Genomic DNA, 57272 nt, shown 5'->3' with positions numbered 1-57272 from the left:
CCATGAGCCCAGATAGGCATGCAGCACCTGCACATCCTGATGATTGCTACCCCCCAGCCCCAGCATGGAGAGGGCATCCGGCATCATCTTGAGCTGATCGGCCTGCTTGACGATGATGCTCGCTTCGCTGACATAGCGATCACTGGCGACGGCAACGTAATAGAGGGTCGCCACGCCAAAGCAGAGCAAGACCCAGAGAAAGCTGCCCAGCCTGATGGCCTTTTTCCATGAGAAACGGGCAGCCCGATATCCCTTTGAATCGATAAGGAAGCGTTTGGGGTCGCGCCTGAATTTGCGCAGCTTGCGACCGATATGCGTCTTAAGGGTGCTGGTGTTCATGACTATCCGGAGTGATGATGGCAATCGGCCCGCATCGCGCGAACCGAAATGGCATCGTGGCAAGTGATTGAAAAATAAATGTGAGAGCTGTAATTACAGGTTTTTATAGACCGCGATGGCCTCTTCTATATCTGGGTAGAGGGTCAGGCTGGCATTGTTCAGGACAATCCCCATGTCACACTGCTTGCGCAGGGTATTCATATCGTGGGAGACCATGATGAGGCTCGCCGTTTCTCGCTTCTGGTTGAAGACATCGATGCACTTTTGCTTGAACCTGGCATCCCCTACCGAGGTGATCTCGTCGGTCAGATAGATATCAAAATCAAACGCCATACTGACCGCAAACGAGAATTTGGATTTCATCCCGCTCGAGTAACCCCGGATAGGCAATTCGAAGTGCTGGCCTATCTCGGAAAAGCCCTTGACCCACTCCTCGACCCGGCGCGTGTCGTGAATGCCATGGATCCGGCAGATAAAACGGGTATTTTCACGACCCGTCATGCTGCCCTGAAATCCACCGCTCAGCGCCAGCGGCCAGGAGACCCGACTGTGGCGGGTGATCTTGCCCCGGCTTGGCATATCCATGCCGCCAAGCAGGCGCAACAGGGTGGATTTACCCGCCCCGTTGGCACCCAGAATGCCGATATTTTTATCTCCCGGCAGAGTGAAGTTCACATCCTTCAAGACATAATTACGCCCAAATTTGGTGGGGTAATATTTGCTGACATTTTCGAGGGTTATCATTTTTTAACTTGCAATCAGTCGAGGGTGGCTCAAGCGATAGGCACTCATCGCAAACGCCAGAATTATCAAGGTGGTTCCGAGCAGATAATTCCAACTTCCCCCCTGAGTTTGAAAACCGGCAATCCAGCCACTGCGTATCAATTCGAGCGCATGCACGATCGGATTCCAGAGCAGCAGATGCTGATAATTTTGCGGTACCGCCGCCAGCGGGAAAAAGACTGCCGATATCCAGAGTAGAGGACGCATCAAGATCGGAATTAATTTGTCCACTTCGGCTGAAAGACTGCTCACAATGCAGAGCAGAGTACCGAGGCCAAATGAGAAGATCATCAGGGTGCCATACCCCATGATCACCGCCAGCGGGTCATCGGGTATCGCATCAAAACCAGACCAGACCAGAATCAGGATTAATACAATAGCCACCAATATCCCTATAATGGACTCCAGTACAAATCGGGAGAACAGGGTGGCAAAGACAGTGACCTGGCGATAGCAAAATAGTCCTTTATTGGCACTGACCGCCGAAATTAGGCGATTCGCAGTACTCCTAAACATCAAAAAGGGTAAATAACCGCTGGCAATAAACACCGGCGCTTCAACCCCACCGAAACCATTACGCTGCCTGAGACCAAATATGACACAGAATACGGAGATGGTAATTAATGGGTCCAGCAAGGCCCAGGCATATCCCATGCGATAATTGCCAAAACGGGTCTTCAGCTCCCTCATCAATAATCCGAAGGTGACATCTTTTAATACCACAGCAGGACTGCGTCTTTGTATCAACATTGCGCTTTGATTGAACACCTCTGGTAATAGATAAAGATGTGGCATTAAGTTTGAATAAGCGACCTAGCACTATCGTTTGTACGCCAGGCTGTCGACTGCTAGTAAAATACCATGGCTACCGCACGGAAATGACACATTCCCGACAATAAGCTTTAATCCAATTTTCTCTTGCCATAGCTACCGCACGGAAATGACATATTCCGGTGGGCATCCATGCAAAAAAACGGCCGCCACTCTGCCGATTCATATCAGACAAAGAGGCAATGGCGCGATTTGAGTTATCCCTTCTCTGGTTGCGCGGGATGCCGGAGTTTACTTTATAAATAAACTTCCGATTTACCTTTGCTCACCAACTGGCTACTTGCCGCCATTTCCAACCCTATTGATGCTGTCTAAGAGGCTTGAAAACGGCGAGAGAAAATATATCCACACGACATGTTTGTTTCCACTCGAAACCATGACAATTGAGTGAAAAAAGGATGATTTTTCTGTGAAAAGTGAAAAAACTACCTATAAAGACGGCAATTTGAGCATTATCAAGCCACATTTGCGCAGTCGTTGAAATTTATTCTCAACAACAGATACAATGCTTGCTGCGCCGCCCCCTACAAATGGCATTCATTAACCACTCAGGCACACCCACAGCTGATATAGATAGACTCCCAAAACTCCGTAGTGCTGGATACCCTCCAGAAGCTGTCTGCAGACCTATATCGCGGTTTGGTATCTGTTGAAGGCTTAATGTTCAATGAGAATCATCGCGCATGCTTTTCTTCACGATTTTCAATCCCCTACTGCAAACAACATATCGCCAAACATGGAGCTCTCTACAGGCGTACAACTTGATATACAGACGTGATCATGGAATGTTGATTGCAGTATTGCTAACAAATAATGTACAATATCAACTTGATTTTAAACACGCCCACTATTCTAAAGTTGAATGATCTGATACTTGGTGACATTGAGATATGATTTCGCTAAACATAAATAGTGGTGAGCTACTTGTTAATGGCTCGACAACAGCACAATTGAGCAGTAGTGAAATACTGGTTTTGCAATGTTTGATGGATCAGCCAGACGTACTGGTATCCAAAGAGGCGTTGATGGAGGCTGGCTGGCCCAGCAAGGTTGTACAGCAAAATTCGTTGACCGTCGCCATAAAAAACATCAGAAAAGCGTTAGCAGAAATTACCGATGGTCCCATAATTGAAACGCGTCATCGGCGAGGATATATATTTCACTCTGTCTTGAACGCCAATGATAACATTGAGTCTGACATATCCATAGATAGCCCTGCCGTTGACCAAGATACTTCTTTTGAAATAGAAAAATCGATTTTTAGCCATCAATACAAGCTCCATAAATTAGGCTCCACTTTTGTTAATGTTATTTTTTACAGCGCGTTCACGCTTGTTGCATTATGGTCGTTATTCATTACCACCCTCGACACGCCAATAAGCTGCAATAAGATCAACAATGCAAATCTCTGTGGCTATTCAGAGCTCAGTGATGATGAAATAACAAAAATCGAGCAAACCGTTGGTGAATCTGAAGGAACTTACCTCTATGGATATGATAAAGAATTGGGTCAGCTTCAAATCCATAAAATGGATTAGTTTCACTCTATTGCTAGTTTATTCTGCAACGCCATTTATCAATGGGCTCGGATGTGATTATCAGCAACAATATGAGCGTGATGATTTCTCATTTTACTCAACCTGCAAGTTTGGTTATGCCAAGAGCGTTGTACATGACAAGGCCACGGGTGAAGTGCTTAAACATGAAGGCTTGTTAGGGAAACGTGGTGATACTGTCATTTTCATTGCAAATAGAGTGACTCGAACAACACCACATCAGGATCTCCATAGCAATGTGTATTCGGTGATGCACAACGACTTTCTCTATATTGCCAAGATCATTCATAAAGATAAGGAAGATTGGATTGTCATGACCTATCCCTACTACCGCCTGCAGAAGGTCAAAACGCTCGGTAAGCAGTCTCTCTGGTAACCAAACGATCCAAATCGAATTCACAGTGGTTCAAACTCTTGCAGCATAAAAGGCCTCATTTAACCCCCTAACAGGCATGAGTTATCCTCGGGAAGATCACGCCAAAGAGGTGTCTGGTTCCCATCCACTGGAATAGTCCAAGCTGACCAACCTCGAACGCAAAATAGAGGAATTTTCACTAAGAGCTGGAATGAAAAAATGTCCAACGCTGTTCAGTGATGTTCTATGCCAGTCAATACCCGATGGCATATTGAATGGTACATCAGCAAAAGTAAAATAATGAAAAAGCCCAACCTATTCAATAGGTTGGGCTTGGTATGTGGCGGAGAGACAGGGATTCGAACCCTGGGTGGCATTGCTGCCACAATTGATTTCGAGTCAATCCCGTTCGGCCACTCCGGCATCTCTCCGTGGGGAGAGAGTTTTACCCAAGCTGGGCCGAGGATGCAACAAAAATTTCTTATATATCAAATGGCTGAATCAGATATCTGAGAGCAGGCTCACATTGCTTTACGCACGGCTTACGTTGCGAGGCCACTCTTGTATGGCCCTGTATCCACCCGCTCGCACACCCAGCCATTATCCACGTCGTGATATTCCCCCATTGCCATCAGGCGTCTATTTTTCCTGCTTGGCGCTCAAATTTATGGGTGATGCCGATTTTGGCAGGTTTCCTATGTATCCCCACATCATTGCGGGTGCGCAGCAAGCTGGTAATCATGGGCTGATTGAGGAACAATCGCGCCATTCTGGCGGCTGTGTTGATGATGTTCCGCCCCGATTGAACTGATGGATCTCCTTATGCAATTGCCAAAACTCATGCCCCTCTCCATAACGCCTGCCCTTTCCATGCTGCTGGCAGCCATCCTGCTTTGCGCCGCGCCGGCAGAGGCCAAACGCTACCCGCTGCCACCTGCCGGGAGTCGCCTCATCGGTGAGCTGGAGGATTACATTATCCAACAGAATGAACATCTGGAGCTGGTTGGCAAAAATACGCAAATTGGATTTTTGGCACTGCTTGAGGCAAATCCGGGTGTAGATCCCTATTTACCCAAGCCGGGTACCCGCTTGACGCTTCCCACCCAGATGCTGCTGCCTGATGTGCCTCGCGAGGGGATCGTCATCAATCTGCCCGAACTGCGTCTCTACTACTTCCCCAAAGGGAAGAGCGAGGTCATCGTGCTGCCCATCGGGATTGGCGATATCGGCCGCGAAACACCCGAGATGACCACGACGGTCATCGAGAAGAATCCCAACCCGACCTGGGTGCCCGGCCCCATGGTGCGCAAATCCTGGCTGGAGCAAAAAGGGATCACCCTGCCCGCCGTAGTGCCCCCCGGCCCGGAGAATCCCCTTGGCAAGTTCGCCATGCGCCTTGGCTATGGCAAGCGCGACTACCTGATCCACGGCACCAACAAGGATTTTGGCGTTGGCCTGCGGGTAAGTGCAGGCTGCATCCGGCTGCGACCTGACGATATCGAGGCCCTGTTCAAGATTGTGCCGATCGGCACGCCGGTACGGGTCATCAATCAACCGGTCAAGGTGGCCATCGAACCGGATGGTCGGCGCTGGCTGGAGGTACACTCCCCGCTCTCCCGCACCGAAGATGAGCTTGAAAATGGCGCCCCACTGGTGCTATCTCCGGCCATAGAGAGCTTTATCAGTGCACCTGACGTGATGCAGGATGAGGTGACGGCGGCGCTGGAGAGCAAAAACGGCCTGCCCCGCACCATCAGCAGCCAACTTGTCAGTGGCTAAGTCACCAGCGCCCGAGTCGCACCGGAGTCACCTTACCTCATGAAATTCCTGCCCCTCCTGCTCCTGTTGGCCTGTCACTCCTTGTGGGCCAAGGACATCCTCTGGATGAACAATGGCGATCGTCTGACCGGTACCATCGAAGAGATTGGCGATGAGTCGGTACGCATCTCTTTGCCCTATACCGGTGCCGTTACCGTCAAGCGAGATGCCATCAAGCGCTGGCGACTAGAGCATCAGGATAAACCCAAGGCGACCGCCAAAGGTGGATTCACCCTGTTCAAGGATGAGCAGGATGAACGCAAGGCCTGGCTCTGGACCGGTAGTGGCGATCTCAACATCAAGCTCAAACACAAGGACAAGCACACCAACAACGTCAACTTCAAGGGCAAGACCGAGTTGGCCAATCTGGACTGGCGCTACAGCTTCTCCGGAGAGTACTCCTACGAAACGTCTGACAGCGTCACCGATAACCACGACTACAAACTGAACCCGACCATTGACTACTTTTTCGATCAGCAGTGGTTTGTGCGCAGCTCGCTCAATGCCGAATATGACATGCTGGAAAGCAACTACCTCAGCCTCGACTATGGTACCGGGCCGGGTTACCGCTTCTGGAACGAGAAGCGCCGTCGGCTGGAGTTCGTAGCACAAGGGGGTCTGCGCAAGGCCTACTTCAGAGAAGAGAGCGGGATTGGGTTGCTCTTCAAAGGCAACCGAATCATCGACTACCCCTTTGCCAGCATGAACTGGGATTATCGCCAACCCATCCCGATATGGCGGGAAAAACTGGAGCTGTTCAGTCAGGGGCGCTATCTGCTCTATCTGGATCAACCCTCACCCTATATCACTCTGAATCGAGATGTGACCGGCAGCGTGGGCCTGCGCTACTACTTCAACGACCACCTGCGCCTCTCCTGGTCGAGCGAGATGGAGTGGGAAGATGGCGAAGTACATTTCGTCGGTCTCGAGCAAAAGTACAAAGAGACCGAATTCAGGCACCTGCTCAATCTGGGCGCCAGTTTCTGAGTCAACTGCAAACAGAAAGAGGAGCCAAGTTGGCTCCTCTTTCTGTTTTGGTCATCACCTGCCATGGCACTTCTCCGATGATGGAGCAGGCAACAGATGAGAAACCGGCCGTAGGCTCAGATCAGCCCCCAAGCGGCAATCTGGTAGATCCATACCATCGCCAACAGGGTACCGACCAGCCCCATGATGACGCCGATGCGCACCATCTGGTGACTCTCCACCAGACCGGTGGCGTGGGCTAGCGCATTGGGCGGGGTACTGATGGGCAGCGACATTCCAAGCGAGACCGAGATGGTAACCGCCAGGATCAGGGTATGACTGCCGCCCCACTCGGCCAGCTCCGGCATGCTGACCGCCAGTGCCGCCACCAGTGGCAGCAGCAGATTGGCGGTTGCGGTATTGGACATAAAGTTGGCCATCACCACTGCCAGCAGACAGGCGCCGACCAGCACCGCCAGCGTGGAGTATTCGTGGAACGGAATATGGGTGATGAGCCGCTCGGCCAACCCGGAGTCCTCCAGCGCCAGCCCCAGCGCGATACCGCCCGAGACCAGCCAGAGCACGTCGAGGGAGATCTTGTGCAGATCGTCCTTGGTGATGATGCCGGTGGTCAGGAACACCGCTACCGGGATCATGGCGACCACGTAGGAGCTCATGCCGTGCAGATCCCCCAGCAGCCAGAGCACTATGGTGGTGATAAAGGTGAGGTAGACCACCCAGGCGCGAGGGGTCTGCATAAAGCGCCCCTCAATCTTGAGATCCATCCGCTTGAGGGTGCTCGGGAAGAAGCGCCCCAGCAGAAACCAGCCAAGCAGCAACAGCAATACCACAAAGGGCACCGCAAATCCCATCCACTGACCGAACGAGATGGCATGCTCGCCGGTCAGGTATTTGAGGGCCACTGCGTTGGGCGGAGTGCCGATGGGAGTGCCGATCCCGCCGAGGTTGGCCGCCAGCGGAATGGCCAGCACAAAGCCGATTTTGGCCGGGTCCTTGTCGGGGAACGCAGCCAGCACCGGGGTAAGGATGGCCAGCATCATGGCGGTGGTGGCGGTATTGCTCATAAACATGGAGAAGGTGGCGGTGATCAACATCAGCCCCAGCATGACGATCCGGGGGTCCTGACCGAACGGGCGCAGCAGCACCCGCGCCAGATTGACGTCCAGATGGTATTTGGTCGCCGCAATGGCGAGGAAAAAACCGCCGAGAAACAGCATGATAACCGGCGAGGCAAAGGTCGCCATCACCTCGGTGGACTTGAGCAGCTCACCAAAGCCCGGCTCTGCCTTGTCGGCAGTCATGAACCAGAGCCCCTTGTCGGAGAGCAGCAGCAGCTCCAGCACGATGATCAGCACCGAGGTAGCAAAGATAGGGATGGGCTCCAGGATCCAGCAGAGGGCGGCCAGCACGAAAATGGCCACGACCCGCTGCTCGATGACGGTGATCCCCTCCAGCGGGATCCAGTGGGTCGGGATCAGCAGGATGGTGAGGCTCAGCAGCAGTGGCAGAATAATCTTGTTATTGATGGGCACTATTGTCTCCAGGATCGGGAGTAAGAAGCCAATAGTGGCATAACATGCTATCGCCTCACGCGGCTATCTCGCCAAAATGAGAGCTGGCTAACTGCACGGCGCACCGTTTTGTGAGTCATATCAAGCTGGGGTCGGCGCGCTATGGCTGACGCCTCAACCCTTGCAACAAACAGGCAAAAAAACGGGCCCGCTGTTCGTTGCACACGACAGCGGGCCCGTTTCACCATTCATGCCGATGAGGGGGCTCAGAAGTAGATGCGGGTCACCGACTCGATGACGCAACCCGGGCGGCGGATCCCTTCGATCTCAACCTTGATCTCTTTGAGCAACTCCAATCCGCCCTTGATGGGGGTGACCCGGGCCAGCTTGGTGCGGGCGCGGATGTTGCTGTCCACCTTGATGGGGTATGGGAAACGCACCTGATCCAGCCCGAAGTTCACCACCATGCGGGCGGTCGGAAACTCGGGGGTGGCCTCGTCGACCGAGCCGGTCAACTGCGGCAGCAGCGCCAGGGTCAGGAAGCCGTGAGCGATGGTGGTCTTGAAGGGGGACTCGGCGGCCGCACGCTCCGGATCGGTGTGGATCCACTGGTGATCCCCGGTCACGGCAGCAAACTGATCGATCATCTGCTGGCTGACGTGCAGCCACTCGCCGACATGGGTCTCTTCACCAATGCGGGCCTGCAGGGCGGCATAAAGCTCGGCCGCCTCGGCCCCCAGCTCAACTGCGGGTTCCTGAGCCACGGCAGGCTGACCGTTGGCTACTTGTGCCACGGTTGCTGCATCCTGTTGCTGCTCGCTCTGGGACTCGGCTTGCAAGTCCAGCACACGACCCAGCAAAGGGTGAAGATGTGCCTTTTGCTGAAACTCACGCCAGTAGTCGCGGATCGCCGGAGAGAGCCAATCCTTGAGCTCAAAGGGGTGCTGCGCCAGAATTTCGCGCTTGCGCTTCAGAAAATCGACAACTTTCATCTACCGATCCCTATTTGATTCAATGCCTGTAAAGAGGTCTAACCAGTCCTATTTTATTAAAGTTTCAGCTGTAAGTGCAAAAAAATCTCGGCGTACACCTGTACCAAGGCGGAAGTAACTACTTACACCATGTAAACCAGCACGATCTGCCAATGAGGAAATCGATTGCCAAAGATGCCGCCAGCAGGGGAAATTCGCGGGGCTCATCATGAAAAAAGGCCCTCATCGGGCCTTGTGGTGGGGACTCAGCGCGCGCTCGACCAGCCGCAACGCAATCCCTCCTCATCCAGAAAGGACCAGGCGAGGATCCGGCTCACCTTGTTGCCCTGCGCCATGTCGATCACCCGTACCTGACGCGCACCCACCCGGCTCAACGCCTTTTTCGCCCCCGACAGGTTCTCTTTTTTCGACACCAGCGAGCTGAACCAGAGGCACTGAGTGGCAAACTCCTTGCTCTGGGCAATCATGTTGGCCAGAAACGCCGCCTCGCCCCCTTCGCACCAGAGCTCGGCCTTCTGGCCGCCGAAGTTGAGCACAGGAGCGCCTGTCACCTCCTTGCCCAGATTGCGCAGCTTGCGCTCCGTCCCCTTGCTCGCTTCTTCCAGCGACGCATGGAACGGCGGATTGCACAGCGTCAGAGCGAAGCGCTCCTTCGGCCCTATGATGCCGCGAAACACATGGTTGGGGTTACCCTGCAAACGACACTCAATCTGGTTGCCGAGTCCGTTGCTCCTGGCTAGCAGGGTGGCCGCCTTGACCGAGACCGGATCGATATCCGATCCAACAAAACGCCAGCCATATTCGCGGGCACCCAGCAACGGATAGATGCAGTTTGCCCCCACCCCGATATCCAGCACCCTCACCCCCTTGCCGGTAGGGAGCTGGCCTGAGCTCTCGGCCAGCAGGTCGGCCGCCCAGTGCAGGTAGTCCACCCGTCCCGGGATAGGCGGGCAGAGGTAACCGGCAGGCAAGTCCCAGTGGGCAATCCCGTAGTGATGGGCCAGCAGGGCGCGATTGAGAGTCTTCACTGCATCGGGATCGGCAAAATCGATGGTGCGGGTGCCGTAGTCATTGATAAAGACATGAGCGGCCAATTCGGGAGTTCGCAGGCAGAGCGCCTCAAAGTCGTAACCCGCCTGATGGCGATTACGGGAGTGAAGTCCGGATTTGCGGTCGCCCGACTTGGGGCCACCGGCTGATGGGATGCGGGGTTTCATGCTGAGCCTGCCGAAGAAAACGGGCCCACACTATAGTGATTTGACTCGGGAAAGTCTAAACGAGGGCAATAAAAAACCGGGCTATCGAGCCCGGTTCAAGTGAGGTTGGAAAAACAGTCCGTACTGCGAGCCGTTTGTCCAGCCTGACTCAGATATCGATCCGGCGAGCTTGCCAGAACTTGTTGCGCCAATATTGGCTATCCAGCTTGGAGCGTGTCACACCGGCGCGAGTCGAGGCGTGGATGAATTCACCATTGCCGACATAGATACCAACGTGGTTGAGACGACGATTGATTTTGAAGAAGACCAGGTCACCCTCGACCAGATCCTGCTTGGAAACGCGCGTCCCTTCATGGACTTGGGAGCGGGTATCGCGGGGTAATTCGATACCGACGGCATTGCGGAACACTTCACGGGCAAAGGCGGAACAGTCGATACCGCGCTGGCTGCTGCCACCCATACGGTACGGAACACCACGCCACTCTTTATATACAGTCAGGATTTCATTCACATCGGGTGTCTGGGAAGCTTCCGGTTCGATGACAGGTTCAACCATGGAAACTTCGATCTTGCTCGCGACCTCGGGTTGGGGTGCCGAGGCACAACCCACCATTCCGAGCGCGACCAGCAGTAGCATCAGGTGGCGCAATCCTTTATCCCCGCTAAATAGTAAATCTTGTTAAAATACGGCCCCAAAGGGCAATTTATAAGGCAACAGCACCCGACTATATCCAAGAATTCTATCGAGGCAAGTGAAAATCCCTATCAAGCTCACATTTTTGCAAGGAAATGCACGATTTTTCATAATTAATGTGATCATGCCCAAACAATATACAATCGCAAAAAGAGCCTTGAGCCTCATAGATAACTGGCTTTTATCCCTGCTTCAGCACCTTTTTAAAGTGAAAAATCATGATCGAAACCGATCTTTTTTTGTTAAAACCGGCCAGGGTATGCCAGGAACTGCTTGCTCAATTGCCTGAATGGCTGTCAACCGATGAGCAGCATATCTGGCAAGCCATGACCCATCCTGAACGGCGTCAGGAATATCTGGTGAGCCGCGCCCTGCTGCGCCAGCTATTGGCTGAGCGGCTGCAACAACCTGCCGCCAGTCTGCAATTTTGCAACGGCCCCCACGGCAAGCCCCGACTGCATGATGATGCTTGGCAGTTCAATCTGAGCCACAGTGGCAGCTGGCTGGTGTTGGCGCTCTGCCCGCATGGGCCGCTTGGGGTGGATATCGAACTGGGCAAACGGCGGCATCATCCCCTCCCCCTGGCCCGCCGGTTTTATGCACAGAGTGAATATGAGTGGCTCTGCGCACTGCCTGCCCAAGAGCAGGAGAGTGCCTTCTACCGGCTCTGGTCGCGCAAGGAGGCGGTACTGAAAGCCCACGGTGGCGGCATAGCGGCGGGACTGGAGAAGGTACGGTTTCTCCCGGAGGAAGGATGGCGACTCGACAACCGACTCGATGACACCCCTTATCAGGTACAGGATTGGCCCTTTGCCAGCGGCTGGTTCAGTCTCGCGGCGACGGCAGCCCCCGTGACCTTTTACCGGCTGGATGAGCGCTTGAATTGCCACTCGCTTAACCCCATGTTACTCAACACCCTTTCTGAAGAGTCCAACTCATGATCGTCGACATTACTCCCCAGAATTTTCACGCTGAACTTATCGATGCGTCCATGAAGAAGCCGGTCGTCATCTATTTCCATGCTCCGCAGATGCCGGAGTGCCAGGGGATGACACCGCTGATCGAATCACTGGTTGGGCCCGCCAATGAGCAGGTCACCCTGGCCAAGGTGGATATGAACGATCCCCAACTGCAACCGCTGGCCAGCCAGCTCGGCCTGCGCGCCCTGCCCGCATTGGTGCTGTTCCATCAGGGTCGCCCTGACGAACAGGGGATCATCGAAGGGCCGCAGGATGAAGCCACCCTGCGCCAGTATTTCTCCGCCTTCGCCCCCAAAGAAGAGGAAGAGTTGCTGGCCAAGGGACAACAGGCGCTGGCTGACGAGCAGCCCAGCATCGCCTATGCCCATCTGACCAAGGCACACCAGCTGGCTCCTGAACGTCACGACATCAGCCTGTGGCTCATTCAAGCTGCCCTCGACCTCAACCTGCTGGATGAAGCGCAGGAGCGCCTCGGCACCATCCCGATGGCGGCGCAGGATGGCCACTTCCATACCCTGAGCTCACGACTGGCGCTGGCCCTGCAAGCGGCAGACAGCCCGGAGCTGCGCGCGCTGGAAGCCCGCCATGCAGAACAGCCTGATGATTTTGCCCTGACTCAGGATCTGGCGGTGCAATACAACCAGGCAGGCCGTCAGGAAGAGGCGTTGGGACTGCTGCTGGAGATCCTCAAGCGGGATTTGGCATTCGGCGATGCCAGAAAGACCTATCTCGATATTCTGGCGACCATGGGCAGCACACCGGCGGCACAGAGCTACCGTCGCAAACTCTATAGTCTGCTCTACTGATCGGAATCGAACTGGCTGGTAATGATGGGGGAGTGCCGGGAGACCGGCATGACCTCATGGGTCAAGTACGAAAAAGGTGCTGTGGGAATAGTGGAGATACGGTGAATTTCAGGCAAAAAAAAATGGCGCAAAACTGCGCCATTTTTTTCGCATGGATTACTTCTTGTAGGAAGTAGCCATGTTGTCGATGCGCTGGTTAGCACGCATAGCTTCTTGCTTGGCTTCGGCAACATCAGCAGCGATTTTGGACTGATCAGCACGAACTGCGCTAACATCTTGAGCCAGTTGGTCAACTTTGTTAGACAGATTCTGAACGGAAGTTTCCAGTTCGCTGGTGTTTGCACAACCGCCCAGCAGAGCGGACAGACCAACAACACCTACCAACAACAATTTTTTCATTTTTTAAAGCTCCCTTGAACTCGCCAGACGTTTAGCAAGCGGCGTGATTATGGCACAAAAAAATCCTACTTTGCATAGTCCCCACCACAGATAAATGCATTAAAACCCTCATTTTTTTTTGAATGAACAGTTTTTGTCCAGATTCGTCTAAAAAATGAGTGCCGTGTGGTGGGGGCACGGACAAAGGTTAACCAAATTTTTGCCTTATTACAATTTCGTATGAGGCTCAGGCTGTACGTTCTGACAACAATTGACGATATTGCACCAGATCCTCGATGGTCAGCACCGGCATCTGGTGCTTGCGACCGAACGCAACCAAGTCTGGCAGACGCGCCATCGAGCCATCTTCTTTGGTCAATTCACACAACACACCAAACGGTTTGAGGCCAGCCAGCTGCATCAGATCGACCGTCGCTTCGGTATGACCACGGCGGGTAAGCACCCCACCGGTTCGCGCACGCAGCGGGAAAACATGACCCGGGCGGTGCAGATCACCCGGTTTGGCGCCGTCTGCGATGGCTGCACGGATAGTGGTGATGCGATCAGCCGCCGAGACACCGGTCGTGACCCCCTGCGCCGCTTCGATGGTCACGGTAAAGGCGGTCTGGTAGTGGCTGGAGTTGGCCTCCACCATCATCGGCAGTTCGAGCTGGCGAACCCGCTCGTCGGGCAGGCAGAGGCAGACGATGCCGGAGCACTCGCGGATCATCAGCGCCATCTGTTCATTGGTCATGGATTCGGCGGCGAAAATGAGGTCGCCCTCGTTCTCCCGATCTTCATCGTCGGCCACCAGCACGCCGCCTCCGGCACGCAAGGCAGACAGCGCCGTTTCGACACGGGCAACGGGATCACCGAATTCACTGAGTAGAGACTGATTCATGGTAAAACTCCTAAACAAGACAAGGACCAGAATCAGGGCATGGAAAGGCAGACAGAGACGGGCATGCAGCGGCAAGCCCACAAGGGCCAACACGGCAAGGTCTGTCTTATCCTCTTTCATCCGGACTATGACCGTCGGCTCCGGCATCTCACCGGATCTGCTGACCCCGACCCGGCAATCAGCCAAGTCGGGCGCTCGCGGGCTCCCCGAGTCAATCGGGATACCGCCGGTGGGGAATTGCACCCCGCCCTGAGAATAAGCGCAGACAGCCTAAAGAAAAACGGTTGCAGATACCAGTCAAAATCCCCCGCAGGCTGAAAACCGTTTCAACATTGCGCCCGGGATCCCGCTCTGCGGCCCGCTCGCCAGCACGAGAGGCCATGACTGGCGAATTTCTTTATGGCGCGGATCGGTTTATGGCATAGTTCCCGAAACCAAAAAACAGGGCCCGAAAAGAGAGCCTGAACAACGCTGCCGGCGCAGACAGCAGCGCCAACACCACAAACGGAAAATGACAGAGATGGAAAAGAAAATACTGCTCACGGATTGCCCGGATGCCAAAGGGCTCATCGCCAAGATCACCAACATCTGCTACAAGCACCAGCTCAACATCATCAAGAACGATGAGTTTGTGGATCACGAGAATGGCCGCTTCTTCATGCGTACCGAGCTGGAGGGGCGCTTCAACGACGAGACCCTGCTGGCCGACCTCGATGATGCCCTACCCACCGGTGCCCAGCGCCGTCTGGTCAAGGCGGGCAAGAAGCGCATCGTCATTCTGGTGACCAAAGAGACCCACTGCCTCGGCGATATTCTGATGAAGAACTACGCGGGCGCGCTGGATATGGATATCGTCGCGGTGATCGGCAACTACGACACCCTGGCCGAGCTCACCGGCAAGTTCGATATCCCGTTCCACACCGTCAGTCACGATGATCTGAGCCGGACCGAACATGAAGAGCAGGTTCGCGCCATTATCGACAGCTATGAGCCTGACTATGTGATCCTGGCCAAGTACATGCGGGTGCTGACCCCGAGCTTCGTCGAGGCCTATCCGCGCAAGATCCTCAACATCCACCACTCCTTCCTGCCCGCCTTCATCGGTGCCCGCCCCTATCGCCAGGCATTCGATCGCGGGGTCAAACTGATCGGCGCCACCGCCCACTTCGTGACCGACGATCTGGATGAAGGCCCCATTGTCGAACAGGACGTGATCCACGTCGGTCACGCCTTCAGTGCGGACGACATGGCCAAGGCGGGTCGGGATGTGGAGAAATCGGTGCTGAGCCGCGCGCTGGAGCTGGTACTGAACGAGCGGGTGTTCGTCTACGGCAACAAGACGGTGGTCTTCAAGTAATCCGCCCACATGGCTCGTATGCAAACGCCAGAAACAACAACGGCTCCCGCGGGAGCCGTTGTTGTTTTTGCGCAAAATATCAGAGCGGCAGATCGTTTACCGTCACCGCGCCCTTCTCCAGCTTCAGCTCGGAGGTCAGCGCTTGCTTGTCGGCCTTCAGATAACCCATCAGGGTCAGCTGATCGAGCATGGGGGCCAGTTGCGGCACCGCCTTGCCCAACTTGTCGCTGAGGCTGGCATGCAGCACGCCGGAGAGGGCCTGCATCCCCGCGTCGCTGTTGAACAGCTGCTCCAGCGAGGTGGAGGCCAGCTTCACGTCCCCCTTCATGGTCACCGCCTCACCGTTGAGCTTGGCGCTGAGATCGGCCAGTTCAAGGGTCGCGCCACGTTTGAGCATCTTGTCCAGCGCCTGCTGGATGGCGGCATCTTCAACCCCCTTGCCACCGGCGGCCTGCAGCCCCTGATACCCTTCCAGATCCAGACCGTTGAGGTTGAGCGCCAACTTGCTGTCGGTCACCGCCAGGGTGTCGGTCTCGTTCTCCAGATCCAGCTTGGCAATTTTCATCTGATAGCTGCTGGAGAGGGTCTGGGCATCATCACCGGTCAGCTGAGTCTCGGTGGTCATCCCCTGCAGGGCGACCTTGACGCTGTCAGGCAGTTGCACCGTGAGGGCCGAGAGGGTCATCTCGCTCTGGGGCGAGAGGAGCACACCGCTGATCTCGGCAATGTCGGCACTCCCTTTCAGATCAGCCAGCACCAAGTCCATCTTGCTCTGCTCTTCATGGACCGTCATCCCCTGCCAGGTCATGGTGAGGTGACCATTCCCCTCCAGATTGCCGTGGAACTCGCCGCTCAGGGGCAGGAAGCTGAACTCGTCCAGCCCCTGTTTGATCTTGAATTCATTGGCCCAGAAACGGCTGCTGTTACCCTGGGTCCAGAGACTGGTGACCGACTCCAGACCGAGTTCCCACTGCTCCATGCCCAGTGCGGTGAAAACCGGCGCTAGCGTGCCATTATGGGTATCGAGCAGGAAGTGGCTCTTGATGTAGAGCGGCAGGATCTGGCTCTTGACCACCAGTTGCAACTCGATGGGCTGACTGCCCTCCAGCTCGCTGTCGATGGCAGCCAGCTCCTCCGGCGTTACCACGACCTTCAGGATCCCGTCACGGGTGAAAAGGTTGCTGCTGCCCGGCTGCCATTGCATGTCGAGCCCACTCTCTTTCTCCACCTTGGCGATCTGCTCCGCCATGATGTTGTCGAAGCTGTTGCCCGTGTACCAGCACGCAGCCAGACCACCACCTACCAGTGCCGCACCCACGGCGAGGGCCACTATCTTTTTCATATATCCATGTGTCTCCAGGGAGTTGTCACTGCACTCTACGGGGCGGACTCGGGGCTAGGCAAGTCCAATCAGATGGCGAGTCCACTTTCTTGCGGCTCGCCACAACATCACAGCAAGGGGCTGAAGAGATAGAAGATGTTCTCCATCGCCTTCTTGTACCAGGGGCGGGCCTGCCATTGGACCAGGGTCATCGGGGTGGCTTCCGCCATATAGCCCTGCACCAGTCGGGTCATCTGGGCCACGAACGAGGGGTTATCCACCAGCAGGGTCACCTCGAAGTTGAGCCAGAGGCTGCGCCGATCCAGATTGACCGTCCCCACCAGCGCGAAGTCATCATCCACCAGCACGCTCTTGGTATGGAGCAGACCGGCATCGTAGCGGTAGATCTCCACCCCGGCCGCCAGCAGTTCCTCCATAAAGGCGTTGCAGGCGTAATTGGCCATGATGGAGTCGTTGCGTGCCGGCAACACCAGCTGCACCTGCACCCCGCGCGCCGCCGCCGAACTGAGTGCGGCCGCCAGCGGATCGTCGGGCACAAAGTAAGGGGTCGTCAGCACCAGATGGCTGCGCGCCTGATAGATGGCCAGCAGCAGGCTCTGCTGGATGCAGTCGCCGCCGACGAAGGGGCCGGACGGGATCAGCTGGGCGCGGTAGTTGGTCTGGGGCCAGGCTTCCGGCTCATGCTGCAGACTGTCGAGCAGCCGCTCGCCGGTCTCCATCTCCCAGTCCCAGACAAAGATCGACCACATCAGCGGCACCATGGGCCCCTGCACCCGGATCATGATGTCGACCCACTGGCCGACTCCAGCATCCTGCTTGAAGAAACGGGGATCAACCATGTTCATGGAGCCGGTGTAACCCACCCTGTCATCGATCACCACCAGCTTGCGGTGCATCCGCAGATCCTGACGCTGGAACAGAATGCGCCAGGCGCCGACCGGCAGCACCTCCACCAGCTTGACCCCCGCCTTGCGCAGCTTTTTGGGCCAGTGGGAGCGGAAGAACTGTTTGCTGCCCACCGAATCGAGCAGCAAGCGACAATCCACGCCGCGTTGCGCCACTTCAATCAGCGCCTCGCACACCTCGTCGGCATCGCCGCCCGGATGCCAGATGTAGAACTCCAGATAGCAGGAGAGGGTCGAGCGACGGATATCCTGGGCAATCTCGCGCAAGATCCAGTCCGGCTTGTTGAGCAAGGTCATGCGGTTGCCGGAGAGCATCGGCATGGCGAGCCGTCCCTGGATGAGATCGTGCAGCGGCTGTGCCTTGGCGCCCACTTCGCAGCAGTGTTGCGGGAACAGACGGGCCAGTTGCCGGATCCAGATGGCATAAGGGCGATACATGGCCTGGGCGCGCTCGGCACGGCGGCGCCCCAGCTTTATTTCACCAAACAGCACATAGAAGCCCACCCCGGCAAACGGAATGGCATAGATCAGCGCCAGCCAGGCCAGCGACACCCCGATGGGACGGCGTTTCATCACCACCCGAAACGACACACCGGTGACAATCACGGTATGAAAAAGCAGTAGCAGCCAACCCAGAAAACGGGAAAACAGCAGTTGAAGATCGTGTTCCAGACCGTTAAACAACGGGGACTCCTTCTAATCGACAAACAGCGCGGTGGGCAGACCCCAACCGGCCGGGATGGTATGCTGTAAGGCAAATCCATTCTATCAGGTCGCACGCATGATCCTGCAATCTATGCTGCTCAGCCTGGCCATGCTAGGCCAAGGCTCATATGACATCAATGAGCAACAGATAAACCAGTACCTGCAATCTCAGGTGCAAGTCGACAAACAGCTGGAGCTGCCGGGCATCATCAAGGCCCATGTGACGCTTGAGCAGAGCGATGTCCAGATCGGTCGCCAACGCCCCGATACCGCCCGGGTCTATGGCAAGGGCAAGCTCAAAATCGCCCTGCCAGACAATACCGAATATGACGCCCGCCTGCAGATGACCTATGAGGCGAGGCCCCGCTATGACAAGAGCCAGAGCGCGCTGTTTCTCGATAACATGAAGCTGGTGGAGTACAAGCTGGAGCCGGAGGCGGCCGAGAAGAAGTTCGGGCTGATGCTCAACATGCTGCTGCAGAGCATGGAGAAGCGGCTCGAGACCAAACCGGTCTACAAACTCAATGACAAGGACCCGGATCAGGCCTGGCTGAAGGAGAATCTGCTGGGGCTGGAGCTGTCACCGGGCAAGATCCACCTGCTGACCAAACCGCGCTAAACCGCTCAATTCAGGAGGGGCTGGGTGGTATCCCGTACCAGCAGCTCCACCTGATAACCCTGCTGCTGCTGCCGCTCGTAGAGGGAGAAAAGCGACCCGCTCAATTGATTGAGGGGCATATCGGCAAACCCGGCCTTGAGATAGAAAGGCTTCTCGAAGGGCAGCGCCTGACAGACCACAGGTTTGTCCAACAGACCGTGACAGGCGTGCTGCAGCAGCCGTGACCCCAATCCCAGCGACTGGTAGTGGGGCAACAGGCGAAAGCCGCACAGATGGTAAAACTCCTCCTCGTCCCGCAACCGAACCGCCCCCACCAGCCAGTGAGCATCACGCACGACAAAGATCCGCTCGGCCAGATCCGGCACATAGTGGGAAAACGTCGTCTCGTAATAGTCCCTGATAAGGGAGAGGTCGGCGTCGCAGTACTCTTCGAAAGTGAGTTCCATCGCCAGCTTGCTTGTCACAGACAAATCCTTTGATAATCAGTTATTAGTGCCAGATACGGTGCGCTAATCCGACCACATGACGCCAGCACGATAGCATGCCTTTCGTCAACAAAAAAGCGGACGTCGTGGGCAGCTTGCTTACCCGGTGGAAGAGGCTATTACCCACCGCCTGACTGCCAAAACCGTGCTTTATGATGACAATCCTTTATTGCGGCGGATACTTTGATCCCGGTCACCGAATCGGATCATTTGCCCCCTGTTGGCCGCTTGTTCTGCCCTCGTCATGATGCTTTACTCAACATGGTCATCACAAGAAGGAGTATTAGGGTTGAAAGCATGGATGCTGGCAGGCCATATGTTGTTGATCCCCCTGAGCGGATGGAGCCAGACTCCCCCTCCCGCGGAGGTGATCTTCCTGACCGCCGCGCCCTCCCCCTTGCGTCCGAGCAAAGATGCCACTCCCGCCTCACAACCCGACACCGCTCAAACAGCGGCAGTCGCCACCAACGGCAAGAAGCAGATCCAGGTCTATAAATCGGTGCAACAAAACGGGGTGGTTCGCTACTCCGACATGGCGCCCGAACAGGGCCATTACGAGCTGCTGCTGTTCAACGACTGCTTCGCCTGCGACCCCAAATCCAGCGTCAACTGGCAGACCACAGGGCTGTTTCTCTATGACTATGCCAGCACCATCAAGGCGGCCGCCAAAACCTATCAGGTTGAGCCGGCGCTGATCCGGGCGCTGATCCATGCGGAATCCGCTTTCAATCCGCTTGCGGTCTCCCGCAAGGGGGCGATGGGTCTGACCCAGCTGATGCCCGCCACAGCGCGGGAGTTGGGGGTCGGCAATGCCTTGCTGGCGGAGCAGAATATCTTCGGCGGGGTGAAATACTTGGCGGGACTGCTCAAGCAATATGATGGCAACGTGGCGCTGGCGACCGCGGCCTACAACGCTGGCGCGGGCGCCGTACAAAAACATGGCGGTATCCCGCCCTATGCGGAAACCCGTGCCTATGTGGAGCGTGTCCAGCTCCTCCATCTGCGCTACAAAGAGATGCTGCAGGCCAAAGGGCTCTGAGGTTAGCCTCGGTTAATGCTCTTTCCTCGCCCCTCCAGAAACAAAAAACACGCCCGCAGGCGTGTCGATACCACACTTTGTTTCGCAAATGATTACTTCTGCTCAGTCGCCACCAGGCGATAAGCCAGCGCACCCAGAATGGCACCGACAATCGGGGCAACCCAGAACAGCCACAGCTGGCTGATAGCCCAGTCACCGACAAACAGCGCAACACCGGTACTGCGGGCCGGGTTGACCGAGGTATTGGTCACCGGAATGCTGACGAGGTGGATCAGGGTCAGGCACAGACCGATAGCGATCGGCGCGAAACCGGCAGGCGCACGGCTATCAGTGGCCCCCATGATGACGAACAGGAAGAAACCGGTCATCACCATTTCGCATACGAGTGCGGCAGTCAGGCTATAACCACCCGGAGAGTGCTCACCGTAGCCGTTGGAAGCAAAACCGGCAGAGAGATCAAACCCGGCCTGACCGCTGGCAATCACGTAAAGCACGGCAGCGGCGGCAATGCCACCCAACACTTGCGCCACGATATACGGCAGTACACCGGATGCCGGAAAACGACCACCCGCCCACAAACCGACGGTCACGGCCGGATTGAGGTGGCAACCGGAGATATGGCCGATGGCAAACGCCATGGTCAGCACGGTCAGACCGAAAGCCAGCGAGACCCCCAGCAGACCAATCCCGACGTGAGGGAAGGCAGCAGCCAGCACGGCACTGCCGCACCCGCCCAATACCAGCCAGAAAGTGCCCATAAACTCAGCAGCAACAGGTTTCACATTATTTCTCCCATTTGAGATAACACCGAACAAGACCCGAGAAGGGCCCATGCTTGAACAAGCGCAGCATTATGGGAGTGTGAGTCCAGATTGCGAACCCGGCAGGCAGAGCTCACTGAATGTGATGTTCGTCACAATTAGTTGATTAGATAAGGGATTTATCATTAAGACAGCTGGCTGCACATCTCATGCCCAAGGGCGTCATGCGACAACTTGTGACACCGGTTAGCTCGAGTGCTCATCCCTTGAACGATAAAAACGGAGGCGTGGTCAGTCTCCTGCAGGGGCAAAACGGCTGACAACCTGCCCCTGATGCTCAATCCACTCCATAAACATGGCGACGGGTCGGGCATAGACCTGACCATCCTGCTCGGATTGATAAATTACCAGCTGCTCCTGGGTTTCGGTATGCAGAGCCAAGGCAAGCACTTGATAGTAACCCCCCTTGAAGTGGCGATAGCGGCCTGGAACGGGTGCTTGCATGGGAAAACCTCGCAGAAGTGAACACCGATGAGCGAACCACATAAAGATGACACCATGAGTGCCATTCAACTCATCGAAAAGGGGGACGAAGACGATTTTTTACACAAGCCAATCGTGCCACAGGATCCGGATATTGCAACACAGTCAGGCAGCTTTGTTAATTCGTTCCCCATGTTTCACTAGTTAACCTTGGTTAGCACCAAAGATCGTGCTGAATTTAACGTTCTAGCAACCCTGTTTTAGGGCTAAAAATCAGGGAATTCTTCTAAAAAGAGGATTGTTCTAGCATTCAATTCTGTGAAGAATAGGGGAAAAGAAATTTGATACTAAAAATCGCCTTTTTCGCCAACGCGTCCCTGTGGGGAAGGAATCACTGTCACCATGTTCACAATCGACAAGTCGCACAAGCTCGACGATGTCTGCTATGACATCCGCGGCCCGGTGCATAAAGAGGCTCGCCGTCTCGAAGACGAAGGCCACCGTATTCTCAAGCTCAACATCGGCAACCCGGCCCCGTTCGGCTTTGATGCGCCGGAAGAGATCATCAAGGATGTCATCCTCAACATGCCGCTGAGCCAGGGCTACTGCGACTCCAAGGGGCTCTTCTCTGCCCGTAAAGCGGTGATGCAGTACTACCAGCAAAAAGGGATGCGCAAGGTCGATATCGACGACATCTACATTGGCAATGGCGCCAGCGAGCTGATCGTGATGGCGATGCAGGCGCTGCTCAACAATGGCGACGAGATGTTGGTACCCTCCCCCGACTACCCGCTCTGGACCGCTGCCGTCACCCTCTCCGGTGGCCATGCGGTGCACTATCGCTGCGATGAAGGGGCTGACTGGTATCCGGATCTCGACGACATCCGCGCCCGCATCACCCCGCGTACCCGCGGCCTGGTGCTGATCAACCCCAACAATCCGACCGGCGCCGTCTACGGCAGCGAGTTCCTGCTGGAGGTGATCGAGATCGCCCGCCAGCACAACCTCATCATCTTCGCCGACGAGATCTACGACAAGATCCTCTACGACGATATCTCCCACACCAGCGTCTGCACCCTGTGTGACGATGTGATGGTGGTGACCTTCAACGGCCTCTCCAAAGCCTACCGCGCCTGCGGCTTCCGTCAGGGCTGGATGGTCATCACCGGCCCCAAAGGCCGTGCCCGCGGTTATATCGAAGGACTGGAGATGCTGGCCTCCATGCGGCTGTGCGCCAACGTGCCGATGCAGCACGCCATCCAGACTGCGCTTGGCGGCTACCAGAGCATCAACGAGCTGATCCTGCCGGGCGGTCGCCTGCGCAAGCAGCGGGACAAGGCATGGGAGCTCTTGAACGAGATCCCGGGGGTCTCCTGCGTCAAGCCCAAGGGGGCGCTCTACATGTTCCCGCGCCTGGATCCCAAGGTGTATGACATCCGCGACGACCAGAAGATGGTGTTCGACCTACTGCAGCAGGAGAAGCTGCTGCTGGTGCAGGGCACCGGCTTCAACTGGCCGGCGCCGGATCACTTCCGGCTGGTGTTCCTGCCCCGCGAAGAGGAGCTGGAGGATGCCATCGGCCGCCTCGCCCGCTTCCTCAAGGGCTACAAGCAGTAAGCAAGGCTCATGAAAAAGGCTCCCGCGGGAGCCTTTTTGTTATCTGTCGTTGTATCCGTGCCATCAGCCGTGCAGCAGGGCACCGGCCACCAGCACCGCCATGGTGATGAGGGCTACGCCGATGATAAAGGGCAGCACCCAGCGCACAAAGCGATCGTAGGGGATCTTGGCGAGCGCCAGACCGGCCACCAGATGAGCGGCGGTGGGGGCGAACAGGTTGATCCAGCCGGAGGCGGACTGATAGGCGGTGATCACCAGATCCCGCGAGATGCCGGAGAAGTCCGCCAGCGGCCCCATCAGCGGCATGGAGACGGTCGCCAGCCCCGAGGTGGAGGGGATGAAGAAGCTCAGGATGATGTGCACCAGATAGGCCATCAGGATGAAGACCGACGAGGAGAGTCCGGTCACCAGCCCTTCAGCCCAATGCAAAATGGTGTCGATGATGACGCCCTGCTCCATCACCACATAGATGCCACGCGCCACCGCCACCACCAGTGCCACCCCGATAAGATCCCGAGCGCCGCTGAGGAAAGTCGCCACATAGTTGGACTCCGGCATCCGGTTGATCAGCGCAATCAGGATGGAGGCACTGAAGAAGAGAGTAGAGAGCTCGTCAAACCACCAACCAAAGGTTGGCAGCACGTCGATCCCCAAGTCCGACCAGGGCACCACCGCATAGATCATCAGCAGGAAGGTGCCGAAGAAGACCAGCATGGTGAGCTTCTGCTTGCCGGTGAAGGCGAGGTTGCCGCTCTTCATCTGGGAGAACTCGTCGTCATAGGTGATGTCGGCCAGCACGGAGCGGGACTTGTCCTGCTGCACCTGCTTGGCATAGCGCATCACGAACCAGGAGGCGAAGATCACCAGCAGCAGCCACTGGATGACCCGCAGGCCAATCCCCTCACCAATGGGGATACCGGCAAAACCGGAGGCGATGCCGGTAGCAAACGGGTTGACTGTAGAGGCGAGTACCCCGACCCCGGAGCCAAGCAGGATAATCCCCGCCGCCACCATGCGATCGAAGCCCGCCGCCATCATCACCGGCACAATCAGTGCCCAGAAGGCAACCGTCTCTTCCGCCATGCCGAAGGTGGAGCCGCCGAGGGCAAACAAGGCGATCAACACAGGAATTAGCAGCCGCTCACGCCCGGCAAAGCCACGCACAATGGCCCCTACCCCGGCATCCAGCGCACCGCTTTGCATGGTCACCGCGAGAAAACCACCGATGATGAGCACGAACAGCGCCACATCGGCCGCCTTGTGAAAGCCCTGAATGGGGGCCTTGAGCACCTCGACCCCCCCCTGCGGGTGGGCGGGTAACTCGGTGTAGCTGCCGGGCACCGGCAACAGCCGCTCGTCGCCGCTGTAATCGGCCACGGCCGCTGCCGCAACCGGCTGCTGGGTCTTGGCGGTGACATAGTCATATTTGCCCGCTGGCAGCACCCAGGTGAGGGCGGCCATCAGGGCGATGATGATGAAAAGCAGGGTATAAACTGTGGGGAGTTGGCGCTTCTTGGGCGCCTCGTTTGGAGTGGTCATAGCTTCCGTACCTCGGCAATGCCGTCTGTGATCCGATCAGCGCAAGACTAGCGGGTTTGATATGGGAAAAAGGTGATCGATGATAATAAAATTCCGCAAACTAGCGGAATGTTTGCCAAAAAAACAGGGCCCCGCGGGGCCCCGTTTTCACTTGAGTCAGACTCAGAGCTCGACCACGTCGAATTTCACGTCCGGATTTACATCCGCATCGTAATCGACCTCGTCCAGACCGAAACCAAACAGGCGCAGGAACTCCTGCTTGTAGCCGGTGTAATCGGTCAATTCGGAGAGATTCTCGCTGGTGATAGATGGCCACAGGTCGCGGCAGGTCTGCTGCACATCTTCGCGCAGTTCCCAGTCATCCATGCGGATGCGAGCCTGCTCGTCCAGCGCCATGTCGGACGCGTAGAGACGGGTGCGCATCATGCGATCCACCTGCTCCATACAGCCCTCGTGAATGCCCTTCTCCTTCATGATCTTGAAGGCCATGGAGATATAGAGCGGCATCACCGGAATGGCAGAGGAGGCTTGAGTCACCACGGATTTCAGCACAGCCACGTGAGCGGTGCCGCCCTTGGCAGCCAGATCGCCACGGATGGCTGCAGCGGCGCGATCCAGGTCTTCCTTGGCGCGGCCCAGAGTGCCATGCCAGTAGATTGGCCAGGTCAGATCGGTACCGATGTAGGAGTAGGCCACGGACTTGGCGCCGTCAGCCAGCACGCCGGCATCACGCAGGGCAGCCATCCACAGCTCCCAATCCTGACCGCCCATCACTGTGATGGTGTTCTGGATCTCTTCCTCGTTCGCCGGCTCGACGGTGGCGGTGATGATCTGGTCCTTGTTGGTATCGATGGCGGTGGTGGTGTAGACCTCACCGATCGGTTTGAGGGCAGAGCGCACCACTTCGCCGGTTTCCGGCATCTTGCGCACCGGAGAGGCCAGGGAGTAGACAACCAGATCAATCTGACCCAGATCCTGCTTGATAAGCTCGATCACCTTGGCGCGGCACTCGTTGGAGAAGGCATCGCCGTTGACGCTCTTGGCGTAGAGGCCCGCCTCTTTGGCGGCCTTGTCGAAGGCGGCAGAGTTGTACCAGCCAGCGGTACCGGTCTTGGACTCGGTGCCCGCTTTTTCAAAGAAGACGCCGAGGGTGGCGGCGCCGCTACCGAAGGCAGCCGCAATCCGGGAGGCCAGGCCATAACCGGTAGAAGCGCCGATCACCAGCACCTTCTTGGGACCATTCTCGATGGTGCCCTTGGCCTTGGTATAAGCGATCTGGCGACGAACATTGGCTTCACAACCGACCGGATGAGTGGTGGTGCAGATAAAGCCGCGAACCTTGGGTTTGATGATCATATGGGGTCTCGGATCCGTTTAATGGATGAAATCGGGGCATAAGATACCTCATCTTGCCGCGATAAGGTGCTCTGATGTGTTGAACTGCGGCAAAAATGGCCATTCAGGGTGACGGCTGCCGTCAAAAATGCACAATTTTTCAGAAAGCCTCACTTCATCAGTCCGGTAATTAATCTCCCCATATCTATGGAAACCGATGACATGTTTCAACGCAGGTGCAGTACGACCAACATGATACAAAAAGGCCCCGAACTCTCGGGGCCAGGGGGTAATGTCATCGAACTATATCAAGCGGCATGTGAGCGCCATTTAAAATGATTAATCTGTGTTCTCATTGACTTGGCCATCTCATCAAGACGCTGACACTTGGCCGAGACATGGGCTGCCGAATCCGAGGTATGTACTGCGATATCGGCAATATTGACCATGCTGCGCGTCATCTCTTCGGTGACTTTGCTTTGCTCTTCGGCTGCAGCAGCGACCTGCACATTGAGATTATTCAGATCATCCACCGCACTCACAATTTCTTCCAAAGAGACGCCACAGGTCAGCATCAGGGTATTCGTCTTCTCCACTTCAGATAATCCGATATTCATACTATCAACAGCCATAGTTGCATTCTGTTGCAGGCGATTGACGGTGTTCTGGATTTCTCCGGTAGAGTTTTGGGTGCGCTGAGCAAGTACCCGGACTTCATCAGCCACAACAGCGAAGCCACGCCCCTGCTCACCAGCTCTGGCGGCTTCAATTGCCGCATTCAGTGCCAGTAAATTGGTTTGTTCGGCAATCGAGCGAATAACCCCCATCACCTGGGTAATGTTATTGCTTTCGATAGCCAGGTTTTGCAGCACAGTGGATGTATTTTGCAATTGACCAGAGAGCAGAGCCATATTCCCAATGGTCTCCTTGACAACCGCTTGCCCCTCTTCTGCCTTGTTTTCAGCCTGACGGGCGGCAATTGCAGCACTATTTGTATTCTGGGCGATTTCGTTAACCGTTGCGCTCATCTCATTCATCGCCGCAGCGCTCTGATCTGTCTCCAAACGCTGCTGGGCCATTTGCTCTGCACTGGTTAGCCCCAGCTCGTTCAGTGCATCGGCGCCTGTCGATAACTGTTCGGCCACGTCATCCATTTCGCCAATCAATCTGCGGAAATGGCTAACCATATCATTCAGCGCCCGTGCGACTTGCCCCAATTCATCTTCCCGAATGACGGGGACGGTGACGGTCAAATCCTGCTCATGCTGCAATTTGTAAAGTGCTCTGCGCAAAGCGGTGAGCGGTTGACTGATCCCGCGAAAAATCCAGATCCCCAGCACGGATAAAGCGAACAGGGCAATCCCGGTGATGGAGAGGAAGGCAAATGAAAAATCAACGGCCAGACTTTCCAGGGTACCAACATGCTCATCTGCAAATCTTAGCTGGAGTTCAACCAGCTTGCCCAGCTCCTCATTAAAAGGATCAACCGTGCTGTATAACTGATGAATTGCCTTATCAAGAGGAGCTTTTAATGAAAGATCACTCTTAATACCATCCAGTGTAATGTCGGCTTTGTTCATCAATACCTGGGCAGACTCCGCAATCGCCCGCTCTTCCGCAGACATCTTCTGGGCCATGTAACGCTTCCATTCCGTTGCTGCTTTTAACTGCGCTTCAGTAACGGAACGTTTTGCTTCTTCACGGGTGATTAATCCAACATGCGCTTTATTGATCGCATCAACGACACTGACCGCATACAAGTCTGAAATCAGCTTCAGTTCGGATAACTGCTGCACCTCCTCTTCATTCACCTGATGGGCAGCCTGATTCATCAGGCGCATCCCCCAAAGGGAGAGTGTGCACAGCAAAATCATACAAAACAGCGGTACCACAACCAGCATCAACAATTTGCTACGAACCGAGATCCCTTTCATGGTGTCGTCCTCATACTCAGGCCACTGGTCGTTTAATATGCAATTGATACACCAAGCATCACGCGACCACTCATTTCAATACAATCACCCGCTTACCTCATTAAAAAGCGCGGTCTGTGCACCATAGTGCAATGCAAGTTGCAACCTGTTCGCAAAACCAGACCTTAAACACATCACCGCAGGAGAAGGGCTAATGCCCTTATTGATAATGCGCTTTTTGAGTCTATTCATCATTTCGTTGATGTCTAATCTTCGCAAAGCAAAATCCGTAGCGTGTTGCAGCCTGCATCGTCCATGCACTGATGGCGGCAACGTCCACGAAACTAGCAGGCAATGCGGGTGATGTGGCCATCCTGCAGCTTATAGAAGGCATCTTGCGGCAACTCCTGTGACCAGGTCGCCTCATAGTCGAGATCGGCATAGACACCACGCAGCATGGCACCGAGCAGACCGTGGGAGATAACGATGGCCCGCTCGGCGATGGCGGGATCCTGCAACCACTGGTGTGCCCGGCGCTGAATGCTCTCGAAGCTCTCGGCCCCCGGTGCCTGCAGATACCAGTCCCCTTTGCCGGTATCGAGCTCGAGGTGGGCAAGACGCAGCGCCGGGATCTGGCAGCTCTCCCACTCCCCCATCCCCAGCTCCATCAATCGATCGTCCCAGACGATGCGACCAGCTGACAGCCCCAACTGCTCGCACACCAGCAGCGCAGTCTGACGGGCACGGCCAAGCGGGCTGGCATAGACGATCCAGCGGGCAGGATCCGCCAGTTCGGCGGCAAGGCGCCGCCCCATGGCGATGGCTTGCGCCTCGCCCTTGTCGGTCAGCTCGGAGTTGCAACGCCCCTGCAGACGCTGCTCGGCATTGAAGCGGGTCTGGCCGTGGCGCAGCAGATAGATGAGTCGAGACATGATTTCTCCAGCACGTTCAAAGAGATAGAAAAATAAAGGGGGAAGATGATAGCAGATGAGCCCGAAGGATGGCCCAAACAGAGAAGCTAAAACGGGCGTAAAAAACGGGTCAAGGCTGACCCGTTTGCTGCCAATTTGGCCAGAGTGTGTCGGCTCAGCCCTTCTTGATCTCCCGCAGATAGCGGTAGATGGAGTGGACCGAGATCCCGAGCTGGCGCGCCGCAATCTGGGCACTGTCTTTTAACTCGAAGATCCCCATATCGTGCAGCTGGTTGACGATGACCCGTGTCTTCTGGGACGGGGGCACCGCCTCGTTGCCGCGCACCTCGGCACTGACGGTGTCGATGGTGCTGTTAAGCGCTTCGTCGATGTTGCGGGCGAACACCTCCGGGGTGGCATGGCTCTCGTGGGGATGCATGCACTCCGGCATCATGGTGCGCAGCACGGATTGCAGCGGAGCATCCATGTCGCTGTTGATGCAGAGCAACCCGATGGCCCTATGCTCCCCGTTGCGGATCACGGTAGTAATGGAGCGCAGCGTCTTGCCGGTGGCACACTTGGTCATGTAGGGGCTGGAGATATCCTGCCCGCTCTTGAGCTTCATCATCGCCAGGTTGGTGATGGGGGCGCCGACACTGCGGCCGGTGATATGGCCGTTGGCAATCTTGACGATCGAGGGATTGCGCGCATCCAGACTGTGGAGCAGCACTTCGGTGTGCTGACCATACATGGCGGCGATGCCATCCACTATGTTCTCCATCGACTTGAGGATCTCATAATCGCTCGGACTCAACTCTTGCAGCTTCACAATGGGACCTTCTTGCAAGGGTTGCTGCCGGACAATGGGCGCCGGGCAGCAACCGACAGGGACATCAGGCGGACATGATATCAATAATGGTGCTGTCTGTGGCAGACATGCCCTCCTTCACCATCTGGCCGACGTTGCGGATGGTCTGATCCACGTCGCCTGCGACGATCCCCTGCCCCGACACCGAGTGGCTGTTGAGGGCCATCAGGAAGCCGCGCACCGCCGCACCGGAGGAGGTACTCACCTTCATGGCGCAGGAGGCTTTCGCCCCGTCGCACACCATACCGGCACTGTCGCTCAGCACGTTCTGGATGGCGAAGCAGGATTGCTCGAAGCTGCCGCCCGCCAAATAAACCATGGCCATGGAGGCGGCCGCGCTGGTCACGGTATTGCCACAGAAGGCCGACAGCGGCGGATAGTGGGACTTGATATAGATGGCGCCCAGATGGCTCATGATGAGGGCGCGAGCCAGCTGCTCTTCGCTGGCTGCAAAGCGCTCGGCAATCACCATCACCGGAATGGTGGCGGCAATGCCCTGGTTGCCGCTGCCGAAGTTGCTCATGGCTGGCAGGGTCGCGCCCCCCATGCGGGCATCGGAGGCGGCCGCCGTCATCATCACGATGCGGTTCATCACATCCTCGCCGATAAGACCGGCATTGATGTTCTGCTGCATGGTACGGCCAATCTCCAGGCCATAGGGGTTGTTCATCCCCTCGGCAGAGAGCTTGCCGTTAAGCTCGGAAGCTTTGAGGATGAACCTGATCTGCTCGAACTCCACCTGGGTGGCGAACTCGTAGATGGCGGCGATGTTGATATCGACCCCGTCGCAGATGGCACCGGTGGCACCGCCCTGGCTCTGATCAGCAGTGAAGGTCACCTCGCCATCGCGGCGCTGCTCGACGATGCGGGTATGACCGCCGCAGAGGGTCACTTCGGCGCTATGCTCTTCACCCTTGTCATCAGTGCCATAAACGGTCACGCGGCAGAAGATAAACTCGGGGGCGGCGGTGCGGCTCACCTGCACCTTGCCGGCATCGATCAGCTGCTGGGCACGATCCACCTGTTCTGGCTGGATCGCGGCCAGCACCTCCAGCCCGGCATCGGCGTTGCCGCCGATGGCACCGGCCGCGGCCGCAATGGCCAGACCGATCTTGCCGGTGCCCGGCACGTAGACACCCATCGAGTTTTTATAGAGGTTGTCCGACACCGCGACCTCGAGGCGACCGGGCTCACAGCCCAGTTGCCGGGTGGCGACAGCCGCGGCATAGGCGGCGGCGATTGGCTCGGTACAACCCAGCGCTGGTTTGACAACCTGTTGAATAATCTGCAGATACTGCTGCCACGCTTGTTTCATCACTTGAACCTTTTTATCAGCATTAACGAGCGATATGGGCGATCGCTTCCACTTCAACCTTGACGCCCATCGGCAGATCCTTCACTGCGAAGCAGCTGCGCGCCGGACAATCTTTCTGGAAATAGGCTTTATAGACCTCGTTGAACGCGGCAAAATCGCTGATCTCGGCGAGGTAACAGGTGGTTTTGAGCACGGTATCCAGCGAGCCGCCAGCGGCTTCCAGCACGGATTTCAGGTTTTCCAGTGACTGGCGGGTCTGGGCGGCAATCCCCCCTTCCACCACACCCCCCTGCTGCTTGCAGACCGGCAACTGACCGGAGGTAAAGATAAGGTCGCCATAGGCAGTGCCGTGGCTGTAGGGACCGATAGCGTCAGGTGCCGCTGCTGCTGTGATGATGCGTTTCATATAGCCACTCCTGTTTGTGCAATTTTTTTTGCAATCATGAATCTCATTCTGTTCAACATTATTTGCTTTTTATTTTATCCATTCAACAAAAAGATACAAAAATGGCGTTTAAAGGCACCTTTCGGCCTCAATGTAAACCGTGATCACCATCCTGATTTGAACAAAAGTACTCTTATGGGCATTGTTTATGACAGTTTCATTCAACTATATTTGCGCCGCTTTCCCACATCCCTACAAAAAAGAAGGTTTTAATGGACGCGCATAGCACTACACTCGCCAGCCCCGTGATGGGCACGCTGGAATGGAAAGAAGCGGTTCGCTTCGACAGCACCGACTGGGGCTGGATCATCATGAGCATCGGCATGGCCATCGGCGCAGGGATCGTCTTCCTGCCGGTACAGGTGGGTCTGATGGGCTTGTGGGTCTTTCTGCTCTCGGCGGTGATCGGCTACCCCGCCATGTACATGTTCCAACGCCTCTTTATCAACACCCTGGCCACCTCGCCGGAGTGCAAGGATTACCCCAGCGTCATCACCGGCTACCTCGGCAAGAACTGGGGTGTACTGCTCGGCGCCCTCTACTTCGTGATGCTGGTGATCTGGGTCTTCGTCTACTCCACCGCCATCACCAATGACAGCGCCTCCTTCCTGCAGAGCTTCGGCGTCACCGACGGCCTGCTCTCGGAAAATCCCCTCTACGGTCTGGTGCTGATCTGTGGCTTGGTGGCACTGGCCTCGCGCGGCGAAAACCTGCTGTTCAAGATCTCCACCTTTATGGTGCTGACCAAGATCAGCGTTGTTGCGGTGTTGGGCCTGATGATGGTGGACAAGTGGGATGCGGCCAACATCACCGCCATGCCCGCCGCCGGTGACTGGATGAAGGATGCCATCATCATGCTGCCCTTTACCCTCACCTCTATCCTCTTTATCCAGAGCCTGAGCCCCATGGTGATCTCCTACCGCTCGCGGGAAAAGTCGCTGGAAGTGGCCCGCTTCAAGGCGATGCGCGCCATGAATATCGCCTTCGGCATCCTGTTCGTGGTGGTGTTCTTCTACGCGGTCTCCTTCACCCTGGCCATGGGCCACGATCAGGCGGTCAAAGCCTCTGAAGAGAACATCTCCGCGCTGGCGATGGTAGCCCAGGGGATGCCCGGCCAGACCCTCAAGCTCCTGAGCCTCACCCTCAACATCTTCGCGGTAATGACCGCCTACTTCGGCGTTTACCTCGGTTTCCGTGAAGCCTGTCAGGGGCTGGCGATGAACCTGCTGCGCCGGGTGCTGCCGGAAAACCGCATCAACAAAGGATTGGTAGGCAAAGGGATCATGGTGTTTACCGTCATGCTCTCCTGGGGTGCCATCGTGCTCAACGCACCGGTACTGAGCTTCACCTCTATCTGCAGCCCCATCTTCGGCATGGTGGGTTGCCTCATCCCGGCTTATCTGGTCTATCAGGTACCGGCGCTGCACAAGTACAAGGGCACCTCCCTCTACATCATCATCGTCACCGGCCTGCTGCTCTGTGTCTCGCCCTTCCTGGCGTTCAACTGATCGGTTTCCCCTTATCGACCGCGGGTCACCTTCGGGTGGCCCGTTTTCTATTGGCTCGGCTGACGGCGCCCCCGCCCGGAAGTAAAAAGCCAAGGGGATCACAACTTGCAACCGGCCATCACCCAAGGGAGGCCGCTCGGAGTACTATTCAGGCAACACGACTCACGCCCGCACTCAGGTATCGAGGCTTAACATGAAATGGATTTTCAACCCCGCCATCCGGCTGGGCAATCAGCTCTCCTTCAAATACAAATTCCTGCTCTGGTCCTGTCTGATGCTGCTGCCACTGGCCTACAGCATGACCAATCTGCTGGGGCGGCTGCAGGATGACAACGTCCAGGCCAACCGCGAGCTGGCGGGAGTGGTCAATCTCGCCCCCGTGCCCGCTATCGAGCAGGCCCTGATCACCCATCGCAATCTGGTGACCCGTCACGCCCATGAGGTGGATCCGGTCGGTGATGATCAGGTCAAGGCAGCCGCACAAGCCGTTGATCAGAGCCTGCAAACCTTTGCCGACACCCGCCAGAACACCCCCTCCTTTGAGGTGATCCAGCAGGGCTGGGCCGCCCTGCAGAGAGAAGCGGGCAAGCTGGAAGTGGAGCAGAGCAACCTGCGCCACGACAAGCTGTTGACCGAGGTGCGCCACCTCTACAAGCACATTACCGCCAGTAGCAGCCTGATCCAGGATCCGGCGCTCGGTACCTACTACATGGTGATCCTCGCCAGTGAGCGGTTGCCGCAACTGCGCGACTTGCTGGCCCAAGTGCGGGATCGCGCCGCCACCATCGCCGATTTCGGCCTGTTTCAGGCCGAGGGCTACAGCGGCCTGCGTTTTCGTCTAGACCTTATCAGCGCCACCCTGCAGGAGCTGGAGGCCGATCTGACCCTGCTCTACCAGATTGAACCGACCTACCGCGCCGAGCTGGGTCAGCAGACCGATGCTCTGATACAGCTGGTGCGTCAGGGGGTCGAGACCATGGAAAACAAGATGATGAAAGATCAGCTGGTGCAGCTCTCCACCAAGGAGGTGCAGGCACTGGGGGATAAGATGGACGAGGCTATCACCGCGCTGGCAGGCCAGGTACGCCAGCGGCTGGAGGCCGACCTGCATCAGCGGCTGACCGCCAACCAACGCCACTTCTGGTGGGTCACCGCGCCGCTGACCGCCAGCTTGCTGCTCTACCTCTACCTGATGATCGGCGCCTATCTATCCCTGCGCGACACCGTGGGTCGGGTGCGCGATATCGCCGCCCGGGTCAACGCCCAGGATCTCAGCCAGCATATCGAGATCGTTGGTCAGGACGAGCTGGCCGCCATCAGCCGGGATTACAACGTGACCCTGGAGACCCTGCGTACCCTGATGCTGCGAGTGCGTGAAAATGGCGTCACAGTAGTGGAGAGCGCCACCGAGATCGAAGCGCGCACCTGCCGCTCGCAGGAGGTCATTGCCGATCAGCAAGGGGAGACCCATCAGGTCGCCACCGCCATCAAGGAGCTGGCTGCCACCTCACAAGACATGGCGGGCAACGCCCTGCAAGCGGCCCGCATGACCCAGGAGGCGCAGAACGTGGTCGGTCAGGGCGAGGATGTGGTGGAGCGCACCATCAAGGCCATCGATCATATCAACCGCGAGGTGCTGCGCACCGCCGACACCATAGGCCAGCTGGAACAGCAGTGCAGCCAGATTGGCGGCGTCATCAGCGTGATCCGCAGCATCGCCGAGCAGACCAACCTGCTGGCCCTCAACGCTGCCATCGAAGCGGCCCGGGCCGGTGAGCAGGGTCGCGGCTTTGCGGTGGTGGCCGACGAGGTGCGGTCTCTTGCCAACCGCACCCAGGGGGCTACCGTCGAGATCCAGCAGATGATTGAACAGCTGCAATCCGGTGCCCGCGCCTCGGTCACCGCCATGTCAGCGGCCAGCCATGAAGCACAGGAGGGGGTCGGGCTGGCGCAGGAGGCAAAACAGGCTTTCGGCGCCATCACCGAGAAGGTGGATCGGATGGTCGATACCAACGCCATTATCGCCAGCGCCATCGAGCAGCAGGGCGCCGTGGTCAACGAGATCGAACGCAACGTGGTGCGCATCTCGGATGGCAGCGACGAGGCGCTGCAAGTGGCCAACGCCGCCCGCGATGCCGCCCGCCAGATCCACCAGCTCACCGAACAGCTGCGCGCCATGGTACAGAGCTTCGTGCTGTAACAGAGCGCTGACAAGCCGGGCTCAACGTGAGCCCGGCATTATCCCGGTCTCGCCCCTGCCCACAACGTCTCAGTTGCACGGATCATCCAGAAAATCTCTGCGCCCCACTTGCCGGGCAAACGCCAACAAAGTAGTCTCGAACGAAAACAAAATGCGGCATTCCCGACACGCACTCTCGATGATGTCGAGGGAAACCAAGCCACCTGCGAGCCACAGATTAAAACCAGCGTCACGTCATCTATCACACGCTTCAAGCGAGAATTTACCCATGGCCAGATACCAGTTTTTTACCATTCCGGCATCCAATCGGCAGCAATACACCTTTATCGACATGGCATCTCCGACTTTTCTGAGTGAAAAGGCGGCACTGCTGACCCAAGGATTCGAGGTGGAGGAGGACTTTATTGACGCGACCAGTCCACGGGAGGCCGTCGAGAAGTACCAATCCAATTTTCTCTATGTGGCGGATGAGATAGGCAAGTCCGATAGCAGCTACGCCGCGGCCGTCGCCATGCTGGAGATTGGCAAGGGGTTATTGGGCAATAAAAACCGCTGAGATAAGGTACAGCGGTGAAGAGTGGTGGCCATCGTGGCAACGCGCCCGATGACCATATGGCAAGACATCAATTCGGTAAGTCAGAAGCGCCCCAGCTGCTGGAGCATCTCGATCAGCTCCTCTTCGCTGCTCGGTTCATAGGCCAGCTGAAGGCTCGGCGCAGCGCCCCCCATCAGCATGTAGACGTTGGTGCTGCAGTGGTCGTAGTGATACCACTTACCGTCGATACAGACGTCGGTATAGCATCTCGGGTCCCTTTTCAGTTCCATATGCACATCCTTTTGTTACATCCTATCAACATCACTCCTGACCGTAAGACAACCCGCTGAGACCTATCTTGATACAGATCAAGATGTGCAACGGCTGTGCTCCTGAGGGCGCAATTCCTGCTGTTTTCCACCCGGATGGCGTTGTGTAGCGCAAGTCCCCCCTTTCTTCTCTTCCCTGACTTGAGCCTGACTACACTTCGCCCTGTCGACCCACACCACCATCTGGAGTCATACCGATGAAACCGAGGCTTCCCACCCCCACGATTTTCTCGCTCTTGCTCTGTGGCGCACTGCTTGTGCAGCCTGCTCTTGTGCAGTCGGCCAAGGCCGCCATCGACCCCAAGCCTGCCAGCGAATTTACCATCAAGGCAAACCAGCAGGTGCTCAATACCCTGCCCTTCAATGACAAACAGGATTTCGAGGATGCCCAGCGTGGCTTTATCGCCAAACCGGAGACCCTGACCATCAAGGATGACAAGGGCAACGTGGTGTGGGATCTGGAGCAGTACAAGACCTACATCGGCCTCGACAAGGCCGCGCCGGACAGCGTCAACCCCAGCCTGTGGCGCAACGCCCAGCTCAACATGCAGTACGGCTTGTTCAAGGTCACCGACAAGATTTACCAAATTCGCGGCTTTGATCTCTCCAACATCACCTTTATCGAAGGCAACAAGGGCTGGGTGGTGTTCGATCCGCTGATCTCCCCGCAAACCGCCAAGGCGGCGCTGGCCTTCATCAACAAGACCCAAGGGGAGCGCCCGGTCACCGCGGTGGTCTACAGCCACTCCCACGTGGATCACTACGGCGGTGCCGCCGGTCTGTTCAACTCACTGGACGAGGTGAAAAAGAACGGCGTCGAGATCATCGCGCCGGAAGGATTTACCGAACACGCGGTGTCGGAGAACGTCATCGCCGGCAATGCCATGGCCCGCCGCGCCGTCTACATGTACGGCGCCCTGCTGCCGCGTAACCCGCAGGGGGGCGTCAATGGCGGTCTGGGGCAAACCACTTCCACCGGCGTGCCCTCGCTGCTGCTGCCAACCCGCTTTATCACCAAAACCGGTGAGACACTGACGGTCGATGGCGTCAAGATGGTCTTCCAGATGACCCCGGGCACCGAAGCCCCGGCCGAGATGAACACCTGGTTCCCGGACAGCAAAGCATTGTGGATGGCCGAAAACACCACCAACACCATGCACAACATCCTCACCCTGCGCGGCGCCCAGGTGCGCGATGCGCTGAAGTGGGCCAGCTTTCTCAACGAGACCATCGAAACCTGGGGAGATCAGGCCGAGGTCAAGTTCCAGAGCCACCACTGGCCACGCTGGGGCAATGCCAATATCGTCGACTACTTCAAAAAGCAGCGGGACCTCTACAAATACATCCACGACCAGTCGGTGCGCCTGATGAACATGGGTTATACCGGCGAGGAGATCTCCGAGCAGATCACCCTCCCCCCCGAGCTCAACGACTTCTGGCCGAACCGCGGTTATTACGGCACCCTGCGCCACAACAGCCGAGCCATCTATCAGCGCTATATGGGCTGGTACTCCGGCAACCCCTCCGATCTCGACAACCTGCCCCCAGAAATGGTCGGCCCCAAATATATCGAGTTCATGGGGGGCGAGCAGGAGGTACTGAAAAAAGCCAAGGCCTCGTTCGACAAGGGGGAATATCGCTGGGTAGCAGAAGTGCTCAAACATCTGGTGTTTGCCAACCCGAACAACACAGAGGGCAAGCTGCTGCTGGCAGATGCACTGGAGCAGCTGGGCTATCAGGCTGAATCCGGCCCGTGGCGCTCCGTCTATCTGCAAGGCGCCTATGAGCTGCGCAATGGCGTTCCTAATATTGGCGGAACAGTCACCGCCTCGCCGGACACCATCCGGGCCATGAGCCCCAGCATGCTGTTTGACTATCTCTCGGTGCGCATTAATCCCGAGAAAGCGGCGGGCAAGAAGATGGTCATCAACATGGCGTTCACCGACATCGGGGAGAAACATACCCTGAGTCTGGAGAACTCGGTGCTCAACCACACAACCCGCTATGCCGCCAAGCCTGATGTGACCATTACCCTGAGCAAGAAGACGCTGGATGATATCCAGCTCGGTCAGGGCACCATGGAGCAGAAGATCGCCAACGGCGAGATCAAGATCGAGGGTGATCAGCAGACGTTCAGTGACTTCATCAGCCTGCTCGACAAGTTCAACTTCTGGTTCAACATAGTGACGCCATGATGCAACGCACCTTGCGCGCATGCATGGTCCTCCTCTGCCTCATCCCCGGGATAGGACAGAGCTGTGGTTATGATGCCCTTTATCCCAATCCGTTCGAACAGAGCTGGCCCGGCACGGTCAATATTGCCATGGCGACGGCGACTGCGGTAAGCCGTGAGCAGTTGCCCCCCTTGGCAGCCCTGACAGGCGAAGCCGGCTTCTCCCGTAGCCAGGCATGGCTCCAAACCCTCAAAAGTCGACTCCAGCAGGCAGGGGTAGGCGGCGGGATCTCCATCCTGCTTATCGACTCAGGACTCTGGTCCAGAGTACGAGGCAAGGAGTCCCTACTGCTCCAGCTGCACACCAACGGCCCAAACCCAAAAGACCGGGTGATGGTGCTGAGTGAAGCCGCCATCAACGCCATGTTGAATGGGTCGCTCACCATCGAGCAGGGACTGCAATTGGGTATTGTGGAGCTGCAAAGAGACGACAATCTGCAGCTGCAGCGGGATCTGCACAAGGCGCTGAGCTCGCAGACCTGACCACCACAGGAGAAACAGATAGGACAAAGGGAGGCAAATGCCTCCCTTTTTTATGCCTTCACGGCGAACGTCAAGCGCGGGCGCTTATTCGTCTTCCAGATAGGCGTAGCCTTGCAGGCCCAGCTCCAGCTCGTCGAGCAGGGCTTTGCGAGTGGCATCGTCCAGCGCCGGGTGAGCGGCGATCCGCTGGTAGTTTTCGCGGATCACGGACGGGTCGATGTTGACGTAACGCAGCAGCTGGTCGACGGTGTCGCCGCGCACCACGTTGCGAATGTCCATCTTGCCTTCGTCATCGAGCCACACTTCCGCGCAGTGGGTGTCACCGAACAGGTTGTGCAGATCGCCGAGGATCTCCTGATAGGCACCGACCAGGAAGAAGCCGACGTGGCACTCTTCGTTCTCGCCGTAGACCGGCATTGGCAGGGTGCTCTCGACCCCCAGACCGTCGACATAGTGCTCGACCTGACCGTCGGAGTCACAGGTGATATCCATCAGGATACCGCGACGGCTAAGCGGACGATCGAGACCCGCCAGCGGCATCACCGGGAATACCTGACCGATACCCCAGGCATCCGGCAGAGACTGGAACAGGGAGAAGTTGGCAAAGCACTTGTCCGCCAGCTTTTCACTCAGTTCGTCAGCCAGCGCACGGTGGTTGCGGTTGACCGGGTTGAGCATCTCTTTGAGCGCCAGACAGGTGTTCTGGTGCAGCATCTCGGCCCAGGCACGCTGTTCAAGGTTCAAGAGGCCCATGGTGTACTGGGTATTCACGTCACCCAGATCTGCCACCGAGTCGTGGAAGATCTCCAGCAGGGAGGGATCTTCGCTGCGCAGATCCAGCCAGCCTTTCCACATGTTCTGCAGAATGGTCGGTGCATCTTCGTCCGGCGCGCTGATGTCGTTCATCTCCACCCCTTCGGCACCAATGATATTGGTGACCAGCACGGCGTGGTGGGCGGTCAGGGCACGGCCAGACTCGCTGATGATGGTCGGGTGCGGCAGATCGAACTCGCGGCAGACATCGCCGATGCCCCATACCACGTTGTTGGCGTACTCGGAGAGGCTGTAGTTGGCGGAGCAGTGGCTCTGGGAACGGGTTCCCTCGTAGTCCACACCCAGGCCGCCACCGACGTCCACGACTTCGATGTTGGCACCGAGGCGACGCAGTTCAGCGTAGAAACGGCCGCACTCGCGGATGCCGCCCTGAATGTCGCGGATATTGGCGATCTGGGAGCCCAGATGGAAGTGCAGCAGTTGCAGGCAATCCAGCTTGCCCAGCCCGCGCAGACGCTCGATCAGCGCCAGGATCTGGGAGGCGGAGAGACCAAATTTGGACATGGAGCCACCGCTCGATTCCCACATGCCGGAGCCGGTGGAAGCGAGCTTGGCACGCACCCCGATGTTGGGCTTGATGTTGAGACGAGCTGACTCGTCCAGCACCATTTCCAGTTCGGAGGGCTTCTCCACCACGATGTAGACCTTGTGGCCCATCAGGTTGCCCAAGAGGGCGTGGCGGATATATTCGCGGTCTTTGTAACCGTTGCAGACGATCACCGAGCCTTGCTCATGGTGATGGGACAGCACGGCCAGCAGTTCCGGTTTGGAACCAGCTTCCAGGCCAAGCCGGGGCTTGTCGCTGTAGGACTGGCTGATGGTCTCGATGACACGACGCTGCTGGTTTACCTTGATCGGATAAACGCAGAGGTAGTCCCCTTCATAGCCAGACTTTTCGATGGCCTGACCAAAGGCGTTGAACAGCGCATCGACCCGACTCTTGAGAATGTCAGGGAAGCGCAGCAACACGGGGGTGGTCAGCCCGGACTGACGCAACTGTTCGATGGCGTCAGAGAGCACGATATGCGCGTCAGGGCGTGATTTGTCGGGGGCGACGGTCACATGACCGGCGTCATTGATATTGAAAAAACCCGCACCCCAGTAGGGAACGTTGTAGACCTTCAAGGAGTCCTTGCTGGACCAGTTAGTCATGGGCTATGCCTCGCAAATGAGCGACCCAAAGTCGCCTTCGTTACCCTCAATCACATCCAGACCATCTAGTGCAGAGTACGGCGAGCGCTGCCATCACGAGACGCAGCCACCCAAACCAACCTTTTGCACATCGCGGCAAGCCAGAGGCTGCCTGGTGGATCTTGGGGAAGTAACGAGTCTTGATGTGGGGCTGGTGGCTTTACATCAAGCTCAACGGTATGCGGTGCCACTATGCCGTAGCGCCGCGGTACTTTGATGACAGACGACATCAGCCACGCCGTCAGTTCATCATTCGGCAGCGATCCCGACAGAAGGAGAGGGTTCCAAGGAAGAGAAGCGAAGGCGCCAGCACGCATGCGTGTTGATAGACGACAACAACCACAGCCCACCTCACCGTCAGTGACCGCCCATGACAAGGGAAGATGATGAGCCGGTGGCCCACTCGGTCAAATGAAGGATGAGAGTCTGTTGTTCTCCCTGATACCGGAGCCTAACCGGTATTAAAGAAACCATTCCCCAGCAGTGTCTGTCGTTTCTGCGTGCCTCGCCCTATAGGCGTATGATCGGTCGGGTTTCTGGCGGCTCTGCCTGCTTCAGGGTTGCCCTTGGATCGGCGCGGAGTGTACACACTTACCGCGGGCAGTGACAATAAAAAATAGTGTTCAAAATCCCCTTTTAATAAGTCGATCAAATCTTGCTGGCGGGCAGGCGGGCTCTGGGATGGCGCAGGTTATGCGACAGCCCGGTTTCCCCTTGAAAAGTGTGTGAAAACGCCATGATTGGGCTGACGCCTTGCTGTGCGGTCGCTGAGGGGAATTTGGCTGCCACCGCCAGCGCCTAAATATCGCAATAAATGCCACATTTATGCGATCTCCCTCCCGGACGTTGCCCCGCGCGCCGCACATTCGCCGCTCTTCCCTTGCGTCAAAAAATGGGAAAAACCTGCGCTGACGCAATGAGTACCCCGCACGGATTGGCCACAATGACCGCTCACAATCGGTTAGAGGCTGACTAATGGATACCCTGCTTGAGCGTTTTCTGCGTTACGTAACTTTTCATACCCGCTCCGATGAGACCAATCCAGCCTGCCCCAGCAGCGAAGGCCAGCTGATCTTTGCCCGTGCCCTGCAAGAAGAGATGAAGGCGCTGGGGCTAACCCGGGTCACCCTGGATGAACACGGCTACCTCACCGGCTGCCTGCCGGGCAACCAGCCGGACGCCCCCGCTATCGGCCTGATTGCCCACATGGACACCGCCGACTACGAGGCGGAGCACGTAGTACCGCAAATCATCGAAAACTATCAGGGCGGCGACATCTGCCTTGGCAAGGGTGACGAGGTGCTCGCCATTCGTGACTACCGCTTCCTGAAAAACTACCTGGGTCAGGATCTCATCACCACCGACGGCACTACCTTGCTTGGTGCCGACGACAAGGCGGGCATCGCCGAGATCCTCACCACCATCGACCACCTGCAGACCCACCCCGAGATCCCCCGCGGCGATATTTGGGTCGGCTTTACTCCGGATGAAGAGATTGGCCGCGGCGCCAACCTGTTCCCGCTCGACCGATTCCCCGCCAAGTGGGCCTACACCGTCGATGGTGGTGAGCTGGGCGAGCTGGAGTATGAAAATTTCAACGCCGCCAGCGCTACGGTGCGTTTTATCGGCAATAACGTCCACCCCGGCACCGCTAAGGGCAGCATGATCAACAGCCAGACCCTGGCCGCCCGCTTCCACGCCGCCATGCCTGCCGAGCAGACCCCGGAGTGCACCGAAGGGTATGAGGGCTTCTTCCATCTGGCCCAGATGAGCGGCACAGTGGAGGAGAGCACCCTCCACTACATCATCCGTGACTTCGACGACGAGCACTTCGCCGCGCGCAAGGCCGAGATGCAGAGCCGGGCGGCCGCCCTGCAGGCCGAGTATCCGAAGGCCCGCATCGAGCTGACCCTGACCGACAGCTATCGCAACATGCGCAGCCAGATTGAGCCGCACATGCATATCGTCGAGCTGGCCAAGGCCGCCATGGAGGCCGCCGACGTGGTGCCGAAAATCAAGCCCATTCGCGGCGGTACCGATGGTGCCCGCCTCTCCTTTATGGGCCTGCCCTGCCCCAATCTCTTCACCGGTGGCCACAACTTCCACGGCAAGCACGAGTTCATCCCGCTGCAATCCATGGAGAAATCAGTCGCCACCCTGGTGGAGCTGGTGCGCCTCACTGCAGCCTGGCGCGGTTAATCGGTAGCTGTCATTACCACGACCATCAAGGGGGGAGCCGGTTAACCGGCTCCCCCCTTGCTATCTGGCCATCACCCATCAGGAAAGGGAAACCGGGGAGAGTCTCTCAGGAGCTACTGGCTGCCGCTGCCATCAAACTGTCATCCCGCTGACATGTCGCGGGAACAGTGTCACATCATGCTGGGAGCAACGGATCGTCGGAGCCCCCCAGATGTTCACTATCGATACCCTGCTGACCCAGCACTTCCCCCGCCTGCTTGGCTACCCCCTGCTCACCCCGCTGTTAAAGCGGCTGTTGGGCTGGCTGCTCAACGAACGTGCCTTTGCCGACTTTGCCACCCGCTACCCGCACCTGCGCGGCCTCGACTTTGTCGAGCAGGCGCTGACCCAGCTCGATTTCGACTATCGGGTCAGCGAGGCGCAGCTGGAGCATATTCCCGCCAGCGGCCGGGTCATTCTTGTCGCCAACCACCCCATCGGCTCGCTGGACGGACTGGCGCTGCTGCAACTGCTCGGTCGCATCCGCCCCGATGTGAAGATCGTCGCCAACCAGCTGCTGGCCCAGCTCGCGCCGCTGCGCCCTTTGCTATTGCCGGTGGACAATATGGAGGGCAAGACCGATCGACAGGCCATCCTCGCCATGAACGAACACCTCGCCCATGAAGGGGCGCTGGTGATCTTCCCCGCAGGTGAAGTCTCGCGGCTTGGCCTCAAGGGGGTGAAAGATGGCCCCTGGCAGGCAGGCTTTATCAAGCTGGCCCAGCGCACCCGCACCCCGCTGGTACCCATCCATCTGGGGGGGCGCAACAGCCTCTGGTTCTATCTCGCCTCCTGGCTCAACAAGCCCGCCTCCGCCCTGTTGCTGGTGCGTCAGCTGTTTCGCCAGCAGGGGCAGACCCTGCCGGTGACCATAGGAGCGCGCATTCCACTCGGCAGTTTTCATGAGCTGCCCGCCAAGACGGCGGCGCGGCTGGTGCGCAACCACCTCTACCGGATTGGCCGTGGCAAGGCGGGACGGCTGCAGACCGAGGCCCCCATCGCCCTGCCGGAGGATCGCCGCCAACTCAAACAGGCCATCGAAAGCTGCGAGCAGCTCGGCACCACCCCGGATGGTCAGGGGATCTACCTCTACCGCCGCCACGAATTGAGTCACTCGGTGATCCTGCGCGAGCTGGGGCGACTGCGGGAGATCGCCTTTCGCGCTGTGGGGGAAGGGTCTGGCAAGCGGCGGGATCTCGATGGCTTTGACAACGACTATCACCACCTGATCCTCTGGGATCCGGCCCGACTCGACATTATCGGCGCCTACCGCTTTGCCCCGGTGGCGGAGCTGCTGGCCAGCAAGGGGAAGGATGGCCTCTACAGCCACACCCTGTTCGGCTTTGAGGATAAGCTGCTGCCCCGGCTGGAACAGGCCATCGAACTTGGCCGCAGCTTTATCCAGCCCGCCTACTGGGGCAAGCGGGGGCTCGATTATCTCTGGTTCGGCATCGGTGCCTATCTGGCCCGCTATCCCCGCTACCGCTACCTGTTTGGCCCGGTGTCGCTCTCCGGCAGCCTGCCGCCGGCGGCCAAGGATCTGCTGGTGAGCTTCTACCGCCAGCACTTTGCCCCCGAGCTGGCGCTGGCACCCTCCCGCCGTCCCTACCCCGAGACGCAGCCGCTGTTCGAAGGGGTGGATTACGGCGCCGATCTCAAAGCTCTCAAGGCCCGCCTCGACAATTTGGGCTGCGCCATCCCTACCCTCTACAAGCAGTATTCCGAGCTGTGCGAGCAGGGCGGCGTCCAGTTTATGGATTTTGGCATCGACCCCGACTTCAACCACTGCATCGACGGGCTGGTGTGGGTCGATGTGAGCCGCATCAAGTCCCACAAGCGTGCCCGCTATATTGGCAGCCATCTGGCCGAGCCGCGCTTATAACCCTGCTGGAGCCAGGCAAACAGCCAAAGGCAAAAAAGGAGAGAGAGGCCATCGCCTCCCTCTCCTTTCGCTCTCATGCTCAGTACCTTTTCGAGGCGCTCGGCCCATCTGGCGTTACTCGGCCGCCTTGCGATCCGAGTGGCCAAGATCCCGCTCAGGGGCAATGACATCACGCACCCGCTGCTTGATCTCCTTGGCCTCGGGGAAGCCGTCATCGACCACCCGATCCCACACCTGCACCCCGCTCACCAGAATGCGGAACTCCCCCTTGCTGGCCGGCACCAGCGCAACCTCCCCCAGATCGCTGTCGAAGGTGGATAGCAGCTCCTGCGCCAGCCAGGCGGCGCGCAGCATCCAGCGACAGAGGGTGCAGTAGCGGATTTCGATGCGGGGTTTGCTGATCAGGGTTTCAGACTCGGTCATGAGTGACTCCATAAAAAAGCGACAATGGCGGGAAGTGGCGTACTGCCGCCCAATGGCCGATCCCGGTTTGGTCAAATCAGTGCTGATCAACCCCATGAAAATCGGCCAGCCAATGGCGGGCAATGGTACGCATCGCCGATTCTGGCAGCTCGAACAGGCCGGGTGCAAGAGGGCCTGCCGCCAGCATCCGGATCCCTTCCATGATCTCCGCCAGCACCAGATAGACATATTCACCAATCACGGCGCCATGGACGAAGTTGACCGCCTCGCCCCGGTTGAGCAGGTAGATCTGGGTACCATCCGGCCGGTTGAGGGCCAGCACATGGGGGCACACCTCTTCGCTCGGCCACGGCAACTGGGCCAGCGAGAAGGCGAACTCGTCGTCAGCCGAGGTGACCGAAGCCACCATGGTGCCGGGGCGCAGCGCCTGCAGATCCGCCAAGTCCAGCGAGCCGTTGCCGGTAGAGCAGATCACCAGCTCGGCACGGCTCAACGCCTCGGCCTTGGTGATCAGGCGAAAACCGTGAGAGAGCGCTTCGACCTGTCGCAGCACATCGGTCTCCACCAGCCCGAGATGGAGGTTGCGACAGCGCAGGTCGCGGGCGATGCTGCGCCCCACCTTGCCATAGCCAAACAGCACGGCTTCGCAGACGTTGAAGGTACGGTTGAGGTTGCGCGCTAGCGACTCCGCGGAGTAGACCACGCTCAAACCAATCTGGATATCCTCGGCCTGCTTGAGGGGGCTGCGTGCCACCGACACCACCGGGGTCGCCAGCACCTCCTGCTCATAGCGTTGATGGCCGTTCTCGGTCATCTCCACCACCCCGAGGAAACGGGGGCCGAAGTATTCACTCAAGATCACCTGGGTTTTGGCAAAGTAACCGCCTATATCGAGGATCAACAACCGCTCGTGGGGGGCCACCAGCGGTGCAATCTGCTGGATGATACTGTCGGGATCATTGGTCCAGCGCCGGTTGAGGGGCAGCACCGGATAGTGCTGGGATACCCACTCCAGGGTCGGGCCGTGTACCGATTTCGGTTTGGGTAAAATGGCACCAATCCGCCCAATCCGGGAAAGCGCTTCGATAAAACGGGGGCGATCGGGAAGCAGGTGAGTGACCAGCAAAATGCAGAGACCATCGATACGTCCCTGTCCGGTGAAATGGCGAAAAAACAGATGCTCAGATCCTTGACTGCGCAACTGTGGCCTCCTTATGTGCCGCAAAGCAGGCAAACAGAACCCGGCGCGGCCGGGTTCTGTGTGTGTCCAAATAAAATGAAAAACCTTTTTATCTGAAACACATAGGTGGCTCAATCATTATCTGCCAAGAGTATGAGCGGGTATGCAAAAATGACTGTAATTGCCTGTTTTTCATGCAAAAATCAGTACAAAGAAGCAGCAGGCCACACCCACCACAGGCTGAGCCCGGTTCCCGCCGCGGCGAGCAATATCAGCCCACCCCAACGCACTGGCAACGGTTTGTCACGCAATGCCCACTCCAGCAGCGGCAGCAACCAGACCGGCAGCAACACCACCAGCGGCACCTCCACATATTGCCAGGCCAGCATCTGGACGAAGGCGAGGGCCAGCGCCAGACCGGCTGGGGCTACCTTGATGCCAACAAAGGTGGCAAGCAGGGCGCGAAAACCGGCGAAAGCGGCCAGCGCACCGGCCAGCTGGGCAATCAGCAGGCTGCCATCGATGCCAATCACCAGCGCCAGCCAGATAAAGCCGAGGGCAAACCCGAGCCCCTCGCGGCTGTCACCGCGCAAGGTGCTCCAGCCAAACCAGAGGATGGCGGGCAGTAGCGCCAGCCAGATCCCGGGTTCGCTCGCCAGTACCGAGGCCAATCCCTGCCACCACACCAGCGCACTGAACACGGCAAAGAGCAGCAGCGAGCCGCGCTGATCGTTCACCTGAGCCGCGATGGCGGGGACCAGCAGGGTTAGCGGCAGCCACTGCCACGCCTTTTCCGGCATGCCATAAAGGCCGCCGAGCCAGGATCCCACCAGCCAGAGCGCCAGCGCGCCCCACAGATACCCCAGTCGCGGCCAGCACCACGATAGCAAAGCGGCTCCCAGAGGAGCCGCCAGGGTTTGCAGCAGAAGTTCCGCGCCCATTACTTGCGCACGCCTTCGACAAACAGGTTGATGTTCATGTCGTCCGGAATGCCGGGCAGCATGTAGCTCACGCCAAAGTCACTGCGTTTGATGGTGGTGGAGGCGTTGAAGCCGCTGCGGTAGCCGCCCCAGGGATCCTTGCCCTCGCCGATCTTGACCAGCTCGAAGGCCACTTCCTTGGAGACACCGTGCAAGGTCAGGGTCCCTTTCAGTACGCCTTTATCCTTGGTGCCCTCGTAAGCGGAGCTGACGAAGGTCATCTTGGGATACTGCTTCACATCGAGGAAGTCCGGACTGCGCAGGTGCTTGTCGCGGGCCTCGTGATTGGAGTCGACGCTGGCGGCATCCACTTCAAAGCTCGCCTTGGCGGCCGCCGGGTTGGCGTCATCCATGCTGAAGGTGCCGCTGAAGGTGTTGAAGCGACCCACCAGCTCGGAGAAGCCCAGGTGACCCACCTTGAACTGCACCGTGGTGTGCGCCGCATCCACATCGTAATCCGCCGCCATCAGAGGGGTAGCCATAAACAGGCAGGAGGCCAGCAGAGCCTTGGTCATTTTCATCCGTTCGTTCCTTCATCTTGGGGTTCACATCAGTGGTTAAAATGCTAACCTCGTTCTGAAGATGAATAATCAGTGATTTATTAAATTCATTATTTACTGAGGATGGAAAATGGACCAGATCGCCGCCATGCGCACCTTTATCAAGGTGGTGGAGTGCCAAAGCTTTACCAGGGCCGCCAACCAGCTCGGCATCTCGGTCGCCATGGCCTCCAAACTGATGCAACAGCTGGAGGAGTCCCTCGCCACCCGGCTGCTGTCGCGCACCACCCGTCAGGTCAATCCCACCGAAGCGGGCCAGTTCTACTACCAGCGCTCCCTCGCCCTGCTGGCGGAGCTGGAAGAGACCCACAGCCAGCTGACCCACCACAACCAGCAGCCGAACGGCACCCTCAAGCTCTCGGTGCCGATGGATTTTGGCTATCTGCACCTCTCCCCCGCCCTGCCGCTGTTTCGCCAGCGCTTTCCCGATCTCAAGCTCGATATCGAGTACAGCGACCGGCGGGTAGCGCTGGTGGAAGAGGGGTTCGATCTGGCGCTGCGGATCGGCCACCTCAGCGACTCCTCGCTGGTGGCGCGCCAACTGGCCACCATTCGGGTCGAACTCTGCGCCAGCCCCGCCTATCTGGCACGCAAGGGCAGACCGGGAAAACCCGAGGATCTCAAGCAGCACGACTGCCTGATCTACACCCTGACCCAGCCGGAGTGGCACTTCAAACGGGGAAGCGAGCAGCAGAGCATCCGGCCACAGGGGCCGCTGCGGGCCAACAACGGGGTGGCGCTGACCCGCGCCGCTTGTGATGATCAGGGCATCATATTGCAGCCCACCTTTATCGTGGGGGAGGCCCTGCGGTCAGGGCAGCTGGTCAGCCTGCTGCCAGAGTGGGACAAGGGAGATGTGGGACTTTATGCGGTCTATCCGCACCGCCGCTTCGTCTCGGCCAAGGTGCGCTGCTTTATCGAGTTCGTGCAGGAGCGCTATCTCGCCCCGCAACAGTGGGATAAGCCGTGATGATTGCCAGAGCAGAGAGTACGGCCTGAATGTCCGGCCTGCTGGCCCGGCTTGCAACCTAGCGCTGGCCAGGGGCCGCGGCCGGAACCAGCTTCGCCAGCAGACGCTCCTGCTCGAGGCTTAACTGCCAGCGTGGCAAACGGGTGCGTATCACCGACAACTGCTGCTCACTGAGGGCATAGGGGAGCGCCACTTCAATCTCGGGGCAGTCAAACATGGCGGCCAGCTGCAGGATCAAAATGAGGTTTGCCTCGTCGGTCTTGTGCTTGTTGACCCGTTTGCGGATCTCGTGGCGCAGCTGGGTTTCGGGGTCCTGGGTCATCGCCAGCCATCCGAAACCGAACAACGGCACCAGCGCGCTGACAATCCCCAGCGCCGTCATCGGCTGCTTGGGAGGATGATAGAGTGCGTTGAGATCCAGCCGAACAGGATTCTGACGAACCTCACCCTCACCAAATAAAATCGTTTTCGTCATTGGATTACCCGTTATATTCCACTAGACTGCGCCGCATATTTTACCCCGATATGCCAACGAGGTGCTGATGCTAAGCGATATCGAGATCTCCCGCCAGTCCCCCCGTCTCTCCATTCACGCGCTGGCCGAACGCCTCGCCATCCCCCAGCACCTGCTCAGCCCTCATGGCCACTACAAAGGCAAGCTCAGCCTCGACCTGCTCAAATCTCAGCCCACACAGAGCGGCAAGCTGGTACTGGTGAGCGCCACCACCCCGACCCCGCTCGGTGAAGGGAAAACGGTGACCACCCTTGGCCTCTCCATGGGGCTCAACCATATCGGCCAGCCCAGCATCGCCACTATCCGCCAGCCGAGCCTCGGCCCGGTATTCGGGGTCAAGGGGGGGGCAGCCGGCGGCGGTCATGCCCAGGTGGTGCCGATGGAGGAGATGAACCTCCACCTTACCGGCGATTTTCACGCCCTCACTGCAGCCCATAATCTGGCGGCAGCTGCCCTCGATGCCCGCCTGTTCCATGAGCGCAAACTCGGCGACCAGTTCACCGCCAAAACCGGCCTGCCGCGGCTCGATATCGATGCCGATAACATCCTCTGGCCACGCACCCTCGACATGAATGACCGCGCACTGCGCCACCTCACGATTGGACAGGGGGGCGCTGCCGATGGTGTGGAGCGCAGCGATCGCTTCGTCATCACCGCCGCCTCCGAACTGATGGCCATTCTGGCGCTGGCAAGCGATCTCAAGGATCTGCGCGATCGCATCGGCCGCATCCAGCTGGCCCGCGATATTCACGGCAAGCCCGTCACCGCCGAACAGCTGGAAGTAGCGGGCGCCATGACGGTGCTGCTCAAAGATGCGCTGCAACCGACCCTGATGCAGACCACCGAACAGACACCGGTGCTGGTACACGCCGGCCCCTTTGCCAACATCGCCCACGGCAACTCCTCGGTGATCGCCGATCGCATCGCCCTTGGCCTGACCGACTATGTGGTGACCGAGGCAGGTTTTGGCTCCGACATGGGGCTGGAGAAATTCTTCAACATCAAGAGCCGCCAATCCGGTATTACCCCCGCCTGCGTGGTGCTGGTGGCCACGGTGCGCGGTCTCAAGGCCAACAGCGGCCTGCTCGATATCCGTCCGGGCCAGCCGCTGCCAGCCAGCTTGCAAGGGGAAGATCTGCCGACCCTCAAGCAGGGCTGCGCCAACCTCGCCTGGCATATCAGGAACGCCCGCCGCTACGGGGTGCCGGTGGTGGTCGCCATCAACCGCTTCCCCACCGACAGCGAGGCCGAACTGGCGCTGCTGGCCCATGAAGCGCAGCAAGCCGGCGCCTGTGGCGCAGCCATCTCCAACGCCTTCACCCAGGGTGGTGCCGGTGCCAGCGAGCTGGCCCGCGCCGTGGTCACCGCCTGCGAGCAACCCGGTAAGGTGAAACTGCTCTACCCCGACGAGGCGAGCCTCGACGCCAAACTGGCGACCCTGGTGGAGTGCGGCTACGGCGGCCGCGGAGTGCAGCTCTCCGACAGAGCGCGCCAGCAGCTGGCCCAGCTCTCCGCCGAAGGGTGGGATCACTTGCCCATCTGCGTGGCCAAGACGCCGCTCTCCATCAGCCATGACCCCGCCCTCAAGGGAGTACCGACCGATTTCGAGGTGCCCATCGACGAGGTGAAGCTCTGCGCCGGTGCCGGGTTCGTCTATGCGCTGGCGGGCCCCATCATGACCATGCCGGGGCTGGGCAGTCTGCCTGCCTATAGCCATATCGATATCGATGAGAACGGCGAGATAGTCGGCCTGAGCTGAGCCCTTCCACAACGCCAGAAACAACAAGGCCCCGCCAATTGGCGGGGCCTTCTGTTATCCATGCATCACCCCTTAGAGGGTGAAGCGCTGGGTCATATGGTGCAGGGTGTTGGCCAGCTTGCTCAGCTCGACGCAAGCCTGGGCGATCTGATGAGCGCCCTGGGCATTCTCGTCAGCGGCATTGTGAATGTTGACGATGCTGCGATTGAGCTCTTCGGTCACCGCGTTCTGCTCTTCGGTGGCGGTGGCGATCAGGGTGTTCATGTCGGTGATGCGCACCACGGCACCGTTGATGGTCTCGATACTGGTACCGGCATCCCGCGCCAGACCGACGCTCTCCTGCATCTGGTGACGACTCAGCTGCATGGCGTTGCCCGCCTCGGCGGCGCGGCTCTGCAAGAGCTCGATCATCTTGCTGATCTCGGCGGTGGAGTCCTGGGTACGCTGGGCCAATGAACGCACTTCATCCGCAACGACCGCAAAACCACGACCCTGCTCACCGGCACGGGCCGCTTCGATGGCTGCGTTAAGGGCCAGCAGGTTGGTCTGGCCGGCGATATCGCGGATCACATCCAGCACCACGCTGATGTTGGCGCTGTCGGCCTCCAGCTGCTGCACCACTGTGCCTGCCTGTTCAATCTTGACCGACACCTCTTCGATGCTGGCAATCGAGCTGCGTACCACTTCGCTGCCAGCAGCAGAGGTGCGGGAGGCATCCTTGGCGGCGCTCATGGCATCCGTGGTGTTGCGGGCCACTTCGTTGACGGTGGACTGCATCTCGTTCATGGCGGTCGCCACCTGGGAGACTTCGTTCTGCTGGATGGCCATGCCGCTGGCAGACTGGCTGGAGATGGCGCTCACCTCCTCCACTGCGCTGCTGAGTTGGCTCACGGAGCCGGCGATCTCGCTCACCAGATCGGAGAGGGAGCCCTGCATCCGGTTGATGGCGGAGCCCAGCTGACCCAGTTCATCGCGGTTGAAGCGGCTGTCACGGATCCACTGCTGCAGTTCGCCCTGACCCAGATCGCCATTGGCAATACGCTGGGCCTGACGGGCCAGCATGATCAGCGGGTCGCGAATTTGGCGGGTCAGTACCACGGAGAGCACCACCACAAGAAGCAGACCGAGCACCAGTGCGATGGTGACGCTCAGGTTGGCGGATTGGTAAGAGGCGACAATATCCCCTCGTGAATCGGATGCGTAACCGTGATTAATCTGGTTAAGCTCATCAGCCAGCTTGGTAAGAGAGCCGTAAAGTGGCACCCCTTCGCTCAGGAATACCTGTCTGGCCGCTTCCATCTGGTTACTGTCCTGCAATGCTCTGACACGCTGAAACAGCACTGTATAGCGACTCCAATTCCCCCTGAGGCTATCAAACGTACGCCGCTCAACGACGTCCTCCGGCCAGATAATTTTGTCATAGCCATCAAGCTGCTGCACAACCTTGCTAAATTGACCATCTATGATGACGCGATATTCGGCCCGTTTTGCCGGCTCGTCTGCAACCAAAAAGAAAGCGAGTTCATTGCGGCGCAATTCACGGATAGCATCACCAAGCTGGTTGGCACGGTTGACCGCAGGCAGGATGCTGTCGGTAAAACGGATGGCATCAGCGTTCATATTGCCAAACTGAACAAGAGAAAAACCGCCGATAAAGGCGACCATCAAACCGAGCACAGCGAAGCCGGCCGAAAGCTTTTTACCTATGGTCATGGTACTGGTATTCATGAGATATCCTGGTGGTCGTTAAACTAGTCACTCTCGTCCGGTTCACGCCCTCCTGGCATGAACTATCTGGCCACCTGTTCAGTGGCGCACCATCCAACCTTGATGAATATCTCTGAATTCCATGAGCGGCAGCGAGAGCCGTGAGGGGGCGCTAGAGTAACCGGATTGTGATGGTTCGGAAAGAGTCTGTCCGGTTACTTTTTGTAAGGTGAAAACGAGGGATTTATCGTGCTCGATTAAATATACCGCTCAGATGAATAAATCGAAAAAATACATAACGTTTGCATAGTGCAAGCCGCACGGACCAAGCCGTTGCAGGCCGCCACTCTCATCCGGAACCAATGAAAAACGCCAGCAATGGCTGCTGGCGTCTCGTTTATTCAGCGTGGCGGTTACAAAACAACCGCCATCTTATCCGCGCAGGCCGCCCAGAAATTCGGCCCGGGTATCGGGCTGGGTCTTGAACACCCCGCCGAGGGAGGTTGTGGTGGTATAGGAGGTGGAGTCCATCACGCCGCGCGCCTTGACGCAGTAGTGGGTCGCCTTGATGCTGATGGCCACATCCTTGGTACCGAGCAGGGTCTGCAACGCCAGCAGGATCTGCTGGGTCAGCCGCTCCTGCACCTGGGGACGGCGGGCGAAGAACTGCACGATGCGGTTGATCTTCGACAGGCCAATTACCTTGCCACGAGGGATATAGGCCACATGGGCCATGCCGTCGATGGTGACGAAGTGGTGTTCGCAGGTGCTGGTGAGGCTGATGTCCCGCACCATGATCATCTCGTCCACCTGCATCTTGTTCTCGATCACCGTCACCTTGGGGAAGGTGGAATAGTCGAGGCCGGAGAAGATCTCGTTGACGTACATCTTGGCGATGCGATGCGGCGTCTCGGCCAGACTGTCATCGGCCAGATCCAGCCCCAGCGTCTCCATGATGGAGCGCATATGGCCTTCGATCTTCTCCCGCTTCTGCTGGCTGTTCAGCTCGTTGATGACCAGGGGGGTTTCCAGTCCCTGGGCTTCGAGGGCAGCCCTGACCAGCAAGGCTTCCGGACTTAAGGTTGTCATTATCTTCTCTCCCACGCTCAGGGACTGTGAGGGCCGCTCAAGGAGCAACCCCTTATGTTATTGCGGCGTACAGGGCCGACGGTATCGCTGTAATGGTAGCCACACAGGTTGTGACGGCCATCTGTTATGGCGGCATAGTAAACGGCCATTGCCGCCAAGATTCAAGTCAACTTGTGCGTCACCTCATACTTTATGGCCATCTACCCCCGTTTTTGCGCCGATTACCCCGAGATTCCCTTGAGATAACCTGCCCATCCCCGGGGATTTTTGTGATAATCCCGCCTTCAATCATAGAAAGAGGTCATGACGATGGGATTTGATACCAGCGGACTACTCCCCTTAAGCGATGCCCTGCAAGGGATGCTGGAACAACTCGCCTGCTGCTGCGACAGCGAGCAGTTGCCCCTGCCAGAGGCCCTTGGCCGGGTACTGGCCTGTGATATCGCCTCCCCACTCGCCGTGCCCCCCTTCGACAACTCTGCCATGGACGGTTATGCCGTACGCCTTGCAGATCTCGCCAGCGGTACCCCGCTCATCATGGCGGGCAAGGCCTTTGCCGGTCAGCCCTATCAGGGAGAATGGCCCGCTGGCCACTGCGTGCGGATCATGACCGGCGCTCCGGTCCCCCCAGGCACAGATGCGGTGGTGATGCAGGAAGAAACGCAGGCCGATGGCGATCGGATCACTTTTCTGATGCAACCCGAACCGGGCCAGAATATCCGCCGCGCCGGCAGCGATATCGGCAAGGGCGCCTGCGTGCTGCCAGCCGGTACTCGCCTCACCCCGCGCGAAATGCCACTGCTGGCCTCCCTCGGCGTGGCTACCGTCGCGGTACGCCGACCGCTGAAAGTGGCCATCTTCAGCACCGGCGATGAGCTCAAACCGGTCGGTACCCCGCTCGCCCACGGCGATATCTATGACTCCAACCGTTACGGCGTACGGGCCATGCTGGCACGTATGGGCTGCGACTGCCTCGACCTTGGCATCATCCCCGACGACCCGGCCCAGCTACGCGCAGCCTTTATCCGCGCCGACGAAGAGGCCGATGTGCTCATCACCACCGGCGGCGTTTCGGTAGGGGAAGCCGATTTCACCAAACAGCTGCTGGACGAGCTCGGCGAGATCGGCTTCTGGAAGCTGGCCATCAAGCCGGGCAAGCCGTTTGCCTTCGGCCGTCTGCCCCGCGCCTGGTTCTTCGGCCTGCCGGGCAACCCCGTCTCCGCCATGGTCACCTTCGATCAGCTGGTGCAACCGGCGCTGGCCAAGCTGGCGGGCCAGCACTTCGAGCGCCCGCTCCAGCTGCAAGCCATTGCGGCCGAGCCACTCAAAAAGAGCCCAGGCCGACTCGACTTCCAGCGCGGCATCCTGAGTCAGGGGCCAAACGGCCTCGAGGTGCGCAGCACTGGCTCGCAGGACTCCGCCGTGTTCAGCTCCCTGTCGCAAGCCAACTGCTACATAGTTCTTGAACGGGAACGGGGCCGCGTCGCCGTGGGCGAGACGGTGACCGTGGAGCCATTCGGGGGATTGCTGCTGTGAGCGAGATCCTGAGCGACGCCGAACTGCTGCGCTACAACCGCCAGATCATCCTCAAATCCTTCGACTTCGAGGGACAGGAGGCGCTCAAGCAGGCCCGTGTGCTGGTGATCGGCGCCGGTGGCCTTGGTTGCGCCGCCAGCCAGTATCTGGCGGTGGCCGGGGTTGGCCAGCTCACCCTGGTCGATTTCGACAAGGTGGAGCTCTCCAACCTGCAGCGTCAGGTGCTGCACAACGATGAGCGCATCGGTCACTACAAGGTGGACTCAGCAGCGCAATCGCTGCGTGCCCTCAATCCCTGGCTCAACGTCGAGACCCACGCTGCCGTGGCCGATGAGGCGCTGCTCGATGCCTTGCTGCCCCGGCATCAGCTGGTGCTCGATTGCACCGACAATCTGGCCATTCGCAACCTGCTCAACCAAAAGGCGCGCCAGCACAGAATACCGCTGGTCAGTGGCGCAGCCATCCGGCTGGAGGGTCAGCTCTGCAGCTTCACCTGGCAGGAAGATGAACCCTGCTACGCCTGCCTCAGCGCCCTGTTTGGCGAGCAGGCACTCACCTGCGTCGAAGCCGGTGTACTCGCCCCCGTGGTGGGATTGGTGGGCAGCCTGCAGGCACTTGAAGCCATCAAGATCCTGGCCAGCATGGGCAAAAGCTACAGCGGCCGCCTGCTGATGATCGACGGCCTGAGCGGCACCTTCCGCGAGATGAAGCTACCCAAGCGTCCCGACTGCCCGGTCTGCTCCCACCCTTGACGCAAACGTGTCTAGTCCTGAAATAGGTTTACACATTTTCAACTAGCATTTCTCTACTCAGAACCCCCTATGTACCACATCGGGGGTTCTGTATTTCAACGCATGATGCGGCCGCTCCTCGTTGTAAATATCCACCGCTTCACGCACCCTTTCCCGCGCTTGCGTCAAATCCTGCGGGCTTTGCAACAATAACTCCCCTTTCAAAATCCCGTTCACCCGCTCCGCCAACGCATTCTGGTAACAGTCATACCCATCCGTCATCGAGCATTTCACCCCGTACCGCTCATGTAATTACTGATACAGCCCCGAGCAATACTGCACGCCGCGGTCCGAGTGATGGATTAGCTCCCCGCTGCCACGTCGTTGCTTCAGTGCTTTCTTGAACGCCATCGCCACCGACTCGGCATGCATTCCTTCGTGCACGTGATGGCCCACTATCTTGCGTGAGTACGCATCTGTCACCAGGCTCAGGTACAGCGGCCCGCTGCTGGCTGGCAGATAGGTGATATCTGCGACCCAGACCTGCTCCGGGGCCACCGGCGTGACCTGCTCTGGCCCCGCCTTGAGCAAGTTGGGATGACG

Annotated in this window: 51 protein-coding genes, 1 tRNA gene, 1 pseudogene and 1 riboswitch (1 of these 54 running past the window's edge); of the genes and pseudogenes, 21 read left to right on the top strand and 32 right to left on the bottom strand. The window is 58.0% G+C overall.

The window, feature by feature from the left end; all coding sequences use genetic code 11:
- The 3 genes from AB5Z09_RS17050 to AB5Z09_RS17040 form a co-directional block, all read right to left on the bottom strand.
- Positions 1–339 carry the start of a sugar transporter gene (locus tag AB5Z09_RS17050; RefSeq protein WP_159157250.1) on the bottom strand. The gene continues 855 nt to the left of window position 1, outside the view, so the window shows 339 of its 1194 coding nt (coding positions 1–339); the start codon lies at positions 337–339; its stop codon lies off the left edge, out of view.
- A 93-nt stretch (positions 340–432) separates the two neighbouring features.
- Entirely contained in the window at positions 433–1083 is a 651-nt protein-coding gene (locus AB5Z09_RS17045) for an ABC transporter ATP-binding protein (protein ID WP_159157251.1), read from the bottom strand.
- Between the two features lie 3 nt (positions 1084–1086).
- A complete protein-coding gene (locus AB5Z09_RS17040) occupies positions 1087–1872 on the bottom strand; it encodes an ABC transporter permease (RefSeq protein WP_159157252.1) in 786 nt (261 codons plus the stop codon).
- Between the two features lie 971 nt (positions 1873–2843).
- Between AB5Z09_RS17040 and AB5Z09_RS17035 the strand changes: the two genes are divergently transcribed.
- Together AB5Z09_RS17035 and AB5Z09_RS17030 are read left to right on the top strand one after the other, a co-directional pair.
- Positions 2844–3491 (top strand): transcriptional regulator, encoded by a 648-nt coding sequence (locus tag AB5Z09_RS17035; RefSeq protein WP_368195794.1) that lies wholly within the window; start codon positions 2844–2846, stop codon positions 3489–3491.
- Positions 3442–3885 (top strand): hypothetical protein, encoded by a 444-nt coding sequence (locus AB5Z09_RS17030; protein ID WP_133249541.1) that lies wholly within the window; start codon positions 3442–3444, stop codon positions 3883–3885. The genes AB5Z09_RS17035 and AB5Z09_RS17030 overlap by 50 nt, the downstream gene beginning before the upstream one ends.
- A 320-nt stretch (positions 3886–4205) precedes the next feature.
- Here the strand turns inward: AB5Z09_RS17030 and AB5Z09_RS17025 are convergent.
- Positions 4206–4295, bottom strand: a tRNA-Ser gene (locus AB5Z09_RS17025).
- A 439-nt stretch (positions 4296–4734) separates the two neighbouring features.
- Here AB5Z09_RS17025 and AB5Z09_RS17020 point away from each other — a divergent pair.
- Together AB5Z09_RS17020 and AB5Z09_RS17015 are read left to right on the top strand one after the other, a co-directional pair.
- Positions 4735–5643 carry a L,D-transpeptidase family protein gene (locus AB5Z09_RS17020; protein WP_368195798.1) on the top strand — a complete coding sequence of 303 codons (909 nt, stop codon included), beginning with the start codon at positions 4735–4737 and terminating at the stop codon, positions 5641–5643.
- A gap of 39 nt (positions 5644–5682) precedes the next feature.
- On the top strand, positions 5683–6669 hold the full coding sequence (locus AB5Z09_RS17015) for a DUF481 domain-containing protein (protein ID WP_139428353.1): 987 nt from the start codon (positions 5683–5685) through the stop codon (positions 6667–6669).
- Between the two features lie 116 nt (positions 6670–6785).
- Here AB5Z09_RS17015 and AB5Z09_RS17010 read toward each other — a convergent pair whose 3' ends face one another.
- From AB5Z09_RS17010 to AB5Z09_RS16995, 4 genes are all read right to left on the bottom strand, one after another.
- The gene (locus AB5Z09_RS17010; RefSeq protein ID WP_005353291.1) at positions 6786–8201 is read right to left on the bottom strand and encodes a DASS family sodium-coupled anion symporter; all 1416 of its coding nucleotides are present in this window, start codon (positions 8199–8201) and stop codon (positions 6786–6788) included.
- A 245-nt stretch (positions 8202–8446) separates the two neighbouring features.
- The gene (locus tag AB5Z09_RS17005; protein WP_019445964.1) at positions 8447–9172 is read right to left on the bottom strand and encodes a MaoC family dehydratase; all 726 of its coding nucleotides are present in this window, start codon (positions 9170–9172) and stop codon (positions 8447–8449) included.
- A 245-nt stretch (positions 9173–9417) separates the two neighbouring features.
- On the bottom strand, positions 9418–10389 hold the full coding sequence (rlmF, locus tag AB5Z09_RS17000; protein ID WP_139731119.1) for a 23S rRNA (adenine(1618)-N(6))-methyltransferase RlmF: 972 nt from the start codon (positions 10387–10389) through the stop codon (positions 9418–9420).
- A 148-nt stretch (positions 10390–10537) separates the two neighbouring features.
- A complete protein-coding gene (locus tag AB5Z09_RS16995) occupies positions 10538–11026 on the bottom strand; it encodes a C40 family peptidase (RefSeq protein ID WP_005334331.1) in 489 nt (162 codons plus the stop codon).
- 275 nt (positions 11027–11301) lie between these two features.
- Between AB5Z09_RS16995 and AB5Z09_RS16990 the strand changes: the two genes are divergently transcribed.
- On the top strand, positions 11302–12024 hold the full coding sequence (locus AB5Z09_RS16990) for a 4'-phosphopantetheinyl transferase superfamily protein (RefSeq protein WP_236316185.1): 723 nt from the start codon (positions 11302–11304) through the stop codon (positions 12022–12024).
- The gene (locus AB5Z09_RS16985) at positions 12021–12869 is read left to right on the top strand and encodes a tetratricopeptide repeat protein (RefSeq protein WP_236316187.1); all 849 of its coding nucleotides are present in this window, start codon (positions 12021–12023) and stop codon (positions 12867–12869) included. Before AB5Z09_RS16990 ends, AB5Z09_RS16985 begins: the two co-directional genes overlap by 4 nt.
- Before the next feature lie 156 nt (positions 12870–13025).
- On the opposite strand, the gene AB5Z09_RS16980 is transcribed toward AB5Z09_RS16985, so the two are convergent.
- Complete coding sequence (locus AB5Z09_RS16980) at positions 13026–13268, bottom strand: Lpp/OprI family alanine-zipper lipoprotein (RefSeq protein ID WP_005334342.1); 243 nt, start codon at positions 13266–13268, stop codon at positions 13026–13028.
- Positions 13269–13494: 226 nt separating this feature from the next.
- Positions 13495–14148 (bottom strand): 3,4-dihydroxy-2-butanone-4-phosphate synthase, encoded by a 654-nt coding sequence (gene ribB, locus AB5Z09_RS16975; RefSeq protein ID WP_139428348.1) that lies wholly within the window; start codon positions 14146–14148, stop codon positions 13495–13497.
- Positions 14149–14252: 104 nt separating this feature from the next.
- Positions 14253–14409: riboswitch (FMN riboswitch) on the bottom strand.
- 259 nt (positions 14410–14668) lie between these two features.
- Between ribB and purU the strand changes: the two genes are divergently transcribed.
- Entirely contained in the window at positions 14669–15505 is an 837-nt protein-coding gene (gene purU / locus AB5Z09_RS16970; RefSeq protein WP_019445959.1) for a formyltetrahydrofolate deformylase, read from the top strand.
- Between the two features lie 79 nt (positions 15506–15584).
- Here purU and AB5Z09_RS16965 read toward each other — a convergent pair whose 3' ends face one another.
- Positions 15585–16847: a DUF945 family protein gene (locus AB5Z09_RS16965; RefSeq protein ID WP_042055459.1), complete on the bottom strand. Its 1263-nt coding sequence runs from the start codon at positions 16845–16847 to the stop codon at positions 15585–15587.
- Positions 16848–16954: 107 nt separating this feature from the next.
- Complete coding sequence (gene cls, locus AB5Z09_RS16960; RefSeq protein WP_368195793.1) at positions 16955–18436, bottom strand: cardiolipin synthase; 1482 nt, start codon at positions 18434–18436, stop codon at positions 16955–16957.
- Positions 18437–18533: 97 nt separating this feature from the next.
- Here cls and AB5Z09_RS16955 point away from each other — a divergent pair, with 97 nt between their 5' ends.
- A complete protein-coding gene (locus AB5Z09_RS16955) occupies positions 18534–19076 on the top strand; it encodes a DUF1439 domain-containing protein (RefSeq protein ID WP_005353308.1) in 543 nt (180 codons plus the stop codon).
- A 5-nt stretch (positions 19077–19081) separates the two neighbouring features.
- Here AB5Z09_RS16955 and AB5Z09_RS16950 read toward each other — a convergent pair whose 3' ends face one another.
- Positions 19082–19522 (bottom strand): GNAT family N-acetyltransferase, encoded by a 441-nt coding sequence (locus tag AB5Z09_RS16950; protein WP_041980377.1) that lies wholly within the window; start codon positions 19520–19522, stop codon positions 19082–19084.
- Positions 19523–19862: 340 nt separating this feature from the next.
- On the opposite strand from AB5Z09_RS16950, the gene AB5Z09_RS16945 reads away from it, so the two are divergent.
- Complete coding sequence (locus AB5Z09_RS16945; RefSeq protein WP_058055841.1) at positions 19863–20600, top strand: lytic transglycosylase domain-containing protein; 738 nt, start codon at positions 19863–19865, stop codon at positions 20598–20600.
- Between the two features lie 92 nt (positions 20601–20692).
- Here the strand turns inward: AB5Z09_RS16945 and aqpZ are convergent, their stop codons facing one another.
- Together aqpZ and AB5Z09_RS16935 are read right to left on the bottom strand one after the other, a co-directional pair.
- Positions 20693–21382, bottom strand: a complete 690-nt coding sequence (gene aqpZ, locus AB5Z09_RS16940) for an aquaporin Z (protein ID WP_005334357.1) — start codon at positions 21380–21382, stop codon at positions 20693–20695.
- Between the two features lie 270 nt (positions 21383–21652).
- Positions 21653–21865 (bottom strand): DUF1653 domain-containing protein, encoded by a 213-nt coding sequence (locus tag AB5Z09_RS16935; protein ID WP_005334366.1) that lies wholly within the window; start codon positions 21863–21865, stop codon positions 21653–21655.
- Positions 21866–22246: 381 nt separating this feature from the next.
- Between AB5Z09_RS16935 and AB5Z09_RS16930 the strand changes: the two genes are divergently transcribed.
- On the top strand, positions 22247–23461 hold the full coding sequence (locus AB5Z09_RS16930; RefSeq protein ID WP_005334367.1) for a pyridoxal phosphate-dependent aminotransferase: 1215 nt from the start codon (positions 22247–22249) through the stop codon (positions 23459–23461).
- 63 nt (positions 23462–23524) lie between these two features.
- Here AB5Z09_RS16930 and AB5Z09_RS16925 read toward each other — a convergent pair whose 3' ends face one another.
- From AB5Z09_RS16925 to AB5Z09_RS16895, 7 genes are all read right to left on the bottom strand, one after another.
- The gene (locus tag AB5Z09_RS16925) at positions 23525–25000 is read right to left on the bottom strand and encodes a YfcC family protein (protein ID WP_368195792.1); all 1476 of its coding nucleotides are present in this window, start codon (positions 24998–25000) and stop codon (positions 23525–23527) included.
- Positions 25001–25162: 162 nt separating this feature from the next.
- Entirely contained in the window at positions 25163–26356 is a 1194-nt protein-coding gene (fabV, locus tag AB5Z09_RS16920) for an enoyl-ACP reductase FabV (RefSeq protein WP_005353312.1), read from the bottom strand.
- Positions 26357–26643: 287 nt separating this feature from the next.
- Positions 26644–28269: a methyl-accepting chemotaxis protein gene (locus AB5Z09_RS16915; RefSeq protein ID WP_021229324.1), complete on the bottom strand. Its 1626-nt coding sequence runs from the start codon at positions 28267–28269 to the stop codon at positions 26644–26646.
- Between the two features lie 323 nt (positions 28270–28592).
- Positions 28593–29180, bottom strand: coding sequence for a histidine phosphatase family protein (locus AB5Z09_RS16910; protein WP_368195791.1), 588 nt, complete (start codon positions 29178–29180; stop codon positions 28593–28595).
- A 154-nt stretch (positions 29181–29334) separates the two neighbouring features.
- Positions 29335–29988 (bottom strand): transcriptional regulator, encoded by a 654-nt coding sequence (locus tag AB5Z09_RS16905; RefSeq protein ID WP_368195790.1) that lies wholly within the window; start codon positions 29986–29988, stop codon positions 29335–29337.
- 64 nt (positions 29989–30052) lie between these two features.
- Positions 30053–31342: a serine dehydratase subunit alpha family protein gene (locus tag AB5Z09_RS16900; RefSeq protein ID WP_368195789.1), complete on the bottom strand. Its 1290-nt coding sequence runs from the start codon at positions 31340–31342 to the stop codon at positions 30053–30055.
- 22 nt (positions 31343–31364) lie between these two features.
- The gene (locus AB5Z09_RS16895) at positions 31365–31748 is read right to left on the bottom strand and encodes a Rid family detoxifying hydrolase (RefSeq protein ID WP_005344164.1); all 384 of its coding nucleotides are present in this window, start codon (positions 31746–31748) and stop codon (positions 31365–31367) included.
- Between the two features lie 251 nt (positions 31749–31999).
- On the opposite strand from AB5Z09_RS16895, the gene AB5Z09_RS16890 reads away from it, so the two are divergent.
- The 3 genes from AB5Z09_RS16890 (at position 32000) to AB5Z09_RS16880 (ending at position 36051) form a co-directional block, all read left to right on the top strand.
- Complete coding sequence (locus AB5Z09_RS16890) at positions 32000–33295, top strand: amino acid permease (protein WP_021229327.1); 1296 nt, start codon at positions 32000–32002, stop codon at positions 33293–33295.
- 193 nt (positions 33296–33488) lie between these two features.
- Positions 33489–35495: a methyl-accepting chemotaxis protein gene (locus tag AB5Z09_RS16885; RefSeq protein ID WP_368195788.1), complete on the top strand. Its 2007-nt coding sequence runs from the start codon at positions 33489–33491 to the stop codon at positions 35493–35495.
- A gap of 268 nt (positions 35496–35763) precedes the next feature.
- Positions 35764–36051: a hypothetical protein gene (locus tag AB5Z09_RS16880; protein ID WP_108613157.1), complete on the top strand. Its 288-nt coding sequence runs from the start codon at positions 35764–35766 to the stop codon at positions 36049–36051.
- Positions 36052–36131: 80 nt separating this feature from the next.
- Here AB5Z09_RS16880 and AB5Z09_RS16875 read toward each other — a convergent pair whose 3' ends face one another.
- A complete protein-coding gene (locus tag AB5Z09_RS16875; RefSeq protein WP_005334402.1) occupies positions 36132–36320 on the bottom strand; it encodes a hypothetical protein in 189 nt (62 codons plus the stop codon).
- Positions 36321–36556: 236 nt separating this feature from the next.
- Between AB5Z09_RS16875 and AB5Z09_RS16870 the strand changes: the two genes are divergently transcribed.
- Both AB5Z09_RS16870 and AB5Z09_RS16865 read left to right on the top strand, forming a co-directional pair.
- Entirely contained in the window at positions 36557–38554 is a 1998-nt protein-coding gene (locus AB5Z09_RS16870) for an alkyl/aryl-sulfatase (protein ID WP_368195787.1), read from the top strand.
- A complete protein-coding gene (locus tag AB5Z09_RS16865; RefSeq protein WP_368195786.1) occupies positions 38551–39075 on the top strand; it encodes a hypothetical protein in 525 nt (174 codons plus the stop codon). The genes AB5Z09_RS16870 and AB5Z09_RS16865 overlap by 4 nt, the downstream gene beginning before the upstream one ends.
- Positions 39076–39159: 84 nt before the next feature.
- Here the strand turns inward: AB5Z09_RS16865 and speA are convergent, their stop codons facing one another.
- On the bottom strand, positions 39160–41061 hold the full coding sequence (gene speA / locus AB5Z09_RS16860) for a biosynthetic arginine decarboxylase (RefSeq protein WP_204478349.1): 1902 nt from the start codon (positions 41059–41061) through the stop codon (positions 39160–39162).
- Positions 41062–42075: 1014 nt separating this feature from the next.
- On the opposite strand from speA, the gene pepT reads away from it, so the two are divergent.
- Both pepT and AB5Z09_RS16850 read left to right on the top strand, forming a co-directional pair.
- A complete protein-coding gene (gene pepT, locus AB5Z09_RS16855; protein ID WP_368195785.1) occupies positions 42076–43299 on the top strand; it encodes a peptidase T in 1224 nt (407 codons plus the stop codon).
- 211 nt (positions 43300–43510) lie between these two features.
- On the top strand, positions 43511–45220 hold the full coding sequence (locus AB5Z09_RS16850) for a lysophospholipid acyltransferase family protein (RefSeq protein WP_150997257.1): 1710 nt from the start codon (positions 43511–43513) through the stop codon (positions 45218–45220).
- Between the two features lie 114 nt (positions 45221–45334).
- Here AB5Z09_RS16850 and AB5Z09_RS16845 read toward each other — a convergent pair whose 3' ends face one another.
- The 4 genes from AB5Z09_RS16845 to AB5Z09_RS16830 form a co-directional block, all read right to left on the bottom strand.
- Positions 45335–45643, bottom strand: coding sequence for a SelT/SelW/SelH family protein (locus AB5Z09_RS16845; protein WP_043821170.1), 309 nt, complete (start codon positions 45641–45643; stop codon positions 45335–45337).
- Positions 45644–45719: 76 nt separating this feature from the next.
- On the bottom strand, positions 45720–46844 hold the full coding sequence (locus AB5Z09_RS16840) for an adenosylhomocysteinase (RefSeq protein ID WP_107685101.1): 1125 nt from the start codon (positions 46842–46844) through the stop codon (positions 45720–45722).
- A gap of 182 nt (positions 46845–47026) precedes the next feature.
- Positions 47027–47764, bottom strand: coding sequence for a hypothetical protein (locus AB5Z09_RS16835; protein ID WP_368195784.1), 738 nt, complete (start codon positions 47762–47764; stop codon positions 47027–47029).
- A complete protein-coding gene (locus AB5Z09_RS16830; RefSeq protein WP_368195783.1) occupies positions 47764–48324 on the bottom strand; it encodes a YceI family protein in 561 nt (186 codons plus the stop codon). Before AB5Z09_RS16830 ends, AB5Z09_RS16835 begins: the two co-directional genes overlap by 1 nt.
- Positions 48325–48433: 109 nt before the next feature.
- Between AB5Z09_RS16830 and AB5Z09_RS16825 the strand changes: the two genes are divergently transcribed.
- A complete protein-coding gene (locus tag AB5Z09_RS16825) occupies positions 48434–49333 on the top strand; it encodes a LysR family transcriptional regulator (RefSeq protein ID WP_368195782.1) in 900 nt (299 codons plus the stop codon).
- Between the two features lie 58 nt (positions 49334–49391).
- Here AB5Z09_RS16825 and AB5Z09_RS16820 read toward each other — a convergent pair whose 3' ends face one another.
- A complete protein-coding gene (locus AB5Z09_RS16820) occupies positions 49392–49808 on the bottom strand; it encodes a hypothetical protein (RefSeq protein ID WP_159157274.1) in 417 nt (138 codons plus the stop codon).
- A 67-nt stretch (positions 49809–49875) separates the two neighbouring features.
- Here AB5Z09_RS16820 and AB5Z09_RS16815 point away from each other — a divergent pair, with 67 nt between their 5' ends.
- Entirely contained in the window at positions 49876–51606 is a 1731-nt protein-coding gene (locus AB5Z09_RS16815) for a formate--tetrahydrofolate ligase (protein ID WP_368195781.1), read from the top strand.
- Positions 51607–51678: 72 nt separating this feature from the next.
- Here the strand turns inward: AB5Z09_RS16815 and AB5Z09_RS16810 are convergent, their stop codons facing one another.
- Positions 51679–53334, bottom strand: coding sequence for a methyl-accepting chemotaxis protein (locus AB5Z09_RS16810; RefSeq protein WP_368195780.1), 1656 nt, complete (start codon positions 53332–53334; stop codon positions 51679–51681).
- A gap of 411 nt (positions 53335–53745) precedes the next feature.
- Complete coding sequence (gene folE, locus AB5Z09_RS16805) at positions 53746–54402, bottom strand: GTP cyclohydrolase I FolE (RefSeq protein WP_139473435.1); 657 nt, start codon at positions 54400–54402, stop codon at positions 53746–53748.
- A gap of 309 nt (positions 54403–54711) precedes the next feature.
- On the opposite strand from folE, the gene moeA reads away from it, so the two are divergent.
- Complete coding sequence (moeA, locus tag AB5Z09_RS16800) at positions 54712–55938, top strand: molybdopterin molybdotransferase MoeA (RefSeq protein ID WP_368195779.1); 1227 nt, start codon at positions 54712–54714, stop codon at positions 55936–55938.
- On the top strand, positions 55935–56690 hold the full coding sequence (gene moeB, locus AB5Z09_RS16795) for a molybdopterin-synthase adenylyltransferase MoeB (protein WP_368195778.1): 756 nt from the start codon (positions 55935–55937) through the stop codon (positions 56688–56690). Before moeA ends, moeB begins: the two co-directional genes overlap by 4 nt.
- A 57-nt stretch (positions 56691–56747) precedes the next feature.
- Here the strand turns inward: moeB and AB5Z09_RS16790 are convergent.
- A pseudogene (locus AB5Z09_RS16790) lies at positions 56748–57272 on the bottom strand (IS3 family transposase); the annotation flags it as partial.

Source organism: Aeromonas sp. R2-2 (genome assembly GCF_040908355.1).
Classification (GTDB): Bacteria; Pseudomonadota; Gammaproteobacteria; order Enterobacterales; family Aeromonadaceae; genus Aeromonas; species Aeromonas veronii.
The sequence above is the reverse complement of the archived record's forward strand: the minus strand, read 5'-3'. Positions and strand labels throughout refer to the sequence as shown.

Bases quoted from the DNA above. Each gene is read 5' to 3' on its own strand.
- AB5Z09_RS17045 (WP_159157251.1), bottom strand. From the start codon at position 1,083: ATGATAACCCTCGAAAATGTCAGCAAATATTACCCCACCAAATTTGGG.
- AB5Z09_RS17040 (WP_159157252.1), bottom strand. From the start codon at position 1,872: ATGTTGATACAAAGACGCAGTCCTGCTGTGGTATTAAAAGATGTCACC.
- AB5Z09_RS17035 (WP_368195794.1), top strand. From the start codon at position 2,844: ATGATTTCGCTAAACATAAATAGTGGTGAGCTACTTGTTAATGGCTCG.
- AB5Z09_RS17030 (WP_133249541.1), top strand. From the start codon at position 3,442: ATGGATATGATAAAGAATTGGGTCAGCTTCAAATCCATAAAATGGATT.
- AB5Z09_RS17020 (WP_368195798.1), top strand. From the start codon at position 4,735: ATGCTGCTGGCAGCCATCCTGCTTTGCGCCGCGCCGGCAGAGGCCAAA.
- AB5Z09_RS17015 (WP_139428353.1), top strand. From the start codon at position 5,683: ATGAAATTCCTGCCCCTCCTGCTCCTGTTGGCCTGTCACTCCTTGTGG.
- AB5Z09_RS17005 (WP_019445964.1), bottom strand. From the start codon at position 9,172: ATGAAAGTTGTCGATTTTCTGAAGCGCAAGCGCGAAATTCTGGCGCAG.
- rlmF (WP_139731119.1), bottom strand. From the start codon at position 10,389: ATGAAACCCCGCATCCCATCAGCCGGTGGCCCCAAGTCGGGCGACCGC.
- AB5Z09_RS16995 (WP_005334331.1), bottom strand. From the start codon at position 11,026: ATGCTACTGCTGGTCGCGCTCGGAATGGTGGGTTGTGCCTCGGCACCC.
- AB5Z09_RS16990 (WP_236316185.1), top strand. From the start codon at position 11,302: ATGATCGAAACCGATCTTTTTTTGTTAAAACCGGCCAGGGTATGCCAG.
- AB5Z09_RS16985 (WP_236316187.1), top strand. From the start codon at position 12,021: ATGATCGTCGACATTACTCCCCAGAATTTTCACGCTGAACTTATCGAT.
- AB5Z09_RS16980 (WP_005334342.1), bottom strand. From the start codon at position 13,268: ATGAAAAAATTGTTGTTGGTAGGTGTTGTTGGTCTGTCCGCTCTGCTG.
- ribB (WP_139428348.1), bottom strand. From the start codon at position 14,148: ATGAATCAGTCTCTACTCAGTGAATTCGGTGATCCCGTTGCCCGTGTC.
- purU (WP_019445959.1), top strand. From the start codon at position 14,669: ATGGAAAAGAAAATACTGCTCACGGATTGCCCGGATGCCAAAGGGCTC.
- AB5Z09_RS16965 (WP_042055459.1), bottom strand. From the start codon at position 16,847: ATGAAAAAGATAGTGGCCCTCGCCGTGGGTGCGGCACTGGTAGGTGGT.
- AB5Z09_RS16955 (WP_005353308.1), top strand. From the start codon at position 18,534: ATGATCCTGCAATCTATGCTGCTCAGCCTGGCCATGCTAGGCCAAGGC.
- AB5Z09_RS16950 (WP_041980377.1), bottom strand. From the start codon at position 19,522: ATGGAACTCACTTTCGAAGAGTACTGCGACGCCGACCTCTCCCTTATC.
- AB5Z09_RS16945 (WP_058055841.1), top strand. From the start codon at position 19,863: ATGCTGGCAGGCCATATGTTGTTGATCCCCCTGAGCGGATGGAGCCAG.
- AB5Z09_RS16935 (WP_005334366.1), bottom strand. From the start codon at position 21,865: ATGCAAGCACCCGTTCCAGGCCGCTATCGCCACTTCAAGGGGGGTTAC.
- AB5Z09_RS16930 (WP_005334367.1), top strand. From the start codon at position 22,247: ATGTTCACAATCGACAAGTCGCACAAGCTCGACGATGTCTGCTATGAC.
- AB5Z09_RS16925 (WP_368195792.1), bottom strand. From the start codon at position 25,000: ATGACCACTCCAAACGAGGCGCCCAAGAAGCGCCAACTCCCCACAGTT.
- fabV (WP_005353312.1), bottom strand. From the start codon at position 26,356: ATGATCATCAAACCCAAGGTTCGCGGCTTTATCTGCACCACCACTCAT.
- AB5Z09_RS16915 (WP_021229324.1), bottom strand. From the start codon at position 28,269: ATGAAAGGGATCTCGGTTCGTAGCAAATTGTTGATGCTGGTTGTGGTA.
- AB5Z09_RS16910 (WP_368195791.1), bottom strand. From the start codon at position 29,180: ATGTCTCGACTCATCTATCTGCTGCGCCACGGCCAGACCCGCTTCAAT.
- AB5Z09_RS16900 (WP_368195789.1), bottom strand. From the start codon at position 31,342: ATGAAACAAGCGTGGCAGCAGTATCTGCAGATTATTCAACAGGTTGTC.
- AB5Z09_RS16895 (WP_005344164.1), bottom strand. From the start codon at position 31,748: ATGAAACGCATCATCACAGCAGCAGCGGCACCTGACGCTATCGGTCCC.
- AB5Z09_RS16890 (WP_021229327.1), top strand. From the start codon at position 32,000: ATGGACGCGCATAGCACTACACTCGCCAGCCCCGTGATGGGCACGCTG.
- AB5Z09_RS16885 (WP_368195788.1), top strand. From the start codon at position 33,489: ATGAAATGGATTTTCAACCCCGCCATCCGGCTGGGCAATCAGCTCTCC.
- AB5Z09_RS16880 (WP_108613157.1), top strand. From the start codon at position 35,764: ATGGCCAGATACCAGTTTTTTACCATTCCGGCATCCAATCGGCAGCAA.
- AB5Z09_RS16875 (WP_005334402.1), bottom strand. From the start codon at position 36,320: ATGGAACTGAAAAGGGACCCGAGATGCTATACCGACGTCTGTATCGAC.
- AB5Z09_RS16870 (WP_368195787.1), top strand. From the start codon at position 36,557: ATGAAACCGAGGCTTCCCACCCCCACGATTTTCTCGCTCTTGCTCTGT.
- AB5Z09_RS16865 (WP_368195786.1), top strand. From the start codon at position 38,551: ATGATGCAACGCACCTTGCGCGCATGCATGGTCCTCCTCTGCCTCATC.
- speA (WP_204478349.1), bottom strand. From the start codon at position 41,061: ATGACTAACTGGTCCAGCAAGGACTCCTTGAAGGTCTACAACGTTCCC.
- pepT (WP_368195785.1), top strand. From the start codon at position 42,076: ATGGATACCCTGCTTGAGCGTTTTCTGCGTTACGTAACTTTTCATACC.
- AB5Z09_RS16850 (WP_150997257.1), top strand. From the start codon at position 43,511: ATGTTCACTATCGATACCCTGCTGACCCAGCACTTCCCCCGCCTGCTT.
- AB5Z09_RS16845 (WP_043821170.1), bottom strand. From the start codon at position 45,643: ATGACCGAGTCTGAAACCCTGATCAGCAAACCCCGCATCGAAATCCGC.
- AB5Z09_RS16835 (WP_368195784.1), bottom strand. From the start codon at position 47,764: ATGGGCGCGGAACTTCTGCTGCAAACCCTGGCGGCTCCTCTGGGAGCC.
- AB5Z09_RS16830 (WP_368195783.1), bottom strand. From the start codon at position 48,324: ATGAAAATGACCAAGGCTCTGCTGGCCTCCTGCCTGTTTATGGCTACC.
- AB5Z09_RS16825 (WP_368195782.1), top strand. From the start codon at position 48,434: ATGGACCAGATCGCCGCCATGCGCACCTTTATCAAGGTGGTGGAGTGC.
- AB5Z09_RS16820 (WP_159157274.1), bottom strand. From the start codon at position 49,808: ATGACGAAAACGATTTTATTTGGTGAGGGTGAGGTTCGTCAGAATCCT.
- AB5Z09_RS16815 (WP_368195781.1), top strand. From the start codon at position 49,876: ATGCTAAGCGATATCGAGATCTCCCGCCAGTCCCCCCGTCTCTCCATT.
- AB5Z09_RS16810 (WP_368195780.1), bottom strand. From the start codon at position 53,334: ATGAATACCAGTACCATGACCATAGGTAAAAAGCTTTCGGCCGGCTTC.
- folE (WP_139473435.1), bottom strand. From the start codon at position 54,402: ATGACAACCTTAAGTCCGGAAGCCTTGCTGGTCAGGGCTGCCCTCGAA.
- moeA (WP_368195779.1), top strand. From the start codon at position 54,712: ATGGGATTTGATACCAGCGGACTACTCCCCTTAAGCGATGCCCTGCAA.